A 57,060-nucleotide genomic window follows, 5' to 3' on the forward strand; every position below is an offset into this window, starting at 1 on the left:
TTCACCTTTTCCAGCAGCTGACAACCGTCGCACTTCGGCAGGTTCAGGTCAAGCAGGATGAGATCCGGCAGCGGCGCGCCCTCGAACCGGCCGCGCCTGTACAGGAAGTCGAGCCCTTCTTCGCCGTCGTGGGCTACATGTAGCCGATTCTGGAACTTATTGTGCTCCAAAGCCTCTCGCGTGATGAGTTCATCTCCCGGGTCGTCCTCGACGAGCAGGATCTCGATTGCTCTGCCGGCAGGTGTCATTGGCGCGCTCCTTCCAGGGCGGCTGGGTGTCTTACGTTCGCTGCAACGGGCAGGGTGAACTCGAATCTCGTTCCGTCGGTATACGACGTGTCGATCCGGACCGCGCCGTCGTGGTATTCGATGATCTTTTTCACCAGCGCCAGACCGACGCCGGTTCCGGGGTATACGCCGCGGCCGTGCAGCCGCTGGAAGATCACGAATACCTTTTCGGTGAACTCCTCGGCGATGCCAATGCCGTTGTCCGACACGGTCAGCAGCCATTCGTGAGTATCGGGTCGCAATTCGCAGTCGATTACGATCCGGGGCGAGCGATCGACGTGCCGGAACTTGATCGCGTTGCCAATCAGGTTCTGCCACAACATCGTCAACAGTGTCGGGTCGCCGACAATCCGTGGCAACGGCCGGCCCGGGCGCACGATCTCGGTGTTTGATTCCTCGATGGCGACGGCGAGGTTGGCCACGGCCGCATCCAGTGTCGAGTCCAGGTCGAGCTCGGTTTGCTTGCTGCCCACCCGGCCGACTCGCGAGAACGTGAGCAGGTCATTGATCAGCACCTGCATGCGCTTGGCGCCGTCGACCGCGTAACCGATGTATTCGATCCCCCGCTCGTCGAGCTGGTCGCCGTAACGTTTTTCGAGCAGTTGGCAGAACGAAGCGACCTTGCGCAGCGGCTCCTGCAGGTCGTGTGAAGCGACGTAGGCGAACTGCTCGAGCTCGGCGTTGGAACGCTTCAATTCGATTGCCTGCTCGTCTAATCGCGCCCCGGCCGCCCGGGAGACATCGAGCGCCGAAACGATCCGCTGCCGCATGTTCTCGACGTCGATCGCCATGTCGTGGATGTCCTTGGGCCGCCGGGGGGGCGTGATGGTTTCGGTGAAGTTGCCCTCGGTGATCCGCCGGCATGACGCGGCCAGCGATGCGAGCGGAAGGGTGATGGCCCTCCGGGTCAGCAGCCCCAGCGCGATGGCGAGACCGAAGAACACCAGTACCACCGCGCCCAGCACGCGATCGCGCCAGGCCGTGATGTCTTTCAGCTCGTCGTTGGCCTGTGCGGACACCGCGGCGAAATCCGTGTTCTGCGTATCGAAAAGCTCACGCAAATGGTCGAATTCGGCCTTGCCGCGATCCGCGACCCTGCTGTTCACCAGGTTGGGGGCGTTCGGCGTCACGCTCGCGATCAGCGGCTCGGCCGAGCTGGCCCGCCAGTTGGCGGCGGCCCTCTCGATCGCGTCCAGGTCGTTGATCAGGTCCACGCGCCCACCGAGCAACCGCCGCATCTCCTCGGCCGCTGCGTGTTCGGCGTGCTGCCCGTCGTAATACGGTGTGAGGAACTGACGATCCGCGGCGATCGCATAGCCGCGCACTCCGGTTTCCTGGTCGCGCAATGCCGCCTGCAGCTGGATGGCGGAGCGGCGCGCCGGCTCAACCTGTTCGCTCAGACCGCGCGCCACGGTGTCGGTGCGATTGAGCAACACCGCGCCCACCACCGCGCCGGCGAGCACCAGTACACCCATGCTGAACAACACCACAAAGAGCCATCCCCGGACGGTGAGCTGGGCCCGCGGGTGCGTGTCGCTGATCATTTCGCCGTCCGCTCGACGCGCACGACGGCGATGTCATCGGTAAGGCCGCCGCGTGGCTCGGCGAGTTCTCCGGCACCGTCGATGAGCGCGTCGACGAATGCCGCACCGGGCAGGCCGTTGTGAGTACGCGCCAGTGCGAGCAAGCCATCCTCCCCAAGTCGCTCGTTGCCGGTCCCCGAATACCCCTCGAAGAGGCCGTCGGTGAGCAGCAGCAGCCCCTGCCCCACCGGCAAGTCCAACTCGGACTGCGGCCAGTCGTCGGCGCGCAATCCCAGCGCCGGCCCGCCCGGCGGTTCGATCCATTCCACCGTTGTGGCGCTTTGGCGCAACATACCCGGATGACCGGCCCGAATCGCCGTGACCCGCGGAGTGTCGGGCGCAATCTCGAGCGATAGGACCGTCGCGAAGATCCCGCTGCCCGTGCGTTCGGCCTGCAGCACCCGCTCGAGCTGATGCATCAGTTCGGCGGCGCGCACGCCGGCGAATGTGAGTGCGCGCCAGGCGATCCGCAACGCGGCGCCCAGCGCCGCCTCGTGTGGCCCGTGCCCGGCGACATCGCCGATCAGAACGTGCACGACCCGGTCCGGCGTCTGCACGACGTCGTAGAAGTCACCGCACAGCAGCGCGTCCACGCGACTCGGCCGGTACCGGGCGACGATCTCGACACCCGGATTGCCCAACAGCAACGGCGACGGCAGCAGGCCGCGTTCCAGCAGGGCGTTCTCGCGGGCGCGAAGTTGACTGGCGTTAAGATCCGCGGCGATGATCTCGACCCGCTTGCGCTCGATCGCATAGAGCAGCGCCCGGCGCAGCATGTCGGGTTCGACCCGGCCCTTGACCAGATAGTCCTGCGCACCGGCCGCAACCGCCGACGCGCCGAAGAATTCGTCGTTCAAACCGGTCAGCACCACGATCGGCACCGTCGCGTCACGTTTGGCGATGCGGTCCAGGGCCTCGATGCCGCTGGCGTCGGGCAGGTGCAGATCCAGCAGCACGCAGTCGGGCCGCGCGGTTGCCAGCTCGCGCTCGGCGTGGGCTATCGACTGTGCCCACGTCACGCGAATGTGGTCGACCGCGCTGGAGATCAGGTCTTCGACCACTATCGCGTCGGCGCGGTCGTCTTCGACCAGGAGCAACGACAACGTCTGCCAGTTCGCGGCCGGGGTGACTGGGCTAAGCATCTCGCACCCCTGCCACAGTCGTACCGTTGCTCAGTTGGCGCTGCGCGTTTCCGCTACCCTCCGAACGGCCGCGCCGAGCTTGGTTGTAGCGCACGATCCTATTAGGCGACGTGCGTTTACAGCCATTGGGTCCCGGAAAAGGGTCAGCGCAGCAGCGCCCGCGACATCACCACGCGCTGGATTTGATTGGTGCCCTCGTAGATCTGGGTGATCTTGGCGTCGCGCATCATCCGCTCGACGGGGAAGTCGATGGTGTAGCCGGCGCCGCCGAACAGCTGCACGGCGTCGGTGGTGACGTCCATCGCTACATCGGAGGCAAAGCATTTCGAGGCCGCAGAGATGAAACCCAGATTCGATTCGCCACGTTCGGCTCGCGCGGCGGCGCTGTAGACCATCAGCCGCGCCGCCTCCACCTTCATCGCCATGTCGGCCAACATGAACTGCACGGCCTGGAAGCTGCTGATCGACTCGCCGAACTGCTTGCGGTCCTTCGTGTACGCGATGGCAGCGTCCACCGCGCCCTGCGCGATGCCGACGGCCTGGGCGCCGATGGTCGGACGGGTGTGGTCCAGGGTGGCCAGCGCCGTCTTGAAGCCGGTACCGGGCTCGCCGATGATCCGGTCGCCCGGGATGCGGCAGTTCTCGAAGTAGAGCTCGGTGGTCGGCGAGCCCTTGATGCCGAGCTTGCGCTCCTTGGGCCCGACGGTGAATCCCTCGTCGTCCTTATGCACGATGAACGACGAGATGCCGTTGGCGCCCTTGTCGGGATCGGTCACCGCCATCACGGTGTACCAGGTTGACTTGCCGCCGTTGGTAATCCAGCACTTGGCGCCGTTGAGAATCCAGTCGTCCCCGTCGGCCTTGGCGCGGGTGCGCATCGCGGCCGCGTCACTGCCGGCCTCGCGCTCGCTCAGGGCGTAGGACGCCATCGCGCTGCCATCGGCAATCGACGGCAGCACCTGCTTCTTCAGTTCGTCGGAGCCGCGCAGGATCAGGCCCATGGTGCCGAGCTTGTTCACCGCGGGGATCAGCGAGGCCGAGGTGTCGACGCGGGCGACCTCTTCGATGACGATGCAGGCCGCGACGGAGTCCGCGCCCTGGCCGCCGAACTCCTCGGGCACGTGCACGGCGTTGAAGCCCGACGCGTTCAGCGCGTCCAGCGCCTCCTGCGGGAAGCGCGCGTTCTCGTCCACATCGGCGGCGTGCGGGGCGATTTCCTTCTCCGCCAGCGCCCGAATCGCGGCGCGCAACTCCTGGTGTTCCTCGGGCAATTGGAACAGATCGAAATCGGGGTGCCCGGCCCATCCAGCCATCTTGAGATCTCCTAGCCCTCTTGCTACTCGCCGGTAACTTTACCCTGAAGCCCCTGTAGGGCCTCATCCTTGGCCCGCACACTCTCGGCCAACTGATCTTGGAATGCGACGATGCGGGCCCGCAGGGCGGGGTCGGAAGCGCCGAGAATCCGCACCGCCAGCAGGCCGGCGTTGCGTGCCCCGCCGATCGAGACCGTCGCCACCGGCACGCCGGCGGGCATCTGCACGATCGACAGCAGCGAATCGATGCCGTCCAGGCGCGCCAGCGGCACCGGCACCCCGATCACCGGCAGCGGCGTCGCGGACGCGACCATGCCGGGCAGGTGAGCCGCACCCCCGGCGCCCGCGATGATCACCTCAATGCCGCGGTCGGCCGCGCCGCGGGCGTAGTCGAACATCACGCCCGGGGTGCGATGCGCCGAGACCACCCGGACCTCCGCCGGGATATCGAACTCGGCCAGCGCCGTGGCGGCATCCGCCATCACCGACCAGTCGCTGTCGCTGCCCATGATCACGCCGACGCGGGGCTGTTCAGCCATGTGGATCCCATCCGTCCGCCCACTGCCCGTATGACAACCAGTGTGCCGCCAGCTCGGCGCGTTCACGCAGCTTCGGCAAGTCCGCGGCGTCGTCGCCCACGAAATTGATATGCCCGACCTTGCGGCCCGGCCGCTCGGTCTTGCCGTAGAGGTGCACCCGGGCGTCGGGCATCCGCGCATACAGGTGGTGCAGCCGTTCGTCGACGGCCATCTCCGGCGGCTGCGCGGCGCCCAGCACGTTGGCCATCACGGTCACCGGCGCGATGGCATCGGTGTCGCCGAGCGGGTAGTCGAGCACCGCCCGCAGATGCTGTTCAAACTGGCTGGTGCGCGACCCGTCCATCGTCCAGTGCCCGGAATTATGCGGCCGCATCGCGAGCTCGTTGACCAGCAGTGCGCCGTCGGTGGTCTCGAACAGCTCGACGGCAAGCACGCCGACGACCCCCAGCTCGGCGGCCAGGCGCAGCGCCAGGCCCTGCGCCGCGGCGGCCTTGGCCTCGGACAGCTCCGGCGCGGGCGCGATCACCTGCACGCAGATCCCGTCGGCCTGCACCGTTTCCACCACCGGCCACGCCGCGCCCTGACCGAACGGCGAGCGGGCCACCAGCGCGGCTAATTCGCGGCGCAGTTCCACCTTTTCTTCCAGCACCACCGGCACGCCGTCGGCCAGATAGGCGCGGGTGATCTCGCGGGCATCCGCCAGGTCGCGCGCGAGCTGCACGCCCCGGCCGTCGTACCCGCCGCGGGCCGCCTTGACCACCAGCGGAGCATCGACGCGGCCGGCGAAGGCATCCACCGCATCGAGGCGGTCGAGCGAATCCAGGCCGAGATAACGCGGCACCGCGGCGCCGAGCGACTCCAGCCGGTGGCGCATCACGAGCTTGTCCTGGGCGTACACCAGGGCCTGCGGCGGCGGCGCCACGTTGACACCCTCGGCGACGAGCTTGTCCAGCAGCTCCGTCGGCACGTGCTCGTGATCGAAAGTCAGCACGTCGGCACCGGCGGCGACCCGGCGCAGATCTTCCAGATCGGTATGCGAGCCGATCACCACATCGGGTGTGACCTGGGCGGCGGGTTCGTCGGCAGACGTGGCCAGCACCCGCAAACTCTGCCCCAGCGCGATCGCGGCCTGGTGCGTCATTCGGGCTAGCTGACCACCGCCGACCATGGCGACCTGCGGAGTGCGTGTACTCGGCACGGCCATCATGGTGTCACGGCACCCAGCGGTGTGTTGACCGGCCGTGACGCAAAATCGTTATGTACCATTTTGCGCCGTTTTCGAGTCCGTCCGTACACTCACCTGTTGTGTCCTTCGCCGATGCCACAATCGCGCGCTTGCCTGCGGCCTTTCAGCCCTATGCGCAGCGCCATCATGAATTCATCAAATTTGCCATCGTCGGGGGCACCACCTTCATCATCGACTCGGCAATTTTCTACACCCTCAAGCTGACGATTCTGGACACCAAGCCGGTGACGGCCAAGGTGATCGCGGGCATCGTCGCGGTCATCGCGTCCTACGTGCTGAACCGGGAGTGGAGCTTCCGGGACCGCGGCGGCCGCGAGCGCCACCACGAGGCGCTGCTGTTCTTCGCATTCAGCGGTGTGGGCGTGCTGCTGAGCATGGCGCCGCTGTGGATTTCCAGCTACGTGCTGCAGCTGCGCGAGCCGACGGTGTCGCTGACCGTGGAGAACATCGCCGACTTCATCTCCGCCTACATCATCGGCAATCTGCTGCAGATGGCGTTTCGGTTCTGGGCGTTTCGGCGCTGGGTGTTCCCCGACCAATTCGCCCGCAATCCCGACAAGGCACTGGAATCCGCGCTCACCGCGGGCGGGATCGCCGAGGTATTCGAGGACGAAGTCGAGTCCGGCAACGTCACCCTGCTGCGCGCCTGGCGCAACCGGGCGAGCCGCAACACTCAGCTCGGTGACTCCTCGGAACCCAGGGTGTCGAAAACTTCGTGATACAGCAGCGCGTGTACCTCGCGCAGCCGCGGAATGTTGTAGAACTCCAACGGATCTTGTGACGCCGACTCGATAATCAGTGTCCCGGTGCGAAACGGACGCTCCCAAATCTTGTCCCGGAATTCCACGCTGTTGATCCGTGCCAACGGGATATCGATGCCGCTGCGGGTCAGCAATCCGTGCCGATACATCACGCGGCGGTTGGTGACGACGAAATGTGTGGTGAGCCAAGTCAAGAACGGCCACAGCGTCAGCCAGCCGACGATCACCAGCCAGATCCCCCAGATCACGCCGTGGACGATGTTCTTGGCCATCTGCTCCCAGTGCGTGGAGTTGACGTAGCCGGACCCGAAGGCAGCCAGTCCGGTCACCAGAATGAAAATCACGACCGGCCAGATCAATCGCTTCCAGTGCGGATGACGATGGATGACGACCTGTTCGCCGGCGGCCAGGGCGTTATCGGGATAGCTCATGTGGTGACATTAGCCCCGCAAATGTACGACGTCACCGGCAGAAACGACGACGGTCTCGTTACCGGCCTCCAGACACAGCCGGCCGTGATCGTCGATACCGCTGGCAGTGCCGACGATTTCCTTGCCGCCGGGCAGCTGCGCGCGCACCCGGGTGCCGATGGTCAGGCTGCGCGCCCGGTAGTCGGCCGCTAACTGCCAATCGGCCCCGCGAGCGGTCTGCCACCCGACGATCCGGCCCCCGAGTGATCGCAACACCGAGCGAACCAGCTGATCGCGGTCGGGGGCGGCCACACCCAGGTCGAGCAGTGAGGTCGCCCCCGGCCCGTCGACCTCTTCGGGCGCCTGAGTCACGTTGAGCCCCAAGCCAATTACCACGACCGGGCGTGCGACCTCGGCGAGAATTCCGGCCAGCTTGCCACCACCGGCCAGCACATCGTTGGGCCACTTGAGGCCCAGTTCCACCCCGGCCGGTAGCAGCGGGGCCACCGCGTCGACCACCGCCACACCGGTGGCCAGCGGCAGCCAGCCCCACCCGGTGACCGGGACGTCGACCACGCTCACCGCGACCGACATGGTGATCTGTGCCCGCGGCGACGCCGACCAGCGGCGGCCGTGCCGCCCGCGACCGGCGGTCTGATGTTCGGCGATCAGCACCGCCCCCGCGATGTCGGTGCCGTCGGCCGCGCGGGCCAGCAGATCGGCGTTGGTGGAACCGGTCTGCTCGACGACTTCGAGGCGCCGCCAACCCATTCCGGTTCCGACGAGCTCTTTGCGCAGCGCGGCCGCATCCAGTGGCTGCCTCAGTGAGTCACGATCCATCACCATCCAGCCTAGAGGGCCGGCGCCTAGTGCCGCCGGTCTCGCATGTCGAGCGCGGCCAAGTGGCTGAACAGCATGCTGGTCCCGATCGGGTTGCCCCCGCCGGGATAGGCCAGCCCGCTGGGCGCGGCCATCGTGTTACCGGCCGCGTACAGACCGGGGATGGGGTTGCCGGAGGTGTCGAGCACTCGCGCCGCGGTGTCGGTGCGCAGCCCGCCCTTGGTGCCCAGATCGGAAATGCCGAACGCCGCCGCGTGATACGGCGGCCGATCGATGGGCACCAATGGCGACGCGCCCGCCGAGAACGCGCGATCGAATGCCTCGTCGCCGCGGCCGAAGTCCTCGTCGACACCGGAGGCGGCAAAACCGTTGAACCGGGCCACCGTTGCCACCAGCCGATCGGCCGGCACCCCGATCTTGGCGGCCAGCTCCTCGAGGGTGTCGGCGGTGTGCCACAGCCCGGCGGCGACGTACTTCTCGGTCTCGACGATGGACACGTTGGCGGCCTTGACCGGCGGCACCTCGCCTTCCTTGTCGTCGTAGATCATCCAGTACGGCAACGACATTGAGCCGTCTTGCAGCTGCGCGATGATCTCGCGCCCCGCCCGGTCGTAGGCCCTTGACTCGTTGACGAACCGGTTGCCGTGCTCGTTGACGAAGATGCCGCCGGTGAACCACAGCGCGAATGCCGAGCGACCGTCGGGATGGGTCAGCCCCGGTGACCACCACGCCTGATCCAACAGGTCGGTGTCCGCGCCCGCGGCGATGCCGGCCTGCAGCGCCAGACCGCGACTTCCCGGGCCTCCCATGGTGTCTCGCGCCACGCCCGGCACGCCGTGTTCGCGCCGCAACTCCTCGTTGGCTTCGAAGCCGCCGGCGGCCAGCAGCACGCCCAACCGGGTGCGGATCGCCCGGCGCTGGCCGGCCGTCTCGACGATCGCTCCGGTCACCGAACCGTCGGACACCACCAGCTCGACCAGGGCGGTGTCGCGTCGCAACGAGGCGTTCGGATACTGCTCGATGGCCGTGAGGAATCGCGCGATCAGGGCGCGGCCGCCGAGGTAGTAGTCGGGCGGGGTTTCGGCACCCAGCCGATCGGTGTCCAAAGGTCCGCGGATCGCGTCGCGCAGCCCGGGAGCGGCGGCCACCTTCAACGGCTTGGCGGCGATGTGGCGCTGGCCGTCCAGGCGCGCCTTCGGTGCCTTGCCGTAGTAGTCGGGCCACGGCAACGGCACGAACTTCAGGTTCGGGTCTTGCTCGAGGTACTCGATCAGCGGCGCGCCGCCGCGCACGTACGTCTCTTGCAGCTCGCGCGGGGTGCGGTCGCCGACCACGGCGCGGTAATAGGTGAGCGCGTCCTCGATGGTGTCGTCGTCCATGCCGGCGCGGATGAGCACCGGATTGCACGGAAACCAGACGCCGCCCCCGCCGGAATAGGCCGTCGTGCCACCGAATTTCGACGTCGCCTCGACCAGCAGTACCTCGAGGCCTTCGCGCGCCGCGGTGTAGGCACCGGTGACCCCGCCGCCGCCCGACCCCGCGACCAGCACGTCGTGTTCTTCGGTCCAGTCGACTTCCGGGTCGGCGCCCATCAGCGGAGACTACTGCCAGACTCCTTAAGGACTTGCTAAGGGCCTGCAACGAGTCACGCGGGCCTGCCGATAACATCGACACCCATGACGAGCGTTACCGACCACACTGCGGAACCCGCTGCCGAGCACACCGTCGACATCCACACCACCGCGGGCAAGCTGGCCGAGCTGCACAAGCGCCGCGAAGAGGCGCTGCATCCGGTGGGCGAAGAGGCCGTAGAGAAGGTGCACGCCAAGGGCAAGCTGACCGCCCGCGAGCGCATTCTTGCGCTGTTGGACGAGGACTCGTTCGTCGAGCTCGACGCGCTGGCCAAGCACCGCAGCACCAACTTCGGGCTGGAAAGCAACCGGCCGCTGGGCGACGGCGTGATCACCGGTTACGGGACCATCGAGGGCCGCGACGTGTGCATCTTCAGTCAGGACGCCACCGTGTTCGGCGGCAGCCTCGGCGAGGTGTACGGCGAGAAGATCGTCAAGGTCCAGGAGCTGGCCATCAAAACCGGCCGTCCGCTGATCGGCATCAACGACGGCGCGGGCGCCCGGATCCAGGAAGGCGTCGTCTCGCTGGGCCTGTACAGCCGCATCTTCCGCAACAACATCCTGGCGTCGGGCGTCATCCCGCAGATCTCGCTGATCATGGGCGCCGCGGCCGGTGGCCACGTGTACTCCCCCGCCCTGACCGACTTCGTCGTGATGGTCGACCAGACCAGCCAGATGTTCATCACCGGGCCCGACGTCATCAAGACCGTCACCGGCGAGGACGTCACGATGGAGGAACTCGGCGGCGCCCATACCCACATGGCCAAGTCGGGCACCTTGCACTACGTCGCCTCCGGCGAGCAGGACGCCTTCGACTGGGTCCGCGACCTGCTGGGCTATCTGCCGCCCAACAACTTCACCGACGCTCCCCGCTACGCCGTGCCCGCTGCGCAGGGTGCGATCGAGGACAACCTCACCGACGAGGACCTCGAGCTGGACACGCTGATCCCGGACTCGCCGAACCAGCCGTACGACATGCACGAGGTGATCACCCGCATCCTCGACGACGACGAGTTCCTGGAAGTTCAGGGCGGTTACGCGCAGAACATCGTCGTCGGGTTCGGCCGCGTCGACGGCCGCCCGGTCGGGATCGTGGCCAACCAGCCGACGCAGTTCGCGGGCTGCCTGGACATCAACGCCTCGGAGAAGGCGGCCCGGTTCGTGCGAACCTGCGACTGCTTCAACATCCCGATCATCATGCTGGTCGACGTGCCGGGCTTCCTGCCGGGCACCGGGCAGGAATACAACGGCATCATCCGGCGCGGGGCCAAGCTGCTGTTCGCCTACGGCGAGGCGACCGTCCCCAAGATCACCGTCATCACCCGCAAGGCCTACGGCGGTGCCTACTGCGTGATGGGTTCCAAGGACATGGGTTGCGACGTCAACCTGGCCTGGCCGACCGCGCAGATCGCGGTGATGGGCGCCTCGGGTGCGGTCGGCTTCGTCTACCGCCAGCAGCTCAAAGAGGCCGCCAAGGAAGGCCAGGACGTCGACGAGCTGCGGCTGCAGTTGCAGCAGGAGTACGAGGACACCCTGGTCAACCCGTACGTCGCCGCCGAGCGCGGATACGTCGACTCGGTCATCCCGCCGTCGCACACCCGCGGCTACATCGCCACGTCGCTGCGTCTGCTGGAACGCAAGATCTCCCACCTGCCGCCGAAGAAGCACGGGAACATTCCCCTATGAGCGACATCGACGAGGCGGCCCCGGCCGTCGACACCCCGCAGGTGCCGCACATCAAGATTCTGCGCGGCCGGCCCACCGCCGCCGAGGTGGCCGCGCTGATCGCCGTGCTGGGCAGCGCCGGCGGTGGCGCGCAGCCCGAGCAGCCCGAAAGCACCCGCTGGGGGCTTCCGGTCGACAAGCTGCGCTACGCGATCAGCAACTACCAGCGAGTCACCCTGCAGGAACGCATCCACATGCAGCGATGACCCGGGTTGTGCTCGGGTCGGCCTCTAGTGGCCGCCTCAAGGTGCTGCGCCAGGCCGGTATCGATCCCCTGGTCGTCGTCTCCGGCGTCGACGAGGATCGCCTGATCGCCGAGCTGGGACCGGACGCCTCACCCGCTGAGGTGGTCTGCGCGCTGGCTCAAGCCAAGGCCGAGCAGGTCGCCGGCGAACTGGATCGCACCATCGCGGCGGATTGCGTTGTCATCGGCTGCGATTCGATGCTTTACCTCGACGGCCGGCTGTGCGGCAAACCGGAATCCATTGAAGCCGCACGCCAACTCTGGCAGTCGATGGCCGGGCGATCAGGCCAGCTCTATACCGGACACTGCGTTATCCGCTTGCAGGACAACGACATTGTCCACTGCGAAGCGCAAACATCAATCACCACAGTGCATTTCGGAACACCCGAGCCCGACGACCTGGAGGCTTACCTGGCCGACGGGGAATCGCTGCGGGTCGCCGGCGGGTTCACCCTGGACGGCCTGGGCGGATGGTTCATCGACGGCGTCGACGGCGACCCGTCGGCCGTACTGGGAATCGGACTGCCGCTGACGCGCGCGCTGCTGCGCCGCGCGGGCCTGTCCATCGCCGCACTGTGGGCCCCAACGGCGTGATCCCCAAAAGGCATCGCACACTGAGGCGCAACCTCCCAGGCGGCTGAGTAGGCTTTGCCCTGTGCCGCTACCCCCCGATTCAAGCCCGACGCTGTCGGCCTACGCCCACCCCGAACGCTTGGTCACCGCCGACTGGTTGTCCGGCCACCTGGGCTCGCCCGGTCTGGCGATCGTCGAATCCGACGAGGACGTGTTGCTCTACGACGTCGGGCATATCCCCGGCGCGGTCAAGATCGACTGGCACACCGACCTCAACGACCCGCGGGTCCGCGACTACATCTCCGGTGCGCAGTTCGCGGAACTGATGAATCGCAAAGGCATCTCGCGCGACGACACCGTGGTGATCTACGGCGACAAGAGCAACTGGTGGGCGGCGTACGCGCTGTGGGTGTTCACGTTGTTCGGCCACCCCGATGTGCGGCTGCTCAACGGCGGGCGTGACCTGTGGCTGTCCGAGCGACGGGATACCAGCCTCGAGGTGCCGACCAGGACCTCGACGGACTATCCCGTCGTCGCGCGCAACGACGCACCGATCCGCGCCTACCGGGACGACGTGCTGGACATCCTGGGCAGCCAGCCGCTGATCGATGTGCGCTCGCCCGACGAGTACACCGGCAAGCGCACGCACATGCCCGACTACCCCGAAGAGGGCGCGCTGCGCGCCGGCCATATCCCCACCGCCCGGTCGATCCCGTGGGGGAGGGCGGTCGACGAGAACGGCCGGTTCCGCAGCCGCGAAGAGCTCGAAGAGCTGTACGGCTTCCTGCAACCGGACGACAAGACCGTCGTCTACTGCCGCATCGGCGAGCGGTCCAGCCACACCTGGTTCGTGCTCACCCATTTACTGGGCAAGCCCGGCGTCCGCAATTACGACGGGTCGTGGACCGAGTGGGGCAACACCGTGCGGGTGCCGATCGTCGCGGGCGAAGAACCGGGAGCCGTACCCGCGCGATGACTCTGCCCGCTGCCCTGGCCGAGGTGGTGTCCGACTTCGCTGAAGTGCAGGGCCAGGACAAGCTGAGGCTCTTGCTGGAGTTCGCCGACGACCTGCCGGATCTGCCCGACGATCTGGCCGAAGCAGCGATGGAGCCGGTTCCCGAGTGCCAGTCGCCGCTGTTCTTGCATGTCGACGCCCACGACCCGAATCGGGTACGGCTGTATTTCAGCGCCCCCGCCGAAGCGCCGACCACCCGCGGATTCGCCTCGATCCTGGCCGCCGGGCTCGACGAGCAACCCGCCGCCGACATCCTCGCGGTGCCCGAAGATTTCTACAGTGAGCTCGGCTTGGCCGCTCTGATCAGCCCGCTGCGCTTGCGGGGCATGTCGGCGATGCTGGCTCGCATCAAACGGCGATTGCGCGAGACGGCTTGAGTGGGACCGGGTATCGGCGCTCTCGGCGCGCCGCCTAAACTTCCCCCGACACGACTTGTAAGAAATTCTCTTAGAGACGAAGACGACGTCTAGCCATACACAGGAGGCGCAGGTGCCTAGTCACGCCAGCTCACGGATCTCCAAGGTGCTCGTCGCCAACCGCGGCGAAATCGCCGTCCGGGTGATCCGGGCGGCCCGCGACGCGGGTCTGTCCAGCGTGGCGGTGTACGCCGAGCCCGACGCCGACGCGCCGCACGTGCGGCTGGCCGACGAGGCGTTCGCCCTGGGCGGTCAGACTTCCGCCGAGTCCTACCTGGACTTCGGCAAAATCCTCGACGCGGCGGCCAAATCCGGCGCCAACGCCATCCACCCCGGTTACGGCTTCCTCTCGGAGAACGCCGACTTCGCCCAGGCGGTGCTGGACGCCAACCTGATCTGGATCGGGCCCAGCCCGCAGTCGATCCGCGACCTCGGTGACAAGGTCACCGCCCGCCACATCGCGGCCCGCGCCCAGGCCCCGCTGGTGCCCGGCACCCCCGACCCGGTCAAGGACGCCGACGAGGTGGTGGCCTTCGCCAAGGAGTACGGCGTACCGATCGCGATCAAGGCGGCCTTCGGTGGCGGTGGCCGCGGCATGAAGGTGGCCCGCAGCATCGAGGAGATCCCCGAGCTGTTCGAGTCGGCCACCCGTGAGGCCGTCGCGGCGTTCGGTCGCGGCGAATGCTTCGTCGAGCGCTACCTGGACAAGCCGCGCCACGTCGAGGCCCAGGTGATCGCCGACCAGCACGGCAACGTCGTCGTCGCCGGTACCCGCGACTGCTCGCTGCAGCGCCGCTTCCAGAAGCTGGTGGAAGAAGCGCCGGCACCGTTTTTGACCGACGCGCAGCGCAAGGAGATCCACGAGTCGGCCAAGCGGATCTGCAAGGAGGCGCACTACTACGGCGCCGGAACCGTCGAGTACCTGGTCGGCCAGGACGGCCTGATCTCGTTCCTGGAGGTCAACACCCGTCTGCAGGTGGAGCACCCGGTTACCGAGGAGACCGCGGGCATCGACCTGGTGCGCCAGCAGTTCAAGATCGCCAACGGCGAAAAGCTGGACCTCACCGAGGACCCGACGCCGCGCGGGCACGCGATCGAGTTCCGGATCAACGGCGAAGACGCCGGCCGCGGCTTCCTGCCCGCTCCCGGCCCGGTCACCCGCTACGACACCCCCGGCGGCCCCGGCGTCCGGGTGGATTCCGGCGTCGAGGCCGGGTCGGTGATCGGCGGCCAGTTCGACTCGATGCTGGCCAAGCTGATCGTGCACGGCGCCACCCGTGAGGAGGCGCTGGCGCGGTCGCGCCGGGCACTGGACGAGTTCCACATCGAGGGCCTCGCCACGGTCATCCCGTTCCACCGCGCCGTGGTGAGTGACCCGGCGTTCATCGGCGACGACAACGGCTTCACGGTGCACACCCGCTGGATCGAAACCGAATGGGACAACACCATCGAGCCGTTCACCGCGGGCGAGCCCCTCGACGAGGACGACGCCCAGCCGCGGCAGAAGGTGGTCGTCGAGGTCGACGGCCGGCGGCTCGAGGTCTCGCTGCCCGGCGACCTGGCGCTGTCCAACGGCGGCGGTAGTGGCGTGACGGGCGCCGGCGTCGTCCGCAGGAAGCCGAAGCCCCGCAAGCGCGGCTCGCACGGCGGTGCGGCGGCCTCGGGTGATGCGGTCACCGCGCCGATGCAGGGCACCGTGGTCAAGGTCGCGGTCGAGGAAGGCCAGCAGGTCGCCGTCGGTGATCTGGTGGTGGTGCTCGAGGCGATGAAGATGGAGAACCCGGTCACCGCGCACAAGGAGGGCACCATCACCGGTCTCGCGGTCGAGGCCGGTGCCGCCATCACTCAGGGCACGGTGCTCGCCGAGATCAAATAGTCCCTGACCAGGCTTCCTGGGAATCGGCTCGGTAAACGTTGTCGCTCTCCGGCACCCCGGGTAGGGTTGCGTTCAGGTTGAGTTCACAGCCGCCCGGACCACGTCAGCGCCGCGCGGAAGGCGAATTCCCACCGCTCAACCGTTGTCGTAGTCCTCACAGCAATCCTCGGTCGAGGGAGTGAAGCGATGTCTGTGGCCCAGTCCTGGCAGCAATGCCGAACGGCCCAATTCAGCGCCCTTTCGAGCGCGTCGGGCACGGTCATCACGGTGGACGGCGAGCTCGACGCCGCGAACTCGGATCAGCTCGCCGTCTACGCAGCGCACCGCGCACGACACGCCGGGCGAGTGATCCTCGACCTGCGCGAGCTGGATTTCATTGGTACTGCGGGCTTTTCGGCACTGCACCGGATCAACGTGGTGTGCTCGGGCGCCCAGGTGAGCTGGGCGATGGTGCCGAGCCCCGCGGTCGGGCGGCTGTTGCGTGTCTGCGACCCCGACGGCACCCTGCCGGTGACGACGCCGGGCGACGAGCCGCTGCTGCGGCACGCCGCGCGGCCGCTACTCCAGCTGGTCGCGCAGGCGCGTTAGCGATTTAGCCAGCAGCCGCGATACGTGCATCTGCGAAATGCCGACTCGCTCCGCGATCTGTGTCTGCGTCATCGACTCAAAGAACCTGAGCACCAACACCGTTCGCTCCCGCTCGGGCAGGCCCTCGAGCAACGGGCGTAGCGATTCGCGGTCCTCGATGCGATCGATGCTGGCGTCGACGTCGCCCAGGGTGTCGGCGATCGCGCGGGTGTCCTCCTCGTCGCCGCCGCCCCCACCGCTGTCGATGGACAGGGTGTTGTAGGAGCTGCCCGCCACCAGACCCTCGACCACCTCGGCGCGGTCCATTTCCAGCTCGGCCGCGAGTTCGGTTGCGGTAGGCGCCCGCCCGAGGCGTTGCGACAGATCGGCGGTGGCGCTGCCGAGCCGCAGATGCAGCTCCTTGAGGCGCCGCGGAACCTTGACCGACCAGCTGTTGTCCCGGAAGTGCCGGCGGACCTCACCCATGATCGTGGGCACCGCGAACGACACGAAGTCCGATCCGGTTTCGACGTCGAAGCGCACCACGGCGTTGACCAATCCGACCCGTGCCACCTGAACCAGGTCGTCGCGCGGCTCGCCGCGGCCCTCGAACCGGCGGGCGATGTGATCGGCCAGCGGCAGACACCGCTCAACGATCTTGTCCCGTTGGCGCTGGAATTGTGCCGAGTCGGTTCCGATCGTCGCCAGCTCACGGAACATATCCGGAACGTCGGCGTATTCGTTTGGGCGTGATGAGCCCGAACCGCCGTCAGCTTGCGCTGTCACCGGCTAGCGGCCGCCCGTCGCGCCGTCAGCGTGATTCCGAATACGCTGCCGGTTTCACTTGGTTCACGTCCGTCATGGAAGGTCTGGACGTCGTCGGCCAGCGACGTCAGGACATGCCAGCTGAAGCTGCCGGGCGACACCACGTCGTAGGTGTCGCAGGCGGCGGATGCCTCGACCACCAACTCGTCTTCTCGGGGGTCGACCACCACGCTCAGGGTCGCGTCCGGGGTGGCCGACCGGATCAATCGGGTGCAGACCTCGTCGACCGCGAGCCGCAGATCCGCCACGGCGTCGAAATCGAGATCCTCGTAGGTGCCGATCGCGCCCACCAGGGTGCGCAGCATCGCCAGGTTCTCCAGGCGCGCAGCAACATGCAATTCGACGGCGCGGTGGCCGCGTTGGCGCTGTTCAGCGCGCAATCCAATATCGGTCATATGGTCTCCCGGCAACGTTTGGCTCACACTACCCCTCGTTTTGGGGCGCGCCATTCGTCACTCGATACGGACGCGCCAGACACCACCGGCCAACCCGGGACACGCACACTCGGGCGCATCGCATTGGTCGCCGGAATCACACGAGCCCTTCTCGTCATCGCAGTAGGCATGATCGGATCGGTGCCGCGCGCATCATCATCGCAGGCACTCATCATGGTTTAGACCTGATACCCATTCAACGGGGCGCATAACCTACGAATTTCGGTGAGCAGCGTCGCCTATCAGCTGTCGGGCGACTGCCTGGCCACCTCGGGATGGTCGGCGTACCACCGGTCGAGAAGCCGGCGTACCCGCCGGTGCTCGACGGCCAGCCACGCCAGGCCCATCACCGTGACGACAATCGCCGTCACGCCCGCGGTCATGCCCTCGTGCTGATGTCCGGTGGCGAAGGCCGCAAGGCTTCCGCACACCGCGACCACACCGGCAACCACCATCAGGTATCCGGGCCAGTGCAATACGTCGATCAGTGATTCGCCGGCGAGTGGCCGCGTCGTCCGCAAATGGTCGACGGGGTCGTGATAGGTGTCTCCCATGGCTGCTCCTCGCGTCGCACCACTAATTATTAGAGCCCCAGCGCCGGACCCGCAATTGCCGGAACTCCCATGGAGACGGTGACGATCATCAGCGTCAACAAAAACCAGCCCGCGCCGTGCCATCCCCACCAGGTGCCCTCGACGCGCCAGACCCGGTAGGTGCGCACGAACGCCCACAGGCCGCCGGCGAACAGGATCAGCGGACCCCCGATGGCCAGCAGGGTTCGCTGCGGCGCACCGCAGGCCGCCGTGTCCACACCCGTTCCCGGACAGGTGCTGACCCACAAGGCGGCCATGACGATGAATCCGACCCCCGCGGCCGCGGCCAAGACGGTGAAGCGGATGGCGGCGCGCACCTCGCCGTCTTCGGAACCCAGGCGATCACCCGGTGATCGCTCATCTGCTCTCGGCATTTGAGAACCTCGTATCCCGCGTGCTGACTGCGGTTGGTATTTCGTCCGCAACGAAGGATTAGTTACAGCTTCATAAGGATTTTCTTTCCGCGCCCGAACGCCGGTCAAGTACCCGCTACCGCCAGGACGTCACGCACCGCCGCAATCGCCACATCGATTTCGGCCCGCGACACCGTCAGCGCGGGACGGAACCGAACGCCGTCCGTCCCGGCGGGCAGCACGATCACCCCCCGGTGCCACAGCCGGCGGACCAACTCGTCACGATCGGCGGTGGTCGCCAGGCTGAATGCACACATCAGCCCGCGGCCGCGCGGGTCGAACACCAACGCCGGGAACTCGTCGGCGAGTTCGTCCAGCCGCCCGCGCAGGTAGCGGCCCTGCTGAGCGGCACGGTCGAACAGCGCGTCGGCTTCGATGACCTCCAGGATGCGGCGCGCCCGCACCATGTCGGTCAGATTGCCGCCCCACGTCGAGTTGATCCGGGAGGAGATCGCGAAGACGTTGTCGGCGATCTCGTCGACCCGCCGGCCGGCCATCACCCCGCAGACCTGTGTCTTCTTGCCGAACGCCACAACATCGGGTTGCACGCCCAATTGCTGGTAGGCCCAAGGGGTTCCGGTCAACCCGCAGCCGGTCTGCACCTCGTCGAAGATCAGCAACGCATCGTGTTCGTCGCACAGCTCGCGCATCGCGGCGAAGAACTCCGGCCGGAAGTGGCGGTCGCCGCCCTCACCCTGGATCGGTTCGGCGATGAAGCAGGCGATGTCGTTCGGGTGGGCCGCGAATGCCGCGCGGGCCTGGCGCAGCGACTCGGCCTCGACCGCGTCCATATCGGCGCCCGGCCGGATGAACGGCGCGTCGATGCGCGGCCAGTCGAACTTCGGGAAGCGGGCCACGGTGACGGGCTTGGTGTTGGTCAGCGACAGCGTGTAGCCGCTGCGGCCGTGGAAGGCACCGCGCAGATGCAGCACTCGGGTGCCGAGCTCGGCGTCGATGCCGAGTCTCTCGTTGCGCCGGCTCTTCCAGTCGAAGGCCACCTTGAGCGCGTTCTCCACCGCGAGTGCGCCGCCATCGACGAAGAACAGATGCGGCAGCGCCGGGTCGCCCAGCACCCGGGCGAACGTCTCGACGAAGCCGGCCATCGCGACCGTGTACACGTCGGCGTTGCTCGGCTTGTTCAGCGCGGCCTCGGTGAGCTCGGCGCGGAACTCCTCGTCGTCGGCCAGGGCCGGATGGTTCATCCCCAGCGCCGACGAGGCGAAGAAGGTGAACATGTCGAGGTAGCGCCGGCCGTCGCGGGCGTCGACCAGATACGAGCCGGACGACCGGGTCAGGTCGAGCACGAAATCAAAACCGTCGACCAGCATGCTGCGCGACAGCACCTCGTGAACCTGGTCGGGTTCGGGCTGCACGCCGGTCAGCGCAAGGGAGTTCAGGACGGCAGTCATACCGCCCATGCTAGCTTAGTTTTTACGGATTCATGACGCCATTGTCGTAATTTTTATGGTATGTGTTGGCGATCACTGTAAAAAGTATTGAGAATGATGGTGCTGCGGGTCTGGACGTTCGCCGCGGTCCGGATTCGCTGCAGCAGATCCTCGAGTGCTCGCGGCGACGCGACGCGCACCAGCAGGACGTAGCTTTCCTCGCCGGCCACCGAGTGGCACGCCTCGATCTCCTCGATGTGCGCCAGGCGGGCGGGCGCATCATCGGGTTGGGAGGGATCGAGAGGAGTGATGGCCACGAACGCCGATAGCAGATGCCCGACCGCCTCGGGTTTGATCCGCGCGGAGTATCCCGAGACCACGCCGCGGGCCTCCAGCCGGCGCACCCGGGATTGCACCGCCGAGACCGACAGCCCGGCGCTCGCGGCCAGCTCTGCCAGCGTTGCGCGTCCGTCCGCGACCAGCCGGCGCACCAGGATCCGGTCGATGTCGTCGAGCGACTCACTCATGGCCCGGAATTATCCATGAGCCGCGCCAAGAGGCTGGTGACCTGGCAGCTTCGCGAACGCTTCGCCGCGGGGCTGTCGGCCATGTACGCCGGCGAGGTGCCCGCCTACGGCACCCTGGTCGAGGTCAGCGGGCAGGTCAACGCCGACTACGCGGCACGTCATCCGGGCGCCGAACGGCTGGGCTCGTTGGCGCGGGTCACCGCCGAACGCCACGGCGCCATCCGGGTGGGCAGCCCGGCCGAACTGGCGGCCGTCGCCGACTTGTTCTCGGCGTTCGGCATGGTGCCGGTCGGGTACTACGACCTGCGGTCGGCTCGCTCGCCAATTCCGGTGGTATCGACGGCTTTTCGGCCTATCGACGCAAACGAACTGGCGCGCAATCCTTTTCGGGTGTTCACGTCGATGCTGGCGACCCGCGATCGCCGGTACTTCGATCCCGACCTGCGCACCCGCGTCGAGACGTTCATCGCACGCCGTGAGCTGTTCGACCCCGCGCTGCTCGATCGGGCCCGGTTCATCGCGGCCGAGGGCGCCTGTGACGCCGAGGAGGCCGACGCGTTCGTCGCCGCCGCGGTGGGCGCGTTCGCGCTGTCGCGTGAACCGATCAACAAGTCCTGGTACGACGAGCTGTCCCGGGTCTCCGCGGTGGCCGCCGATATCGCGGGGGTGTGTTCCACCCACATCAACCACCTGACGCCGCGGGTCCTGGACATCGACGAGCTGTACCAGCGGATGACCAAACGTGGCATCACCATGATCGATACGATCCAGGGCCCGCCCCGCACCGACGGGCCCGCAGTGTTGTTGCGCCAGACGTCATTTCGCGCCCTCGCCGAACCATGCCTGTTTCGCGGCCGAGACGGCACCGTGAACTCGGGCAGTCTGCGGGTGCGGTTCGGTGAGGTCGAGGCGCGCGGCGTGGCGCTGACCCCGCGCGGGCGCGAGCGCTACGACGCGGCGATGGCCCGCCTGGTGGCCGAAGACGATCCCGCCCGGGTCTGGGGCGAGCACTTCCCGGCGACCGACGCCGAGATGGCGGCGCAGCGGCTGGCCTACTACCGCGGCGGCGACCCGGCCGCACCGATCGTCTACGAAGACTTTCTGCCGGCCTCGGCGGCGGGCATCTTCCGGTCCAACCTGGACCGCGACACCAGGGCAGCCGGTGGGATCGACGATTCTGGATACGACGCCGGGTGGCTGGCGGGCACGATCGGCCACCATATCCATGACCCGTATGCGCTCTACGAAGCGCTGTCCCAGGAGGCACCGAAGTGAACCTGCCGACGATCGACGAGTTGCGCGACCGGGCCCGTGCGGCCCTGCGGGCGACCGGCACCGACGTCAGCCTCGGCGAGCCGGGCGGACCCGGCCTGGCGGCCAGCACGCCGATCACCGGTGAGGTGCTTTTCACCGTCGCACCCACCTCCGACGAGCAGGCCGAGCGTGCCGTCGCCGCGGCCGCCGAGGCCTTTTCGGCGTGGCGTAACACCCCCGCCCCGGTGCGCGGCGCCCTGGTGGCCCGGCTCGGCGAGCTGCTCGCCGAACACAAGAACGACCTCGCGACGCTGGTGACCCTCGAGGTCGGCAAGATCACCTCCGAAGCCCTGGGCGAAGTGCAGGAAATGATCGACATCTGCCAGTTCGCCGTCGGCCTGTCGCGCCAGCTCTACGGCCGGACCATCGCCTCGGAACGCCCCGGCCACCGGCTGGCCGAGACCTGGCATCCGCTCGGCGTGGTCGGCGTGATCACCGCGTTCAACTTCCCGGTCGCGGTCTGGGCGTGGAACACCGCGGTGGCCCTGGTGTGCGGGGACACGGTGGTGTGGAAACCCTCGGAGCTGACGCCGTTGACGGCGCTGGCCGCCCACGCGCTGATCCGCCGGGCCGCCGCGGATGTCGGCGCGCCGCCCGCGGTGAGCGAGCTGGTGCTGGGCGATCGCGACCTGGGCGAGCGGCTGGTCGACGACCCGCGGATCGCGCTGCTGTCCGCGACGGGTTCGGTGCGGATGGGCCGGCAGGTCGGTCCGCGGGTGGCCGCGCGCTTCGGGCGGGCGCTGCTGGAGCTGGGCGGCAACAACGCGGCCATCGTGACGCCGTCGGCCGATCTGGACCTGGCGGTGCGCGCCATCGTCTTCGCCGCCGCGGGCACCGCCGGGCAGCGCTGCACCAGCCTGCGCCGGCTGATCGTGCATCGCTCGGTGGCCGACGTAGTCGTACAGCGGGTGGCGTCCGCTTTCAAGCAGTTGCCGATCGGCGACCCGTCGGCACCCGACACGCTCATCGGCCCGCTGATTCACGAGACCGCCTACCGCGACATGGTGGGCGCGCTGGAACAGGCACGCGTCGAGGGCGGCAAGGTTTTCGGCGGCGAGCACCAGGAGGCCGCGGCCGGCGAGCACCCCAGCGCCTACTACGTCGCACCGGCCGTGGTGCGCATGCCCGCACAGACCGACATCGTGGCGGCCGAGACGTTCGCGCCGATCCTCTACGTGCTGACCTACGACGAGCTGGACGAGGCGATCGCGCTCAACAACGGCGTGCCGCAAGGGCTCTCGTCGGCCATCTTCACGACCGACCTGCGTGAGGCCGAGCGATTCCTGGACGGGTCCGATTGCGGTATCGCCAACGTCAATATCGGCACATCGGGGGCCGAAATCGGCGGCGCGTTCGGCGGCGAGAAGCAAACCGGCGGCGGACGGGAATCCGGTTCGGACGCGTGGAAGGCCTACATGCGACGTGCCACCAACACCGTCAACTACTCCGGCGAGCTGCCGCTGGCGCAAGGTGTGGAGTTCGGATAAACGCGGTCTGAATTATGGCCGACCCTTCGTGAGTACTATCTGACACATGCCAACGGCTAGGAGGCGGCTGTCCCCCGAGGATCGGCGCGCCGAACTGCTTGCGTTAGGGGCGGAAGTCTTCGGGAAGCGGCCCTACGACGAGGTCCGCATTGACGAGATCGCCGAGCGCGCGGGCGTCTCGCGCGCCCTGATGTATCACTACTTCCCCGACAAGCGCGCGTTCTTCGCCGCGGTCGTCAAGGACGAAGCGGATCGCCTCTACGAGGCCACCAACAAAGAGCCGATGGCCGGGCTGACGATGTTCGAAGAGGCGCGCATGGGCGTGCTGGCCTACATGGCCTATCACGAGCAGAACCCGGAAGCCGCCTGGGCGGCCTACGTCGGTCTCGGCCGGTCCGACCCGGTTCTGCTGGGCGTCGAGGACGACGCCAAGAACCGCCAGCTCGAGCACATCATGACCCGCATCCACGAGGTCGTGGCCGCGGTTCCGGGCGCCAAGCTGGAGCCGGACATCGAACGCGACCTGCGGGTGATCCTCAACGGCTGGATCGCGTTCACCTTCGAGCTGTGCCGCCAACGCATCATGGACCCGACCACCAGCGCCGAGCGCCTGGCCGACTCGTGCGCGCACACGCTGCTCGACGCGATCACCCGGGTGCCCGAGATTCCCGAGGAACTCGCCCACGCGATGGCGACCGCTCGCCACAAACCGCAGTAGGGACGTCGTTGTCGGTGTCTGTTGGCACCATGGCCAGGTGAGCACCGCAGCACTCGGGAAGTTCAGCGAGACCACCCGCGAGTGGTTCACCAGCACCTTCCCCGCCCCGACCACCGCGCAGGCGGCGGCCTGGGACGCCATCGCCGACGGCAACAACACGCTGGTCATCGCCCCGACCGGCTCCGGAAAGACGCTGGCGGCGTTTCTGTGGGCCCTGGACTCTTTGGCCGCCGCGGACGAACGTCCGCGCGGCACCCGGGTGCTGTACGTGTCACCGCTCAAGGCGCTGGCAGTCGACGTCGAGCGCAACCTGCGCACCCCGCTGGCCGGGCTGACCAGGATCGCCGAGCGCCACGGTCTTCCCGCGCCCGACATCAGCGTCGGGGTCCGCTCGGGTGACACCCCGCCGGCGCAGCGTCGCCAACTCATCAACTCCTCGCCCGATGTGCTGATCACCACGCCCGAGTCGCTGTTTCTGATGCTGACCTCGGCCGCGCGCGAAACGCTGGCCGGCGTCCAGACCGTGATCGTCGACGAGGTGCACGCCATCGCCGCCGGCAAGCGCGGCGCGCACCTGGCGGTGTCGCTGGAGCGGCTTCAGGATTTGTCACAAGACCTCCGCGAAGGACCGCCCGCACAGCGCATCGGATTGTCGGCGACGGTGCGCCCACCCGAGGAGCTGGCGCGGTTCCTGTCCGGCCAGCGCCCGACCACGATCGTGGCTCCGCCGTCGGCCAAGTCCTTCCAGCTCACCGTGCAGGTGCCGGTGCCCGACATGGCCAACCTGACCGACAACACCATCTGGCCCGACGTCGAGGCCCGCCTGGTCGACCTGATCGAAGCGCACAACTCGACCATCGTGTTCGCCAATTCGCGACGGCTGGCCGAACGACTTACCGCACGGCTCAACGAAATTCACGCCGAGCGCAGCGGTGTCGAACTGTCCACCGAAGCCAACCCGAAGGTGGCCGGTGGGGCGCCGGCGCACATCATGGGCAGCGGCCAGACCTACGGCGCCGACGCCGTTTTGGCCCGCGCCCACCACGGATCGGTCAGCAAGGAGCAGCGCGCCCTGGTCGAAGAGGACCTCAAACGCGGCCTGCTCAAGGCGGTGGTGGCCACCTCCAGCCTGGAGCTGGGCATCGACATGGGTGCGGTCGACCTGGTGATCCAGGTGGAGGCGCCGCCGTCGGTGGCCAGCGGCCTGCAACGCATCGGGCGGGCCGGCCATCAGGTCGGTGAGGTGTCGCAAGGTGTGTTGTTCCCTAAGCACCGCACCGACCTGATCAGCTGTGCGGTCAGTGTGCAACGGATGCTGGCCGGGCAGATCGAGACGATGCGGGTGCCCGCCAACCCGCTCGACATCCTCGCGCAGCAGACCGTCGCGGCGGCCGCGCTGGAACCGCTGGACGCCGACCGGTGGTTCGACACGGTGCGCCGCAGCGCCCCGTTCTCGACCCTGCCGCGCAGCGTGTTCGAGGCCACCCTGGACCTGCTGAGCGGCAAGTACCCGTCCACCGAATTCGCCGAGCTGCGGCCGCGGCTGGTCTACGACCGCGACACCGGAACGCTGACCGCCCGGCCCGGTGCGCAGCGGCTGGCCGTCACCTCCGGCGGCGCGATCCCCGACCGCGGGATGTTCACCGTCTATCTGGCCAGCGAGTCCGAAAAGCCCTCGCGGGTAGGTGAACTCGACGAGGAGATGGTCTACGAGTCACGTCCCGGCGACGTCATCTCGCTCGGTGCCACCAGCTGGCGGATCACCGAGATCACCCATGACCGGGTGCTGGTGATTCCCGCGCCCGGCCTGCCCGCCCGGCTACCGTTCTGGCACGGCGACGGAGTCGGCCGCCCCGCCGAGCTCGGCGCGGCGCTGGGCGCATTCACCGGCGAGCTGGCCGGACTGGATCGCGAAGCATTCGGAATACGTTGTGCTGCATTGGGTTTCAACGACTACGCGACCGACAACCTGTGGGTGTTGCTCGACGATCAACGGACCGCGACCGGGACGGTGCCGACCGACACCACCCTGCTGGTCGAGCGATTCCGCGACGAGCTCGGTGACTGGCGGGTGATCCTGCACTCGCCGTACGGGCTGCGGGTGCACGGGCCGCTCGCGCTGGCGGTGGGCCGGCGGCTGGCCGAACGGTACGGCATCGACGAGAAGCCGACCGCCTCCGACGACGGCATCGTCGTGCATCTGCCGGACACGCTCGAGGAAATCCCGCCCGGCGCAGAGATTTTCGTCTTCGACGCCGACGAGATCGACCCGATCGTCACCGGCGAGGTGGGCGGTTCGGCGTTGTTCGCGTCGCGGTTCCGCGAATGCGCGGCGCGTGCGCTGCTGCTGCCGCGCCGGCACCCCGGCAAGCGCTCGCCGCTGTGGCACCAGCGCCAGCGCGCGGCCCAATTGCTGGAAGTGGCCCGCAAATACCCCGACTTCCCGATCGTGCTGGAGACCGTCCGGGAATGCCTGCAGGACGTCTACGACGTCCCGGCCCTGGTCGATCTGATGACCGGCATCGCCGCGCGCCGGGTGCGGGTGCTCGAGACCGAAACGGCCAAGCCGTCACCGTTCGCGGCGTCGCTGCTGTTCGGCTACGTCGGCGCGTTCATGTACGAGGGCGATTCCCCGCTCGCCGAGCGCCGCGCCGCGGCTCTGTCGCTGGACAGCACGCTGCTGGCCGAGTTGCTCGGCCGGGTCGAACTGCGTGAGCTGCTGGATCCCGACGTCGTCGCCGCGACCGGGCGCCAGCTGCAGCATCTGAGCGCCGACCGGGCCGCCCGCGATGCCGAGGCGGTCGCGGACCTGCTGCGGCTGCTGGGCCCGCTGACCGAGGACGAGGTCGCGGCGCGGTCCGAGGCTGCCGACGGCATCGATATTGGAGGCTGGCTGGAAGGCCTGCGCGCCGCCCGGCGCGCGCTGACGGTGTCGTTCGCGGGCCGCACCTGGTGGGTGGCGATCGAGGACGTCGGCCGGCTGCGCGACGCGGTCGGCGTGGCCGTCCCGCTGGGCGTCCCGGCCACGTTCACCGAGCAGGTGGCCGACCCACTGGGCGAGCTGCTGGGCCGGTACGCGCGCACCCGCACCCCGTTCACCACGGCCGAGGCCGCCGCCCGGTTCGGCCTGGGGCTACGGGTGACGGCCGACGTGCTGAACCGGATGGCCGGTGACGGCCGGCTGGTGCGCGGCGACTTCGTCACTCCCGATGTCACTTCCGGCGTCGGCGGCATCGGCGCCGAACAATGGTGTGACGCGGACGTGTTGCGGATTCTGCGGCGGCGTTCGCTGGCCGCGCTGCGTGCCCAGGTCGAGCCGGTCAGCACCGCGGCCTACGGCCGGTTCCTGCCCGCCTGGCATCACGTGTCATCACCCCAGTCCGGCCTTGACGGCTTGGTCTCCGCGATCGATCAGCTGGCCGGTGTTCGGATACCGGCGTCGGCGCTCGAACCGCTGGTGCTGGCACCGCGGGTGACCGACTATTCGCCGGCGATGCTCGACGAACTGCTGGCGGCCGGGGAGGTCACCTGGTCGGGCGCGGGGTCGATCTCGGGCAGCGACGGGTGGATCGCGCTGCACGCCAGCGATTCGGCCCCGTTGACCCTCACGGCACCCGACGAGATCGACTTCACCGACACCCATCGCGCGATCCTGGACACGCTGGCCGGCGGCGGCGCGTACTTCTTCCGCCAGCTCACCCCCGGCCTCCCCGAAACCGCGCTCAAAGACGCACTGTGGGAACTGATCTGGGCCGGCTGGATCACCGGCGACACGTTCGCCCCGGTGCGTGCGCTGCTCACCGGCGCCCGCAAGCGCTCGGCCCCCGCCCACCGCACCCGGCGTCCGCCGCGGCTGAGCCGCTACAGCGTCGCGCACCCTCACTCCAGGACCACCGACGCGACCGTGGCCGGCCGCTGGTCGGCGCTGCCGGCCCCCGAGCCCGATTCCACCCTGCGCGCCCACTACCAAGCCGAACTGCTACTCAACCGGCACGGCGTCCTGACCCGTGGCGCGGTGACGGCGGAGAATGTGCCGGGCGGATTCGCCACCCTCTACAAGGTGCTGAGCACATTCGAAGAGGCGGGCAGGTGTCAGCGTGGGTACTTCGTCGAGTCGCTGGGCGGCGCTCAATTCGCCGTCGCCTCGACCGTCGACCGGCTGCGCAGCTACCTCGACGGGATCGACCCGGAGCGGCCCGAATACCGGGCGGTGGTGCTGGCCGCGGCCGATCCGGCCAACCCGTACGGTTCCGCCTTGCCCTGGCCCGACCGGGCCGGGGCACGCCCGGGTCGCAAGGCCGGCGCGCTCGTCGTCCTGGTCGACGGCGAACTGGCCTGGTTCCTCGAGCGCGGCGGACGGTCCATGCTGACCTTCACCGATGACCCCGGCGCCCATCACGCCGCGGCCCAAGGCCTGGCCGACCTGGTCGCCGCGCGACGCGTCGAGTCGATCCTCGTCGAACGCATCGACGGGGTGCCGGCCCTGCAGCCGTTGGCCGGCGGGCCGAGCCCGGTCGCCGAGGCACTGTCGGACGCCGGCTTCGCGCGCACGCCGCGCGGAATGCGGCTGCGGTGAGGCTGCCAGGCAACCATGCCCGAGGGTGACACCGTCTGGCACACCGCGGCCATGCTGCGCGAGCACCTGGCCGGTCAGACGCTGACGCGCTGCGATGTCCGGGTGCCGCAATTCGCCACGGTCGACCTCACCGGCGACGTGGTGGACGAAGTGCTCAGCCGCGGCAAACACCTGTTCATCCGGGTGGGGCGGGCCAGCATTCACTCACACCTGAAGATGGACGGCAGCTGGCGAGTCGGAAATCGCCCGGTCCGGGCAGACCATCGGGCTCGTATCATATTGGAAGCCAACGATATTCGTGCCGTCGGGATCGACCTGGGGGTGCTCGAGATTCTCGACCGCGACCACGACGGCGAAGCGGTCGCGCACCTGGGACCCGATCTGCTGGGCCCGGACTGGGATCCCGTGGTCGCCGCCGCAAACCTGGTCGCACAGCCGGACCGGCCAATCGCCGAGGCGCTGCTCGACCAGCGGGTGCTGGCCGGGGTGGGCAACGTCTACTGCAACGAGTTGTGTTTCGTCAGCGGACACCTGCCCACCGCGCCGGTCAGGGCTATCGCCGACCCGCGCCGTTTGGTTTCGCGAGCCCGGGACATGTTGTGGGCCAACCGCTTCCGTTGGAACCGTTGCACCACCGGTGATACCCGGGCGGGCCGGCAGCTATGGGTCTACGGCCGTTCCGGGCAAAGCTGCCGTCGCTGCGGAACCCGCATCAGCGTCGACGATGCCGCCGCGCGGGTGGCCTACTGGTGCCCGTCGTGTCAGCGCTGATTCCCGCTAGTCTCGGGCGTGCGCCAGGAAGAACTGCGCGATCGATTCCGATCCGTCCAGCGCGCGCGTGGTCGGCCCGATGACGGCCTTGGGCAGATACTGTTTGCCGCCCGGCCAGGTGTGGCCGCCTTTGTCGATTTGATAGAAGACCACCTCGGTCGCGGCCGCGCACGCCGTTGAATCGAAGCGGTGCACGACGGTGCCGTCGCCGACATTGGGCAACACCTCTGCCACCGGCTCACCCTGGCAGCGGTCGGCGGAACGCCACTTGTCCACCATGCTTTTGACCGAGATGGAGTGGCTCAGCCCGCCGCGACCGCGTACATCGCCGCCGTTGAAATGCACCAGCGGATCGGCGGTCCCGTGCGCCTCCCACACCGAAACCGGCTGCGACGGGTTGCATGCCACGCCCACCCCGAGCGTGCCCGCCACCGGCGCGATAGCCGAAAAAACATCAGCACGATCGCAAGCCAGCCTGTTGGACATGAAGCCGCCGTTGGACATTCCGGTGACGAAGACGTGCCCGGGCGCGATGTTGTAGTCATTGCGCAGCTTGTCGGCCAGCCCGACCAGGAAGCCGACGTCGTCGACGTGACGGCGATCGGCCGGCGATGCCCCCCGTCCGTCGGCCCAGCTCTTGTCATAGCCGTCGGGGTAGACCACCAGCAGGTTGTTGGCGTCGGCGACGGCGTCGAACTCGGTCAGGCCCTTCTGACCCTTTCCGCTGCCGCCGCCTCCGTGCAGGCTCAGCACCAAACCGACGGGATCGCCCGGCGGCACATGCATGACGTAGGTCCTGTCCAGGCCGCCGGAACGAAACGTCCCGGACAGATCGTGCGGCGTGGCCGCCGATACATGCTGCACGCCGCAGCCGACAAGACAGACCGCCAGCAGCGCCAGCGCTATCCATCGTTCGTACGGCATGGGGGTCAAATTACCGACCGCGCTTGCCGATCTGACAAGTCGGGCGGGCGATAGCCGTACCGGTGCTGAAAACGGCCATGTTCAACTGCTCGTCAGACTTGGTCACATTGGCAACGATCGCGATTTGAGCGATGATGAGGGACGTGAAAATTGGCAAGCCCGGCCCCCTCCACACACCGTCGGGCACCCGACTCGTAGCTGCGATGGCCGTCTCGCTTGGCGTGCTCGGCGCGGCCGTAGCCCCGGCTGCCCGCGCCGACGCGACCGACGACAAGTTCATCCAACTTCTGATTTCCGACGGCATCACCCACGAGTCGGTCCCCGCTGCCATCGCCGCAGCGCGGAAGGTCTGCGAGTACCTCGCACAGGGGATGACGCCCAACGAGGTCGTCATCGACGTGATGAACAGCAGTAGCCTGCCCGACTACGACGCCGGGTACTTCGTCGGCGCCGCCATCCGCGCCTACTGCCCGCAATACAAGCCGCCGCCGGAGCCTGCTCCGCCGCCGCCCGCGGCCTAACGAAACGGCCACAAACCACCACAAAACGGCGTGCTCACGCCGTGTTAGCGCCATCCGTCTGTACGCTTTAACAAAAGGTGAACAAATGGAGGCTAAATAATGATCGCGAAGATAATTATTGGTGGTGCCGTCGTTCTGGGTGCCACGGTTGGACTCGCAGCGCCGGCCAGCGCGGACGTGGTGTTCAACCAATTCTCCTGTACCTGCGGGGCACCGCCCCCATTCGCCAGCCCGCTGGCCGCGGATCGCATCAACCAGGGCATCAACGACGCCCTGACCCGCGTGCTGCCGGGCGACAACAGCTAGCCAGCGGCGCCCTGTCCGACCGCTTGGACGGACGCGTGCTCGTGTAGCTCCTTCTCGACGTTCACCGGAACCGGCATCAGGTCGAAGACGACCTCTTTGACGGTTCCGGTGAACGCGTAGGGCGCCCGGTCCTCGTAGTCGCGGTCGACGACCAACCCGTTGTCCCGCCCGATGTCCATCCCGGCGTAGGACGTGAAGGCCAGGCTCACCGTTTGGGGCAGTTCCCCCTCGCCGATCAACCGATCGTCGGCCCAGAGCGTCACGCGCCCACCGGAACCGACGACGGGCTGCGCCGATTCGAACAGCATCCGCACGGTCAGATCGCCGACGGGAAGCGCCTCGGTCGATACCTGCCGATAGGTCTCGACTCCCAGGAACGAATACGTGTGGTGCAGTTTGCGTTCCTCGTCGACCCACAACGCGAACCCGCCCATGAAATCGGCGTTGGCGACGAGCACCCCCTGTGCGCCCTCGTCGGGGATGTGCAGCCGCGCCTCGATCGCGTACGAACGGCCGAAGATCCGCGGCACCATGCCGCGCTGAATGTTCTGCACACCGCCGGAGAAGGTGAACCGCGCGGTGGTGGGCAGCGGCGGCAGGTCACCGAACATCACCGCAAGCCCGCCGAGTAGTGGCAGTACCCGGTTGTTTTCGGCTTCTTGCCACCAAAGTTGTTGCAGCTCTGCGAGCTTGTCGGGGTGCTCGGCGGCCAGGTCGTTGGCCTGTGAGAAGTCGTCGGGCAGGTAATACAGCTCCCAGATGTCGTCGTCGGGGTTGTAGTTGCCGGGCGCGAACCGCTGCATCGTCTGCGGCGACAGGTCCCAGGGCGCCTTGTCCAGCCGGGCGCACGCCCACCACCCGTCCTTGTAGAGGGCGCGGCTGCCGAAGTTCTCGAAGTACTGCACGGTGTGCCGCTCTTGGGCCGCCGCGTCGTCGAAGGTGTGGACGAAACTGGTTCCGTCCATCGGCTCCTGCTCGAAGCCGTCGACACTGCTCGGTTCCGGTAAACCGATGGCCTCCAACACGGTTGGCGCAATGTCGATGCAGTGTGTGAACTGGTCGCGCACTTGCGCGTCGGGCCGGATCCGGCTGGGCCAGGCCACCACCATCGGATCGCGGGTGCCGCCGAGGTGGCTGCCCATCTGCTTGCCCCACTGGTACGGGGTGTTGTTGGCGTGCGCCCAGGCGCTCGCGAAGTGCGGTGCGGTGTCCTCGTCGCCGAGCGCCTCGATCCCACCGTATTGCTCGATGAGCTGCAACTGCTGTTCGGCGGTGAGGTCCAGGCCGTTGATGAACGTCATCTCGTTGAACGAACCCGTGTTGGTGCCCTCCATGCTGGCGCCGTTGTCGCCCCAGATGTAGAAGACGAGCGTGTTGTCGGACTCGCCGAGATCGTCGATCGCATCGAGCAGGCGACCGACGTTCCAGTCCGCGTTTTCCGAGAACCCCGCGAACACCTCCATCTGCCGGGCATAGAGCTTGCGCTGAGTATCCGACAGGCTGTCCCACGCCGGGAAGAGATCGGGCCGCTCGGTGAGTTCGGCGTCGGCTGGGACGATGCCGAGCTGCTTCTGCCGTTCGAATGTCTTCTCCCGGTACACATCCCAGCCCTCGTCGAACTGGCCCCGGTACTTGTCGGCCCACTCGGCGAACACGTGGTGCGGCGCGTGGGTGGCACCGGTGGAGTAGTACATCATCCACGGCTTGGTGGCGTTGGCGGCGCGGACGGTGTGCAGCCACTGCACGGCCTTGTCGGTGAGATCGTCGGGGAAGTAGTACGGCTTGTCGTCTTGCCCCTGCGGGATGCCGAGGACGGAGTTGTCCTGGCTGATGATCGGGTCGTACTGGCCTGCCGCTCCCGACGGGAAACCCCAGAAGTGGTCGAATCCCCAACCGAGCGGCCAGTTGTCGAACGGCCCCGCCGCCCCTTGCACGTTGTCCGGGGTCAGATGCCACTTACCGAAAGCGCCTGTGACATAACCGTTGTCGCGCAGAATGCGCGGCAGCGCGGCACAACTGCGCGGCTTGGCGGTCGAGTAGCCCGGGTAGGGACCGGGGAACTCGCAGACCGATCCGAACCCGACCCGGTGGTGGTTGCGCCCGGTCAGCAACGCCGCACGAGTCGGCGAGCACACTGCGGTGACGTGAAAACGGTTGTAGGCCAATCCATTCTGCGCGACCCGCGACAACGTCGGGGTGTGGATGGCACCGCCGAAGGTGTCCGGGCCGCCGAACCCGGCGTCGTCGATCAGCACGATCAGCACGTTCGGTGCACCGTCGGGCGCGGACGCGCCGGGCACGATCGTCCAGTCCCCAACCGACTCGGCCACGGTGCGGCCCACCGTGCCGCCGAAGCTGCGCTGGGGTATCGGCAGCCGGGTGCGGTCCGGGTTGAATTTGCCCATCGCCTCTTCGAGCGCCGCGCCGAAGCCGCGCAATGTCGAGTGACCCAGCTCCGCAACAGATTTCATCGGTGATCCGGCCAGCACCTGCTCGACGGCCAGCCGGGACTCGCCCGGGACCACGGTGATGATCACGGCGCCGTCGGTCGCCATCTGCTCCCCGATCTTGTCGGACAGCCCGCCCTTGATCTTCTGGTTCAAGAAGGTACCCGCCAGGGCCCCGGCCGCGGCGCCGACGGCCGCCGTGGCCACCGACACCGGCGAGAGCAGGCCGACCGCCAGCCCCGCCCCCGCGCCCCACTTGGCGCCGCGACGGCCCAGGCGATTGCCGCTGTCCACGAACACGCGATTGCCCTCGGCGTCCTTGCCGACCAGCACCGCGTCGCGCACCGCGACACTTTTGTCCTTGGCGCGGCCGATCAGCGTTTCAAAGTCCTGACGGGCAGCATCGAGTCCCTGATAGCCGGCGACGATGACCAGCGCGTGCACTTCGCTCATACCGCAGAACTTATGCGGTGAAGCTGTGGAAGCGTGCGGCACGTCGCCGAATGCGGTGAGTCCGCCCACGAGTGCGATGTGGCTGCCCGGCGAGATGGATCGGCTCGGCGTAGAAAATCACCTTGGCCAGCTCCACGAGTACGAGGTAGCTGAGGACGAAGCCGCCGAGCACCACAAAGAATTGCCAGGGCAGCGGCGTAAAACCGAGGGTCACGGCAAGCGGCGAAATCGTAAGCAGGACGCCGATGGCGACCACCGAGATGCTGGTGATCGCCAGCCACGCGCTCGGTCGGCTGCGGAAGAACGGAACCTTTCGGGTGCGGACAGCGAAGATGATCAGCGTCTGGGTCGCAAGCGATTCCACGAACCAGCCGGTGCGAAATTCGACGACGCCGGCGTGCAGAACTCCCAGCATCAACCCGAAGGTCAAGAAGTCGAACAGCGAACTGATCGGGCCGAACGTCAGCATGAACCGCCGGATGAACGCGACGTTCCAGTGCGACGGCGCGTGCAGCTGCTCGTCGTCGACCCGGTCGGTGGGAATCGCGAGCTGCGAGGAGTCGTAGAGCAGATTATTCAACAGGATCTGGCTGGGCAGCATCGGCAGAAACGGCAAGAGTGCCGACGCGGCGGCAGCGCTGAACATGTTGCCGAAGTTGCTCGATGTACCCATCAGCACGTATTTGATGGTGTTGGCGAAAATTCGCCGGCCCTCGGCCACCCCGGTGGCCAGGACGCTCAGGTCCTTTTCCAGCAGGACCACGTCGGCCGCATCCTTGGCGACGTCGGTAGCGCTGTCGACCGAGATTCCCACGTCGGCCGCGTGCAGGGCCAGCGCGTCGTTGACACCGTCGCCCAGGAATCCGACCGATCGCCCGGTTCGGCGCAGCGAGGCGATCAGGCGTGCCTTCTGCTCGGGGGAGATGCGGGCGAAGATGGTGTGGTCTCGCGCGGCGTCGACGAACGCGTCGTCGCCGAGGGGCTCGAGCTGTGCGCCGGTGATGGTGCCCTTGGATGTCAAACCGAGATCGCTGCAAACCTTTTCGGCGACCCGCGGATTGTCACCCGTGGCGACCTTGAGCTCGATACCCAGCCCGGCAAGCTCGGACAGGGACTGGCGGGCGGCCGATTTGGGCTCATCGGCAAACACCAGAAACCCCGCCAACACCAGATCGCGCTCGTCGTCGCGGGTGATCGCGGTGAGCCCGGCCGCGGGTTTGGCGGCCACGGCCACCACCCGGCGCCCGGCCGCGAACAGGGCCGCAAGGGTGTCCTGCGCGGCCGCCGCGGCCGGCTGGCATTGACTCAGCAGCTGCTCGGGCGCGCCCTTGACCACCAGCACCGTTTTCCCGTTGTCGTCGACCAACGCTGAGGTCGCCCGCCGCTCATGGTCGAACGGCATCGTCGCGACCCGGCGCACACCATCTCCCAGCAACTGTTGCGGCAGCGGGGATTCCCACAGCGCCGCGTCAAGCGGATTGGCGCTGACGCCACCGGATTCGGGGTCGACATCGGTGGCCAACAACCCGAGCCGCCGGACCGAATCGCTGTGGGCGCCGAACGGGTCGATCGTATCGACCAGCCGGATCCGGCCTTCGGTCAAAGTACCGGTCTTATCGGTGATCAGGATGTCGACGTCGCCGAGATCTTCGATGCACACCAACCGCTTGACGAGTACTTTCGCCTTGGCCAGTTGCCGAGACCCGGTCGCGAGACTGGTGCTGACCACGGCGGGTAGCAGTTGCGGCGTAATGCCGACGGCGATCGCCAACGAGAACAGGACCGAATCGATCACCGGTTTGCGCAACAGCAGGTTGCTGATCAAGATGATCACCACCAGCGCGATCGCGACTTGCAACAACAGGTAGGAGAACCGGCGCAGGCCGACCTGGAACCCGGTTTCGGGTGGCCTATCATCCAAACCCGCTGCAATCCGCCCGAATTCGGCGTTACGGCCGGTGGCGAACACCACTCCGCTGCCCTCCCCGGCGCTGACGATGGCGCCCATGAAGGCCACGTCGGTTGAGTCCGCCAGTTCGGCGTCCGCGGCGATCGGCTGCGGGGATTTCTCCGCGCCGATCGATTCGCCGGTCAGGATGCTTTCGTTGCATTCCAGGCCGCTGACGTCGATGAGCCGGACATCGGCCGGAACGGCCTCACCCAACGACAACCGGATCACGTCGCCGGGCACCAACTCGGTGACGCCGACACTGACGAATTCCCCGTCGCGACGCACGACGGCCCGGTGCCGCATCCCCGCGTGCAACTCGTCGGCGGCCCGCTCGGCGCGATACTCGTTGACGAACCCCAGCCCGATGCTGACCGCCAGGATCACGCCGATGATGACCGCCTGCATGCTGTCGCCGAGAAAGAAGGAGACCACCGCGGTGCCGGCCAACAAGATCAGCACCGCGCTGCGCAATTGACGGCCCAACACCGCGAACGCGTTGACACGGTGGGTCCGCACCGCATTCGGTCCGCAGCGCGCCCGCCGGGCCGAGGCCTCGGCCTCGGGTAATCCGTCGGCCGAACTGTCCAACCAGCCCAAGACGTCGCCGACCGTGGCCGCGGCAACCTGCTTGGTGGTCAGGGCATCGGAGTTCATGCCACCATGCTGTCCGGAACTTGGCCGGCGTTCTAGTGACCTGAGTCCTCAATTGTGCGCCGGGCGACGAACGTGCGGCGCGATCCGGTGAACGGATCGTCGAACTCGATACGCTGGGCGAGCAATCGCAGCGGTGTGCCGAAGTCGTCGGCAGGCACATCGATCACCTTGGGGTACAACGGGTCTCCGATGATCGGCAGCCCCAGCGACGCCATGTGCACGCGCAACTGATGGGTGCGCCCGGTGCGCGGCGTCAGCCGGTACAAACCCGGCGCACACAGTTCGACCAATGTCTCGGCATTGGGCTCCCCTGGCTCAATGACGGCCTGTAAGTGACTGCGGCGCTTGATGATTCGATTGCGCACTACCAGTGGCAACTCCAGGCCCGGATCGACCGCCGCGCCCGCCAGGTAGGTCTTTTGCACCTCGCCGCGGGCGAACAGCATCTGGTAGGCACCGCGCACCTCACGGCGGGCCGTGAACAGCAGCACCCCGGCGGTCAGCCGGTCGAGCCGGTGAGCGGGGCTGAGCTCGGGCAGCCCCAATTCCCGGCGCAGCCGCACCAGCGCGGTCTGCGCGACGTGGCTGCCCCGGGGCATGGTGGCCAGAAAGTGCGGCTTGTCGACGACCACGATGTCGTCGTCGCGATGCAGCACCGGGATGTCGAAAGGCACCGGAACCTCATCCGGCAGGTCGCGATAGAGGTAGACGCTGGCGCCGGCGGGCAGCACGGTAGCCTCGTCGATCACCGCGCCGTCGGCGTCGACGACCTCACCGCCCAGCACCTTGGCCCGGGCCTGCTCGCCGAATCGTGTGGTGAGCTCGGCCAGCACCGCTCCGCCGTGCAGCCGTACCCGCGCCGGGCCCAGTCCATCTCGCACAGGCAGCGGCGCGGGCCTCAATTGAGGGGAACCGGCTCGAGGATCTCGGCGCGGGCTTCGGGTGCGCTGGCCCGCAGTTCGTCCGCCGACGCGTCGTCGGGCTGGGCCTGCGACAGGATCTCGGCCTCCACCCGTGCGGTGTAGTTGGCGACCTCGCGGTTGACGTCGCCGGCGCTCCACCCCAGCACCGGAGCCACCAGTTCGGCGACCTCGCGGGCGCAGTCGACGCCGCGGTGCGGGTATTCGATCGAGATCCGCATCCGGCGGGCCAGGATGTCCTCGAGATGCAGGGCGCCCTCGGCGGCGACGGCGTACAGCGCCTCCACCTTCAGGTAGCCCGGAGCGTCCTTGATCGGGGTCAGCAGGTCGGGACGATCGGCGGCCAGCGCCAGCACGTCGTCCATCAGCGAGCCGTAGCGATCCAGCAGGTGACGCACCCGGTACGGGTGCAGGCCCACCAGTTCGCCGACGTGCTCGACCTGGTTGATCAGGGCGAAGTAGCCGTCGGCGCCCAGCAGGCTCACCTTCTCGGTGATCGACGGCGCCACCCGGGCCGGAACGAACTGCGACGCAGCGTCAATCGCGTCGGCGGCCATCACCCGATAGGTCGTGTACTTACCGCCGGCGATGGCGACCAGGCCGGGTGCGGGCACCGCGACGGCGTGCTCCCGGGACAGCTTGGAGGTCTCCTCGCTCTCCCCGGCCAGCAGCGGCCGCAGCCCCGCGTAAACGCCGTCGATGTCGGCGTGCGACAGCGGCGTGGCCAGCACCGTGTTGACGGTGGCGAGGATGTAGTCGATGTCGGCCTTGGTGGCCGCCGGGTGGGCCAGGTCGAGGTTCCAGTCGGTGTCGGTGGTCCCGATGATCCAGTGGCTGCCCCACGGGATGATGAACATCACCGACTTCTCGGTACGCAGGATGATGGCGGCATCGCTGACGATCCGGTCCCGCGGCACCACCACATGCACACCCTTGGACGCGCGCACCTGAAAACGCCCGCGCTGCTTGGACAATGCCTGGATCTCGTCGGTCCACACCCCGGTCGCGTTGACCACGACGTGCCCGCGCACCTCGGTCACCGAGCCGTCCTCGGAGTCGCGCACCCGCACCCCGATCACCCGATCGCCCTCGCGCAGCAACGCGACCGCCTGGGTGGAGCACCGCACCACCGCGCCGTAGTGCGCGGCGGTGCGCGCGACCGTCATTGTGTGCCTGGCGTCGTCGACGACGGTGTCGTAGTAGCGGATCCCGCCGATCAGCGAGCTGCGCTTCAGGCCCGGACTCAGCCTCAAAGCCCCAGCGCGAGTCAAATGCTTCTGGGCGGGAACGGATTTCGCGCCGCCCAGGCTGTCGTAAAGGAAGATGCCCGCCGCGGTGTAAGGACGCTCCCACCACCGGTGGGTCAGCGGGAACAGGAACGGCAGCGGCTTGACCAGATGCGGTGCCAACCTGGTCAGCGACAGCTCGCGCTCGTGCAGCGCCTCGCGCACCAGCCCGAACTCCAGCTGTTCGAGGTAGCGCAGTCCGCCGTGGAACATCTTCGACGAGCGGCTCGACGTCCCCGAGGCGAAGTCGCGCGCCTCGACCAGGGCGACCTTGAGCCCGCGGGTGGCGGCATCGAGCGCGCACCCGGAGCCCACCACGCCGCCGCCGATGACGACGACGTCGAACTGCTCACTGCCAAGGCGCTCCCAAGCCGCCGCGCGTTGCCGCGGTCCCAAGTTGGAAACCGGATCATTCACGACAAATGGCTCCTCGGTTACTCGTCAGTAGAAGGTGCTCCACCAAGGCTAGTTCGTCGGGCGTTCGGCGGCCCGCCGTCAGTCCAGATCGTCGTGCGCCATCAGCCGGCGGGCGGCCTCGGTGATCGACCCGGACAACGACGGGTAGACGGACAGCGTCTGCGCCAGCTCGTTGACGGTGATGCGATTTTGCACCGCCACGGCGATCGGCAGGATCAGCTCGGATGCAATCGGCGCCACCACCACGCCGCCGATCACCACGCCGGTGGCCTGCCGGCAGAACAGCTTGACGAAGCCCTGCTGCAGCCCGGACATCTTGGCGCGCGCGTTGGTCCGCAGCGGCAGCATGATCGTGCGGGCCGGCACCGAGCCGTCGTCGATCATCGTTTGCGGCACCCCGACGGCGGCGATCTCGGGCCGGGTGAACACCGTCGAGGCGACCGTGCGCAGCCGGATCGGGCTGACGCCCTCGCCCAGCGCGTGATACATCGCGATGCGGCCCTGCATGGCGGCCACCGAGGCCAGCAGCAGCAGCCCGGTGCAGTCGCCGGCGGCGTAGATACCCGGAACCGACGTCCGCGACACCCGGTCCACCTTCAGATAGTCACCCCGGCCGAGCTCGATGCCGACGCGTTCCAGGCCGAGGCCGCCGGTGTTGGGCACCGATCCGATCGTCATCAGGGCGTGGCTGCCCTCGACGGTGCGGCCGTCGGTCATGGTGACCAGGACCCCGGTCTCGGTGCGGGTGACGGATTCCGCGCGGGCGTTCTTGATCAATTCGACGCCGCGTTCGGCGAACGCCTCCTCGAGCACCAGCGCGGCGTCGGCGTCCTCGTAGGGCAGCACCCGGTCCCGGCTTGCCGCCACCGTGACCGGCACGCCGAGCTCGGTGTAGGCGTGCACGAACTCGGCGCCGGTGACGCCGGAGCCCACCACGATCAGGTGCTCGGGCAGCGCCTTGAGGTCGTAGAGCTGCCGCCAGGTCAGGATGCGCTCGCCGTCGGGCCGGGCCGACGGCAGCACCCGCGGGCTGGCGCCGGTGGCGATCAGCACCACGTCGGCGTCGTGCTCGGTGACCGTGCCGTCGGCCGCGGTCGCCTTGACGCGATGCCGGGCCAGGCCCGGCGCGGAGTCGCACAGTTCGCCGCGACCCGCGACCACCCGCACGCCCTGGGCGAGCAGCTGGGCGGTGATGTCGGCGGACTGCTCGGCCGCCAGCGCCTTGACCCGATTGTGGATCTGCGGCAGCGAGATCTTGGCGTCGTCGATGTCGATGTCGAAGCCCAGCCGGGGCGCACGGCGCAGCTCGGTGCGCAGCCAGGTCGAGGCGATGAACGTCTTGGACGGCACGCAGTCATCCAGCACCGCCGCCCCGCCGATGCCTTCGGAATCGATGACGGTGACGTCGGTGGTATCGGGGTGCGACGTGGCGGCGACCAGCGCGGCTTCGTAACCGGCCGGGCCTCCACCGAGGATCACGATGCGGGTCACCACCGCCCTAACCTATCCAAGGACCTCCGGAACCGCCGGATGAAGACCGCGCGAGCGTCCGGCGTTTAAGCTTTCACCCGTGCCGCTATACGCCGCCTACGGGTCGAACATGCATCCCGAGCAGATGCTGAAGCGTGCACCCCACTCCCCGATGGCCGGAACGGGCTGGTTGCACGGGTGGCGGCTGACCTTCGGCGGCGAGGACATCGGCTGGGAAGGCGCACTGGCCAGCGTCGTCGAAGATCCCGGTTCCAAGGTGTTCGTCGTGCTCTACGACATGACGCCGGCCGACGAGATGAGCCTGGACCATTGGGAGGGCTCCGAGTTCGGCATCCACAAGAAGATCCGATGCCGGGTGGAGCGGACATCATCGGACACCACCACCGATCCGGTGCTGGCATGGCTGTACGTGGTCGACGCCTGGGAGGGCGGGCTGCCGTCGGCGCGGTACCTGGGCGTGATGGCCGATGCCGCCGAAATCGCCGGCGCACCAATGGAATACGTCCACGACCTGCGGACGCGACCGGCCCGCAACATCGGCCCCGGAACTACTGCCTAGGCGAAACCCAGCACATCCTGGAGGGAACCGGCGGCGTCGTCCGGCAATTCGAAGAGCCGTTCCTGAGCCGCCCCGTCGGCCGCTATCGCTTCTGCCTGCGCCTCGAGAATCGCCTCGTTGATGTGCTGCGCGACCGTTTCGGCACCTAACCGCAGCAGGCCGTCGGTGATCTGCAGGCCGGTGAGCCGTTGGCGTTCGTCGACCGTCACGGCGACGGTGTGGGCCTCGTCGATGCCCCGGAACTGAATGGTGGTCATTTCTCGTCCTCACTCCCTGTATCCGTGGGACCTGTAGTCAACTGTCTACAGCACGATGAACGGAGTGTAGACAGATGACTACACCGAGTGCAAGAGCTTTGGCGGATGGCCGCGGATGTGTTGCGAGACTCGAGGGCTACGTCTCGGAGAAACCGGCCGACTGCTCGACGATGTTGACCATCACCCGCACTCCGACCCCCAGCGCGCGCTCGTCGAGATCGAAATTCGGCTGGTGCAGGTCCAGCTGCGGGCCTTCGCCCGGCCACACACCCAGTCGCGCCATCGCTCCGGGAATCTCCTCGAGATACCAGGAGAAGTCCTCGCCGCCGCCGGACTGGCGGGTGTCGGCCAGCACGTCGGGCCCGACGGACTCGATCGCGTGGGTGAGTATGCGGGTCGAGACCTCCTCGTTGACCACTGGAGGCACTCCGCGCCGGTACTGAATCGTGTGTTCGATCCCCAGCGGCAGCAACAGCGCGTCCACGGCCTGACGGATAATCTCCTCGAGCTCGAGCCAGGTGTGCCGGCTGGCCGTGCGCACGGTGCCGGACAGCTGGCCGTTCTGCGGGATCGCGTTGGCGGCCACACCGGCGTTGACCGCGCCCCACACCAGGACGGTGCCGTTGCGTGGGTCGAGCCGCCGCGACAGCACCCCGGGCACCCCGGTGATCAGCGTGCCGAGACCGTAGACCAAGTCGGAGGTCAGGTGTGGCCGCGAGGTGTGCCCGCCCGGCGAATACAGCGTGATGTGGATATGGTCGGCCGCCGAGGTGATCGGGCCCTGCCGGATCGCGACCTTGCCGACCTCGAGGCGGGGGTCGCAATGCAGCGCGAAAATCCGGGACACCCCGGTCAGCGCTCCGGCCGCGATGGCGTCGATCGCGCCACCGGGCATCAATTCCTCGGCCGCCTGAAAGATCAAGCGCACCCCGACCGGCAGTTCGGGTACCGACGCCAGCGCCTGCGCGGTGCCCAGCAGGATCGCGGTGTGCGCGTCGTGCCCGCAGGCGTGCGCGACATTGGGCATCGTCGAGGCGTACGGCGCTCCGGTTCGTTCGGACATCGGCAGCGCGTCCATGTCGGCCCGCAGCGCGATCCTGGGCTCGTGAGCGGGGCCGAAATCACACGTCAACCCGGTACCGCCGGGGAGCACCTTCGGATTCAGGCCCGCTTCGGCCAACCGCTCGGCGACGAACTGCGTGGTGGCGTATTCCTGCCGGCCCAGCTCCGGGTACCGGTGGATGTGCCGGCGCCACTCAACCAGGTCGTCGTGATGGGCGGCCAGCCACGATTCGGCCGTGTCGATCAGGCTCATCGGGCGGCCCGGCGTTCCAACCCGGCCAGCACTCGGTCGCGTTCGGCGCTGTCCTGGGCGAGGTGGACCACCGTGCGCGCCAGCATCACCGCGCCCTCGACCACCGCACGGTCGCCACTCGGGCCGCCGGCGGCGGTGGCGAAGGCGCGCTGATGCACCGTCGCGCCGCCGGCTTCGACACCGATCACCGGGTGGATGCCCGGCAGCACATGCGTCACGTTGCCCATGTCAGTGCTGCCCATCGGCAGCGCCTTCTCGAACTCGGGTGCCACCGGCTCGCGTCCGAGCCGGCGCATCTCTTCCCGGCAGATGTCGGCCAGCCACTCATCCGGCCGCAGCTCCGCGTATGCCGGTGACGGTGTGTTGATTTCGTATTCGCAGCCGGTGCCCAGTGCGCCCGCGGCAAAGCAGGCGAACATCCTGCCCTCCAGCTCGCGCAGCGAATCCACCTCGACCGCCCGCATCGCGTACTGCACGGTCGCGTGGCCCGGGATGACGTTGACCGCCTGCCCGCCGTTGGTGACGATCCCGTGCACCAGCTGCCCCGGCGCCAGTTGCTGGCGCAGCAGCCCGATGGCCACCTGCGCCACGGTGATGGCGTCGGCGGCATTGACGCCCAGATGCGGGGCGACGGCGGCATGCGATTCCTTGCCGCGGTAGTCGACGGTCACCTCGGACAGCGCCAGCGAACGGGCGGCGGCGATGTCGGTCGGCCCGGGATGCAGCATCACCGCGGCCGCGACGTCGTCGAAGGTGCCGGCCTCCAGCAGCAGCGCCTTGCCGCCGCCGGCCTCCTCGGCGGGAGTGCCGATCAGGGCCACGGTCAGGCCGAGCTCGTCGGCCACGTCGGCCAGCGCCAGCGCGGTTCCGACCGCCGACGCGGCGATGATGTTGTGCCCGCAGGCATGTCCGATCTCGGGCAGGGCGTCGTACTCGGCGCAGACGCCGACGACCAGCGGCCCGCTTCCGTAGTTCGCGCGGAAGGCGGTGTCCAGGCCGCCGGCGCCCGGGATGACCTCGAAGCCCCGCTCGGCAACCAGTGCCTGCGTCTTGGCGCAGCTACGGTGCTCGGCGAAGGCCAGCTCGGGCTCGGCGTGAATCGCGCGCGAGAGCTCGACAAGATCGACGCCACGACGCCGCACCGCGTCCTCGACGCTATCCAATGCGGTGTTGGTGGGCATCCCTGCAGTATCTCATCGACCGAGGCCGCGAAGGACCGCCCGGCGGTGGCTACACCCGTCCGGCGATGAAGCTGGCCGCCTGGCCGGGGTAGGGCGCTATCGAATAGTCGTGGTGCGCCTCGCGGTCGCGACCGCCGACGACGCAGACCGGATCGCCGGGACTGCACTCGTCGATGGCACGGCCGGCGAACTGCCCGGCCGTCGACAGCGGGGTGTTGAACCGGTTGCCGGGATTGCCGAACACCGCGACCGCCCTGATCTTGCTGGCCAGGCCGGGATCCAGCGCCGGCGCCGACCCGAACTCGCCGATGGTGTTGCCCAGCGGCGGCACCCCGGCCAGCATCGAGACCGCGGCCGCGCCCTGCGAGAAGCCGCCGAGGATCAGGTGAGTACCCGGGCACTGGTCGGCCATCGCGGCGATGTGGTCACGGGCGTCGTTGGCGCCGTCGCCGGTCTGCAGGAAGTTGTAGCTGGCCGGGTAGTTCACCGCGTAGTTGTCGAAGTTGCGTCCGCCCAGGGTGGGCTGCAGCGCGGCGAACAGTGCATCGCCGACAACGCCGAGGCCGGGCGGCTCGTTGGTGCCGCGGGCGAAGATCAGTTGAACGTCGGGGCAGTCGGCCCGTGCCGTCGGCGCCGGGCCACCGAGGACCGCGGCTACCAAAGCCGCCACTGCAAGTAGCGGGCCAGCGAGTGGCCTCATACCAAAACTCATGCGGGAAATCCTGACATATATAGCGAAGCTAAGCTCGCACAGTGTGACCGACGTTGCATCCGAGAACTCTCAACTCGCACAGCGCGCGGCAAATTCCATCCGGGAGCAAACCGGGGTCGACGCACATGACATCGCGATCGTTCTCGGCTCGGGATGGTCGCCGGCGCTCACCGAGCTGGGCTCTCCCGACGTCGTGCTGCCCCAGGCCGAGATTCCCGGCTTCGCGCCGCCACGCGCGGCCGGCCATCCCGGCGAGCTGTTGTCGGTGCGCATCGGCGAGCACCGGGTAATGGTGCTGGCCGGGCGCGTGCACGCCTACGAGGGCCATGACCTGAGCCACGTCGTCCACCCGGTCCGGGCGGCCTGCGCGGCCGGGGCCGGCATCGTCGTGCTGACCAACGCGGCGGGCGGGTTGCGCACCGACATGCGCGTCGGCCAGCCGGTGCTGATCAGCGACCACCTGAACCTGACCGCGCGTTCGCCGCTGGTCGGCGCGCAGTTCGTGGATCTCACCGATGCCTATGCGCCGCGGCTGCGCGCGCTGGCCCGTGCGGCCGACCCCGAGCTGACCGAAGGCGTCTACGCCGGCCTGCCCGGGCCGCACTACGAGACACCGGCCGAGATCCGGATGCTGCGGACCCTGGGCGCCGACCTGGTCGGCATGTCGACGGTGCACGAGACGATCGCGGCCCGCGCGGCCGGCGCCGAGGTGCTGGGCATTTCGCTGGTCACCAACCTGGCGGCCGGCATCACCGGCGATCCACTGAGCCATGCCGACGTGATGGCCGCGGGGGCCGCATCGGCATCCCGGATCGGCGCCCTGCTTGCCGACGTAATCGCCCGGATTTAGCCGTGACAGCGCCGCTTCGATTCGGCACGGCGGGATTGCGCGGTCCGGTGCGCGACGGCCCGGACGCCATGAACGTCGAGGTGGTATCGCGCGCCACCTGGGCGGTGGCGCAGGTGCTTACCGGTCGCGGCCTGGCCGGTGGGCAGGTGATCGTTGGGCGCGACGCTCGGCACGGTTCGGCGATCTTTGCCACAGTGACCGCGGAAGTGCTTGCCGCCGCGGGCTTTTCGGTGCTGCTGTTGCCGGGAGTCGTGCCGACGCCGGTGGTCGCCTACGCGGTCCGGCACGTCGGCGCCGCCGCCGGAATACAGATCACCGCCTCGCACAATCCGCCCAGCGACAACGGCTACAAGGTGTACTTCGACGGCGGCATCCAGATCATCTCGCCCGCCGACACCGAGATCGAAAATGCAATGGCCACAGCGCCTTCCGCCGAACGGATCGCCCGCAAGCCGGTGGCGCCCGCGGACACCGACCTGGTCGCCCGCTACATCGAACGCGCGGCCGGGGTGCGGCGCGCCGGCGGTTCGGTGCGGGTGGCCCTGACCCCGCTGCACGGGGTCGGCGGGGCCGTGGCCGTCGAGACGCTGCACCGCGCCGGCTTCGACCAGGTACACACCGTCGGTGCCCAATACGCGCCGGACCCGGACTTCCCCACCGTCGCGTTTCCGAATCCCGAGGAGCCCGGCGCCGCCGATGCCCTGCTCGCCCTGGCCACCGATATCGAAGCCGACGTCGCGATCGCCCTGGACCCCGACGCCGACCGGTGCGCGGTGGGCATCCCCACAACAACGGGATGGCGAATGCTGTCCGGCGACGAAACCGGTTGGCTGCTAGGCGATTACATCCTGTCGCACGAACGATCGAACAGCGCGGTGGTGGCCAGCACCATCGTCTCCTCCCGGATGCTGGCAGACATCGCCGCCCACTACGGCGCGGCCCACGTCGAGACGCTCACCGGTTTCAAATGGCTGGCGCGCGCCGATGCGCAGGTGCCGGGCGGCCGCCTCGTCTACGCCTACGAAGAAGCGATCGGCCACTGCGTCGACCCCGCCGCGGTGCGCGACAAGGATGGCATCAGCGCCGCGGTGCTGGTGTGCGACATGGCGGCTTCCCTGAAACAGCAGGGCCGTTCGATACCCGACGCGCTCGACGATCTCGCCCGGCGCTACGGCGTGCACGAAGGCGCGGCGATCTCCCGCCGAGTCGCCGACGCGGGCGAGGCCGCCGCAATCATGCGGCGGCTGCGAACCGCCCCGCCGAGCCAACTGGCCGGGTTCGCGGCGACGATCACCGATATCAGCGACGCGCTGATCTTCACCGCCGGTGACGACACCTCGATCAGGGTGGTGGTGCGGCCCAGCGGGACGGAGCCGAAGTTCAAGTGCTACTTGGAGATTCGCTGCGCCGCTTCCGACGACTTGGCTTATTTCCGGACTTACGCCGCCGCGCTGCGCGCTCAGTTGGTTGCCGCGGTGGAATGCTGGTGAATACCCGGGGCCCGAACTGACGGTCGCCCGCGTCGCCGAGACCCGGCACGATGAACGCCGCCTTGTTGAGTCCTTTGTCGACGGCCGCGGTGAACACTCGCGCGTCCGGCGCGATTTTCTCCACTGCCGCAAGGCCTTCCGGTGCGGCCACCACGCAGAGCACACTGATGTCGGTCGCGCCGCGACACTGCAGCAGTTCGATGGCATAGGTCATCGACCCGCCGGTGGCCAGCATCGGATCGAGCACCATGACGGGCCGGTGTTTGAGCTTGGCGGGCAGCGACTCCATGTACGGGAACGGCAGATGGGTTTCCTCGTCGCGAGCAACGCCGACGAAGCCGACCTCGGCCTCGGGGATCGCGGCGTGCGCCTCGTTGATCATTCCGAGCCCGGCCCGCAACACCGGAACCAGCAGCGGCGGCGTGGTCAATCGCTTCCCGAATGTCTCGGCCAGCGGCGTCCGGATCCTGACCGGCGCGGTGGCCGCCTCCCGGGTGGCCTCGTAGACCAGCATCAGCGTCAGCTCGCGCAGCGCGGCCCGAAAACCCGCGGCATCGGTGCGTTCGTCGCGCAGCACCGTCAGCCGGGTGGCGGCCAACGGGTGGTCGATCACTCGCACATCCATGCGTCCGAGGGTATATAACGATCCGACCTCGGTTGGCTAAAGCGCAGTTCGCGTGCGTGCGTGCCTGCCGTCGATCCCGCGCGTCGGCTCGTATGCTCCCCGGGTGTTTCGCGCGATTCGAAGTCTCCTGATCTTGGTCGGTGCGGTGGCGCTGACCTGGCTGGCCGCCACCCCGTTGGCGCCCCGCGTCACCGCCGCGGCCGCGCTTCCCCGGCCCGCGCACATCGTAATTGTGGTGGAGGAGAACCGTTCTGAAGGCCACATCATCGGCCACCCGCAGAACCCGTTCATCAATGCCCTGGCCACCCATGGCGCCAACATGGTGCAGTCGTTCGCCGAAACACATCCCAGCGAACCGAACTATTTGGCGATGTTCGCCGGCAATACCTTTGGCGTGACGAAGGACTCGTGCCCGATCAACGCCGGCAACGCGCCCAACCTGGGGTCTGAATTGCTCGGTGCAGGTTACACATTCATCGGCTACTCAGAGGACCTGCCCGCCGTCGGCTCGCCCGTGTGCAGCGCCGGCAAGTACGCCCGCAAGCATGTGCCGTGGGCCAATTTCACCAACGTGCCGCCGACCAGTTCGGTGCCGTTCTCCGCGTTTCCGCAGGGCAATTACGCCAGCCTGCCGACGGTGTCGTTCGTCATCCCCAACAACGACAACAACATGCACGACGGCTCGATCGCGCAGGGCGATGCCTGGCTGAATCGGCAGCTGTCCGGCTATGCCAACTGGGCGGTCGCCAACAACAGTCTGCTGATCGTGACCTGGGACGAGGACGACAACGGCGCCAACAACCAGATCCCGACGATCTTCTACGGCGCGCACGTCCAACCGGGCAGCTACAGCGAGCAGATGAGCCACTACAACCTGCTGTCCACCATCGAGCAGATGTACGGATTGCCCAAGACGGGCAACGCGGCCAACGCTCCCGCGATCGCCAGCATCTGGGCGGGATAGGCCCGCCGGCCCGGCACCGGACCCGGCGCATTCGTCCGTCGTCGCTATTCTGTGCCGCATGGCTGCTGACCTCGTACCCATCCGCCTGAGCCTGTCCGACGGTGACCGCTACACCGTATGGGCACCGCGCTGGCGCGACTCCGGCGACGAGTGGGAGGCGTTCCTGGGCAATGAAGATGACCTGTACGTCTTCGAGTCGGTCGCCGACCTCGTCGCGTTCGTGCGGTCCGGCGCCGAGAACGACCTCACCGATCACCCGGCGTGGAAAGAGCTGACCACGGCGCACGCGCACCGCTTCGAGCCCACCGAGGCCAAGCAGTTCGACCTGGTCGCGGTCGAGGAACTGGTGGCCGAGAAGCCGACCGAGGAGTCGGTGACCGCGCTGGCCGGCGCCCTGGCGATCGTGTCGTCGATCGGATCGGTGTGCGAGCTGGCGGCGGTGTCGAAGTTCTTCAACGGCAACCCCACCCTGGGCGCGGTGTCCGGCGGCATCGACCACTTCACCGGCAGAGCGGGAGCCAAGCGCTGGGATGCGATCGGCGAGGTCATCGGGCGCAGCTGGGACGACGTGCTCAGCGCGATCGAGAAGATCGCCACCACCCCCGAGGTCGACGAGGCGGCGGCGGAGAAGGCCGCCGAGGAACTGGCCGAGGAACGAGACGAAGAAGAGCCCGAGGACGAAGACTCCGAGGAAGAGTCCGCCGGATCCGAGGAGGCGTCCGACGGCGAAGCCGTCGACGACGACGAGGAAGAAGACGAAGAAGAGGTCCGCGCGCCCGCCGACACCGTCGTGCTCGGCAGCGACGAGGACTTCTGGATGCAGGTGGGGATCGACCCGGTTCGCATCATGACGAGTTCGGGCACGTTCTACACGCTGCGCTGCTACCTGAACGACCGCCCGATCTTCCTGGGCCGCAACGGACGGATCAGCGTGTTCACCTCCGAGCGCAGCCTGGCGCGCTACCTGGCCGACGAGCACGACCACGACCTGTCCGATCTGAGCACCTACGACGACATCCGCACCGCCGCGACCGACGGATCGCTGTCGGTCGAGGTCACCGACGAGAACATCTACGTGCTCAGTGGGCTGGTCGACGACTTCGCCGACGGACCCGACGCCGTGGATCGTGAGCAACTCGACCTGGCCGTCGAGCTGCTCCGCGATATCGGTGACTACTCCGAGGAGAGCACCGTCGACAAGGCGCTGGAAACCGGCAAGCCGCTGGGCAAGCTGATCGCCTACGTGCTGGAGCCCGGCTCGGTGAGCAAGCCCGCGTCGCCGTATTCGGCGGCGGTGCGGGAATGGGAGGAACTGGAGAAGTTCGTCGACTCCCGGCTGCGGCGCGAATAGCGCTCGTTTGACGGGTCCGTGGGTCTCCTCTTTACTGGCGTGTGTCGCTTCCCGTGATTGGACCGTTGCCGTTCTACGGATTTCAGCGTCCGGCCCTGTTGCTGTTCGGGCTGATCCCGCTGGCCCTGCTCGCCGTGTACGTCGTCGTCCAGGCCCGGCGCCGACACCGCCTGCGCCGCTACACCGAGGCCGAGGTGCCGCAGTCGTTGTGGCGCCACCTGCCGATCGCCGTGTCGCTGCTCAGCCTGGCGCTGCTGACCATCGCGCTGGCCACCCCGACCCACGACATGCGCATCCCGCGCAACCGCGCCGTCGTGATGCTGGTGATCGACATGTCGCAGTCCATGCGGGCCACCGACGTCGAGCCCGACCGCCTGCGGGCCGCCGAGCAAGCCGCCAGCAAGTTCGCCGCGCAGCTGACGCCGGGCATCAACCTCGGGCTCGTCGGGTTTGCCGGAACGCCGTATCTGCTGGTGCCGCCCACACCCCGGCACCAGGCCACCATCGACGCCCTGCCGAAGCTGCAATTCGGCGACGGCACCGCGACCGGTGAAGCCATCTACACCGCCCTGCACGCGATCGAGGCGACGAACACGACCGGCGGGGACACGCCGCCGCCGGCCCGGATCGTGCTGCTGTCCGACGGCGGCGAGAACAGGCCGACCGATCCCAGCGACCCGCACGACGGCGTCTACACCGCCTCGCGGCTGGCCAGGGACCAGGGCGTGCCCATCTCGACAATCTCGTTCGGCACCAAGAGCGGCAACATCAGCCTGGACGGGGTGCAGGTGAATGTTCCCGTTTCGACCGACCAGATGAAGAAGGTCGCGCAGCTGGCCGGCGGGCAGGCCTACACCGCGACCAACCTCGACGAGCTCACCAAGGACTACCAGTCGATCCAGCAGGAGATCGGGTATCGCACCGTGCCCGGTCCCGGAGGATCCGGGTGGTTGCGCCTCGGGGTGCTCACCGCGTTGATCGCCACGGTGCTGGCGCTGCTGATCAACCGCAGGTTGCCGACTTAGGATCGCTCAAGCGGGCAGCCGGCGGTTCAGGAACAGGCCCGCCAGCACCGCGCCGGCCATTACGACCGAACCGAGCAACATCCACGCCAGGCTCGCATCGCCCTTGACGGTCTCGTAGCCGATCTGGCGCTGCAGCGTCCCGTAGACCTCCTTCAGCGACGCCAGGCTGTCGGCATGGAAAGCCTGACCGTCGGTGATCTTGCAGATCTCCTGCAGGGTCTGATCGTCGACCGGAACCGGAATCGTCGCGCCCTGGTAGACGACCGTGCCGTCGGGCGTACCGAACGAGATCGTCGAGATCTGCACGCCCTCGGACTTGGCCGCGCGGGCCGCGGTGAACGCCCCCTGCGGCGCGTTGGGGTCCAACGGCACGTTCTCGGCGCCGTCGGACTCCAGCACGATGCGCGCCGGTGGTGGACCGTCGCCGCCGCCCATCACCGCACCGACCGTCGCGATGGCCTGCAGTGCGGTGAAAAGGCCTTCGCCGGTGGCGGTTTTCGGGGCGGGCTGCAGGCCGTCGATCGCGGCCTTGACGGCGCCGCGGTTCGTCGTCGGAGAAACGAGCAGGGTCGCGTTGGCCGCGAACGCCACCAGCCCGAGATTGATGGCCGGCGTCAGCTCGTCGGCGAACTGCTTACCGGCCTCCTGCGCGGCGGCCAGCCGGTTGGGAGCCACATCGGTGGCGGCCATCGACTCCGAGACGTCGATGACCAACATCACCACCGCGCGGTTGAGCGGAATCCGCACATCGGTCGTCGGCCCGGCCATGGCCGTCGTCAGCAGCACCAGCGACACGGCGAGCAGGATCGTCGGGATGTGCCGCCACCGCGACAGCCGCGCGGGCGCGACCCGCTCCAGCACCTCCATGTTGGCGAACCGCAGCACCCGGCGCCGTCGGGCGAATTGCTGGACGACGTAGAGACCTATCACCAGCAGCACCGCCAGCAGCACCAGGAAGAACCACCCGTGCTGAAAACCCGTGAGCGACACCGGACCCAGCAGCGGCAACTTCATGCCACGTCACATTACGTGGCACCGCAGCGAGCCCGCTCTACCAGCGACTTACCCAGCGACCAGGTCCCGGCGCTGAGTGAATTTGATGTCGAGGCTGCGCAGGTGGGTCTGCAGCCCCGCGTCCTGAACGGGAATCAGGTGGGCCGGCTGATCGGTCTCGTTGAAGTGGGCGTGCCACATGCCCGGCGGGGTGGTGAAGGCACCACCGGCCTGCCAGTCCACCCGGATCGGGTCGACGATGTCGCCGCGCTCGTCGAGTCGCGTTCCCAGCAACGAGTAGCAACCGGCCGGCGGTGCGTCGAGAATGAGATCCAATGCGACCGACTGGTGCCGATGCGGGCGCTGCTCCTGATTGGGAGGCAGCACGCCGAACATTGCCCACAGGACGTGAGTGATGGTCAGCGTCTGCTCCTGGTTCTGGTTGGCCAGCAACACGCTCACCCGGCTCCTGTCGTTGGCGCCGGGACGCGAGGCGATCTCGTCCAGCTTGGTCACCGCGTCCGTGCGGCAGAACTTGGTCGCGGCGAACCTCGGCTCACGCGCCTCGGCGCCCAGGTAGCGCAGCAGCGGCTCGTCGTGCACCCAGTACATGGCCGCCTCCGAGTCGGCGTAGAACACCGAGCGGCAACCGGCGGGCAGGGTCAGGAAGTCACCCTTCTCCCACTTGACCAGCTGGCCGTTGACCGCGGCGAAGCCGCGCCCGAACAGCACGTAGTACAGCTGCGAGGTGGCGTTGGGGCTGGTGTCGATCTGCTCGCCGGCACGGATACGGACGAAGTTGGCCAGCAGCGCGGGACTGGTCGCCGCACCGGTGATGCCGAGGTCCGACGACAGATCCAGCGGCACGATGCCGGTCGGCTGATCCAGGTAGACCTCGGGACCGAACTGGGTGACCGGGACCTGCGGGGCATATCCGGCGCCGATCGGGTTGGCGGCCTTGGAGTACTCGAAGTAGCGGGCTTCATCGGCCCAGTCGGCGAAACGGCCCTCGAATCCGTACTCGGCCACGTTGGTCATCGGGGCAGGAATCGTCGGGTCCAAATTCACGGACATTGCACGTCTCCTTAGTGCTCAAGTACTTCTTGTGTTTGAATCGTATCTATCTTGTATCTCAGTGTCAATCGGAGCTCCGGTATGGTCATGGACACACTTGAGATACGACTTAGCTACAAGGGGGTGCCGTGGCGACAAAGGGCGCACGGGCCGGCACGGCCAAGGACCGGGCGCTGGAGTACGTCAAGGCCCAGGTGCTCACCGGCGCGTTTCCCGGCGGCGAACTGATCAGCGAGGGCGACATCGCCACCGCGCTGGGCATGTCGCGGACCCCGGTGCGCGAAGCCTTTCTGCGCATGGAGGCCGAAGGACTGCTGCGGCTGTATCCACAACGCGGGGCGCTCGTCGTCCCGGTCTCGCCCGAGGAAGTCCGCGCGGTCATCGAGGCCCGGCTGGTGCTCGAGCAGTACGCGACCCGCAAGGTGGTCGGACGCGGACCCACCGTGTCCGCCGCCGTGTTCGGACGATTGTCGGCCGAGTTGCGGCGCCAGCACGACGCCGCGGCGGCGAACGACTGGCGGGAATTCCTCGACTCCGACCGGGCCTTCCACGCCATCACCCTCGACGAATCGCAGAACGCGATCTTGGCGGGTTTCTACTCCACACTGCGCGATCGTCAGATGCGGATGATCGGCGAATCGGCACAGCGCGAACCGGATCGGGTCGCGACGATCATGCGCGAGCACCTCGCGATCGCCGAGGCACTGCGCGACGGCGATCTGCCGCGGGCGCTGCAGGCCGTGCAGACCCACCTGGCCAGCACGGTGCACGCCATCGGCCTCGCCGTCGACGTGTCGTTGATCTGATTTTTCGGCGCGCGGGCCGACACGATCGTTCGCGCGTGCCAAAACCTTCCGAACCCGCGTCGCGTCGTGCTAGAACTCCCTACACGGGGTCAACCTCTTCTGGCGGGGGTTCAACCAAAACTGCTGTGCCGTTTTACTGATCCATCCGAAAGGCAACGACGCCATGGACTTTGGGTTGCTCATGCCGGAAATCAACTCCGGTCGCATGTACGCCGGACCCGGGTCCGGGCCGATGCTGGCCGCCGCGGCGGCCTGGGATGACCTCGCCGCTCAGCTGGAATCGGCTGCCAGCGCCTACTTTTCGGAAGTCTCGGGTTTGACTGGCCAGACCTGGTTCGGCCCGTCGTCGATGCGGATGGCCGCGGCCGCCACACCGTACGTCGCCTGGCTGCAGGCGGCCGCCGCCCAGGCCGCGCAAACCTCGGCGCAGGCGTACGCGGCGGCAGCGGCCTACGAAGCGGCGTTCGCCATGACGGTCCCGCCACCGGTGATCGCGGCGAACCGGGCCCAGCTGATGGCGCTGGTCGCGACCAACTTCTTCGGGCAGAACACCCCGGCGATCGCGGCCACCGAAGCCCAGTACGCCCAGATGTGGGTCCAGGACGCCGCCGCGATGTACACCTACGCCGCCGACTCGACGACGGTGAGCACCCTGACGCCGTATGAAGAGCCGCCGCAGACCACCAACTCGACCGGGCAGGCCGATCAGGCCCGCACGATGGCCCAGAACGCAGGCAATCTCACCAGCGCCCGCACCCAATCCCTGGTGCAGCAGGTGTCGACCAACACCACCGGGCCCGGTGGCATCGACTACACGCCCGTCGGCGACGCCGACCCCCCGATCCCGCCCGGAACGTCGGCCAACGTGCCGCCGCTGAGCATCATCTCCGTCGGGACCAACACGCACATGATCGTCGAAGCCGGGTCGGTCACCATGGCACCCACCGGCGTCGCCGGGTTCGTCGAAGTCACCGCCCAGAGCGGTTCGACCATCACCCTCAACTCCGGCAGCGTCTTTACCGCGGGAGTCCTCCCGCAGTGGGTAAACGTGGCCACCGGCGCCAACGTGAGCGGCGTCGTAAACGTCGGCGTTGGAGAAAGCCTCACCCTGACCCCCAAATTCGCCATCGGGGCCATTGGCTTCATCAACTCCGGCTCCGTCACGCTCGGTCCGGGAACCGGCCTCATCACCGTGAACGACACCGCCGTCGGGTTCGCCGGCCTCTCCGGCGCGACCCTCACCAACGCCGCGGGCAGCGTCTCCTACAGCGCCCCGGCACCCGCGTTGGCCACGGCGGCCAGCTCGCCCGGGCTGGCCGGAACCGCCGGAATCCAACCCCAATTCAACGCCGACGGCCTTGCGGACTGGGCCCGCCGCATTGTGGCCCCCGCGGAAGAAGCTGCCGCGGCAGCGGCTTTGGGGTAAGCACGAACCATGAAGCACTACATGGCCGGCGGATTGGCTGCCGCGCTGGTGGCCGCAGGAATGATCGCGGCCGCGCCGCCGGCCAGCGCCGGCTGCCAGTACGGCGGACCCATCATCAGCAAGTGCGACGGCCCCATCCAGCCCGACGGCACCTGGGAACGCTGCGTGGTCACGAAGAATCTGGTGGCCAACGGTGCCAGTTCCTTCTTCGTGCCCGAACGGACCTGCAACGTCATCGGCCCGGGCGGTCTGGACCCGCACATCGACGGCTGAGCTACTTGTCGGGGGCGGTCGATATACTCGAACACATGTTCGAAACATCGGCCCTGCTTACCCGCATCGGCGACGCCGCACGAGCCGAAGCCCAGGCCGCGGCTGAGCGCCTGCTCGCGATCGGTGACCTGTTCAGATTGCGGCAGGCCCAGCACGGCGATCGCGCGCAGTGGGCGGCCGACACCAGTGACGCGGTGGCTGCCGAAGTCGCGGCAGCGCTCGGAACGAGTGTGGCGATGGGCCACAGCAACCTGCGATATGCCCGCGCCATGCAGGAACGACTTCCAGCTGTATCAGCGATTTTTCGGGCCGGGGACATCGACTTCCGGCTTTTTCGCACCATCGTGTTTCGCACCGACCTGATCGTCGACGCCGAGGCCCTGGCTGCCGTCGATGGCCAACTGGCCGTCAAGGCGCCGCGCTGGCCGTCGATGACCAGCTGGAAGCTCGCGACGGAGATCGATCGCGTGGTGGCCAGGATCGACCGGGATGCGGTGCGCCGATCGCGCGAGTATGCGGAGGACCGCTATTTCAAGGTCAGCCCGATGGAAGCGGGCACGGCGCTGATCAACGGCACCGTTTTCGCGACGACGGGCCAAGCGCTGGATCGCCGGCTCGACGAACTCGCCAAGACGGTGTGCGCCGACGATCCACGGACGATCGAGCAGCGCCGCGCCGACGCATTGGGCGCACTGGCGGCAGGTCAGGACCGGCTGCCGTGCGGATGCGTTCGCGCCGACTGCCCGGCCGGTTCCGCGCCCCGCCAACACAACTCCGTGGTGATTCACGTGGTCGCCGACCGCGCCACCGTGGACGGGTCCGGTGCGGCTCCGGGATTTCTGTACGGCGATAGCATCATTCCGGCCGAGCTTGTCCGCGAGCTGGCGAAAATGGCTAAGCTGCAACCGATTACAACACCGATTGCGCCGGAGCGGGCTTACATTCCGTCTCGGGCGCTAGCCGACTTCGTGCGGGCCCGCGACCTCACCTGCCGGGCCCCGGGCTGCGACCGCCCAGCAACCGAATGCGACATCGACCACACCGTGCCCCACGGCGACGGCGGCGCCACCCATCCGTCGAACCTCAAGTGCTTGTGCCGAAAACATCACCTGCTCAAGACTTTCTGGGGCTGGCGCGACCAGCAGCTGGCTGATGGCACCGTTATCTGGACCCTGCCCGGCGGGCAGACCCACGTCACCACACCCGGCAGCGCGCTGCTCTTCCCCGCCCTGTGCGCCTGCGTGGACCCGCCGCCGGTTGTCGGGATGCCATACCCGGACCGCGACAACCGCGAAGCGATGATGCCGACCCGGACCCACACCCGCGCACGGAACCGGGCCGCGAAGATCGCCGCCGAACGCCGGCACAACCGAGCCGCTCGCGAAGCCCGCAAAAAGCGTTGGGAATATGCCCGCGTCGGACCGTCCGACGACGACGAACCGCCGCCGTTCTAGCCGATCAGCACCGCATACCGCGGCTTGATCACCTCGTCGATGAGCGCCAGCCGCTCGTCAAACGGAATGAACGCCGACTTCATCGCGTTGATGGTGAACCTCTCGAGATCGCTCCACCCGT

Annotated in this window: 53 protein-coding genes and 1 pseudogene (2 of these 54 only partly in view); 25 read left to right on the forward strand and 29 right to left on the reverse strand. The window is 68.0% G+C overall.

Features of this window, described 5'->3' with window-relative positions:
• The 6 genes from G6N55_RS10955 to G6N55_RS10980 form a co-directional block, all read right to left on the reverse strand.
• Positions 1-248, reverse strand: partial view of a response regulator gene (locus G6N55_RS10955; RefSeq protein ID WP_085220006.1) — the 5' portion only. It extends 193 nt beyond the left edge of the window; 248 of the gene's 441 nt are visible here — the first part of the coding sequence; it begins with the start codon at positions 246-248; its stop codon lies off the left edge, out of view.
• Positions 245-1,831: a sensor histidine kinase gene (locus G6N55_RS10960; protein ID WP_085220005.1), complete on the reverse strand. Its 1,587-nt coding sequence runs from the start codon at positions 1,829-1,831 to the stop codon at positions 245-247. Before G6N55_RS10960 ends, G6N55_RS10955 begins: the two co-directional genes overlap by 4 nt.
• Positions 1,828-3,012 carry a PP2C family protein-serine/threonine phosphatase gene (locus tag G6N55_RS10965; protein ID WP_085220004.1) on the reverse strand — a complete coding sequence of 395 codons (1,185 nt, stop codon included), beginning with the start codon at positions 3,010-3,012 and terminating at the stop codon, positions 1,828-1,830. The genes G6N55_RS10960 and G6N55_RS10965 overlap by 4 nt, the downstream gene beginning before the upstream one ends.
• Before the next feature lie 143 nt (positions 3,013-3,155).
• On the reverse strand, positions 3,156-4,325 hold the full coding sequence (locus tag G6N55_RS10970) for an acyl-CoA dehydrogenase (protein ID WP_085220003.1): 1,170 nt from the start codon (positions 4,323-4,325) through the stop codon (positions 3,156-3,158).
• A 23-nt stretch (positions 4,326-4,348) separates the two neighbouring features.
• A complete protein-coding gene (gene purE / locus G6N55_RS10975) occupies positions 4,349-4,864 on the reverse strand; it encodes a 5-(carboxyamino)imidazole ribonucleotide mutase (protein WP_085220002.1) in 516 nt (171 codons plus the stop codon).
• Entirely contained in the window at positions 4,857-6,071 is a 1,215-nt protein-coding gene (locus G6N55_RS10980) for a 5-(carboxyamino)imidazole ribonucleotide synthase (protein ID WP_085220001.1), read from the reverse strand. Before G6N55_RS10980 ends, purE begins: the two co-directional genes overlap by 8 nt.
• A gap of 98 nt (positions 6,072-6,169) precedes the next feature.
• On the opposite strand from G6N55_RS10980, the gene G6N55_RS10985 reads away from it, so the two are divergent.
• Positions 6,170-6,829, forward strand: coding sequence for a GtrA family protein (locus G6N55_RS10985; RefSeq protein ID WP_085220000.1), 660 nt, complete (start codon positions 6,170-6,172; stop codon positions 6,827-6,829).
• On the opposite strand, the gene G6N55_RS10990 is transcribed toward G6N55_RS10985, so the two are convergent.
• From G6N55_RS10990 to G6N55_RS11000, 3 genes are read right to left on the reverse strand one after another with little or no spacing between them, the layout of a single operon-like run.
• The gene (locus G6N55_RS10990; RefSeq protein WP_085219999.1) at positions 6,784-7,302 is read right to left on the reverse strand and encodes a PH domain-containing protein; all 519 of its coding nucleotides are present in this window, start codon (positions 7,300-7,302) and stop codon (positions 6,784-6,786) included. The genes G6N55_RS10985 and G6N55_RS10990 overlap by 46 nt on opposite strands.
• Positions 7,303-7,311: 9 nt before the next feature.
• A complete protein-coding gene (locus tag G6N55_RS10995; RefSeq protein ID WP_085220095.1) occupies positions 7,312-8,124 on the reverse strand; it encodes a biotin--[acetyl-CoA-carboxylase] ligase in 813 nt (270 codons plus the stop codon).
• Between the two features lie 23 nt (positions 8,125-8,147).
• Entirely contained in the window at positions 8,148-9,713 is a 1,566-nt protein-coding gene (locus G6N55_RS11000; protein WP_085219998.1) for an FAD-binding protein, read from the reverse strand.
• A gap of 84 nt (positions 9,714-9,797) precedes the next feature.
• On the opposite strand from G6N55_RS11000, the gene G6N55_RS11005 reads away from it, so the two are divergent.
• From G6N55_RS11005 to G6N55_RS11035, 7 genes are all read left to right on the forward strand, one after another.
• Positions 9,798-11,438: an acyl-CoA carboxylase subunit beta gene (locus G6N55_RS11005; protein WP_085219997.1), complete on the forward strand. Its 1,641-nt coding sequence runs from the start codon at positions 9,798-9,800 to the stop codon at positions 11,436-11,438.
• Positions 11,435-11,683 (forward strand): acyl-CoA carboxylase subunit epsilon, encoded by a 249-nt coding sequence (locus tag G6N55_RS11010; RefSeq protein WP_085219996.1) that lies wholly within the window; start codon positions 11,435-11,437, stop codon positions 11,681-11,683. Before G6N55_RS11005 ends, G6N55_RS11010 begins: the two co-directional genes overlap by 4 nt.
• The gene (locus tag G6N55_RS11015; protein ID WP_085219995.1) at positions 11,680-12,315 is read left to right on the forward strand and encodes a Maf family protein; all 636 of its coding nucleotides are present in this window, start codon (positions 11,680-11,682) and stop codon (positions 12,313-12,315) included. The genes G6N55_RS11010 and G6N55_RS11015 overlap by 4 nt, the downstream gene beginning before the upstream one ends.
• A gap of 61 nt (positions 12,316-12,376) precedes the next feature.
• Positions 12,377-13,270 carry a sulfurtransferase gene (locus G6N55_RS11020; RefSeq protein WP_085219994.1) on the forward strand — a complete coding sequence of 298 codons (894 nt, stop codon included), beginning with the start codon at positions 12,377-12,379 and terminating at the stop codon, positions 13,268-13,270.
• Entirely contained in the window at positions 13,267-13,686 is a 420-nt protein-coding gene (locus G6N55_RS11025) for a cysteine desulfuration protein SufE (RefSeq protein WP_085219993.1), read from the forward strand. Before G6N55_RS11020 ends, G6N55_RS11025 begins: the two co-directional genes overlap by 4 nt.
• 112 nt (positions 13,687-13,798) lie before the next feature.
• The gene (locus G6N55_RS11030; protein WP_085219992.1) at positions 13,799-15,601 is read left to right on the forward strand and encodes an acetyl/propionyl/methylcrotonyl-CoA carboxylase subunit alpha; all 1,803 of its coding nucleotides are present in this window, start codon (positions 13,799-13,801) and stop codon (positions 15,599-15,601) included.
• A gap of 186 nt (positions 15,602-15,787) precedes the next feature.
• Entirely contained in the window at positions 15,788-16,189 is a 402-nt protein-coding gene (locus tag G6N55_RS11035) for an STAS domain-containing protein (protein WP_085219991.1), read from the forward strand.
• Here the strand turns inward: G6N55_RS11035 and G6N55_RS11040 are convergent.
• From G6N55_RS11040 to G6N55_RS11065, 6 genes are all read right to left on the reverse strand, one after another.
• A complete protein-coding gene (locus G6N55_RS11040; RefSeq protein ID WP_085219990.1) occupies positions 16,160-16,954 on the reverse strand; it encodes an RNA polymerase sigma factor SigF in 795 nt (264 codons plus the stop codon). The two genes, G6N55_RS11035 and G6N55_RS11040, sit on opposite strands and share 30 nt — an antisense overlap.
• Complete coding sequence (locus G6N55_RS11045) at positions 16,951-17,388, reverse strand: ATP-binding protein (protein WP_085219989.1); 438 nt, start codon at positions 17,386-17,388, stop codon at positions 16,951-16,953. Before G6N55_RS11045 ends, G6N55_RS11040 begins: the two co-directional genes overlap by 4 nt.
• Positions 17,389-17,669: 281 nt before the next feature.
• Positions 17,670-17,981 (reverse strand): protein UsfY, encoded by a 312-nt coding sequence (gene usfY, locus G6N55_RS11050; RefSeq protein ID WP_085219988.1) that lies wholly within the window; start codon positions 17,979-17,981, stop codon positions 17,670-17,672.
• Positions 17,982-18,010: 29 nt separating this feature from the next.
• Complete coding sequence (locus tag G6N55_RS11055; RefSeq protein WP_085219987.1) at positions 18,011-18,394, reverse strand: hypothetical protein; 384 nt, start codon at positions 18,392-18,394, stop codon at positions 18,011-18,013.
• 104 nt (positions 18,395-18,498) lie between these two features.
• On the reverse strand, positions 18,499-19,842 hold the full coding sequence (lat, locus tag G6N55_RS11060; protein ID WP_085219986.1) for an L-lysine 6-transaminase: 1,344 nt from the start codon (positions 19,840-19,842) through the stop codon (positions 18,499-18,501).
• 53 nt (positions 19,843-19,895) lie between these two features.
• Positions 19,896-20,348: an Lrp/AsnC family transcriptional regulator gene (locus G6N55_RS11065; protein ID WP_085219985.1), complete on the reverse strand. Its 453-nt coding sequence runs from the start codon at positions 20,346-20,348 to the stop codon at positions 19,896-19,898.
• 15 nt (positions 20,349-20,363) lie between these two features.
• On the opposite strand from G6N55_RS11065, the gene hglS reads away from it, so the two are divergent.
• Genes hglS through nei2 form a run of 5 tightly spaced genes read left to right on the forward strand, consistent with a single transcriptional unit; the run spans position 20,364 to position 29,214 of the window.
• Positions 20,364-21,623: a 2-oxoadipate dioxygenase/decarboxylase gene (gene hglS / locus G6N55_RS11070; protein WP_085219984.1), complete on the forward strand. Its 1,260-nt coding sequence runs from the start codon at positions 20,364-20,366 to the stop codon at positions 21,621-21,623.
• On the forward strand, positions 21,620-23,149 hold the full coding sequence (gene amaB, locus G6N55_RS11075) for an L-piperidine-6-carboxylate dehydrogenase (protein WP_085219983.1): 1,530 nt from the start codon (positions 21,620-21,622) through the stop codon (positions 23,147-23,149). The genes hglS and amaB overlap by 4 nt, the downstream gene beginning before the upstream one ends.
• Positions 23,150-23,195: 46 nt before the next feature.
• On the forward strand, positions 23,196-23,867 hold the full coding sequence (locus G6N55_RS11080) for a TetR/AcrR family transcriptional regulator (RefSeq protein ID WP_085219982.1): 672 nt from the start codon (positions 23,196-23,198) through the stop codon (positions 23,865-23,867).
• A 37-nt stretch (positions 23,868-23,904) separates the two neighbouring features.
• Positions 23,905-28,443 (forward strand): ATP-dependent helicase, encoded by a 4,539-nt coding sequence (locus tag G6N55_RS11085; protein ID WP_085219981.1) that lies wholly within the window; start codon positions 23,905-23,907, stop codon positions 28,441-28,443.
• A gap of 15 nt (positions 28,444-28,458) precedes the next feature.
• Positions 28,459-29,214 carry an endonuclease VIII Nei2 gene (nei2, locus tag G6N55_RS11090; RefSeq protein ID WP_085219980.1) on the forward strand — a complete coding sequence of 252 codons (756 nt, stop codon included), beginning with the start codon at positions 28,459-28,461 and terminating at the stop codon, positions 29,212-29,214.
• Positions 29,215-29,220: 6 nt separating this feature from the next.
• Here the strand turns inward: nei2 and G6N55_RS11095 are convergent, their stop codons facing one another.
• Entirely contained in the window at positions 29,221-30,138 is a 918-nt protein-coding gene (locus G6N55_RS11095; protein ID WP_085219979.1) for an extracellular catalytic domain type 1 short-chain-length polyhydroxyalkanoate depolymerase, read from the reverse strand.
• Between the two features lie 203 nt (positions 30,139-30,341).
• On the opposite strand from G6N55_RS11095, the gene G6N55_RS11100 reads away from it, so the two are divergent.
• Positions 30,342-30,659, forward strand: coding sequence for a DUF732 domain-containing protein (locus tag G6N55_RS11100; protein WP_085219978.1), 318 nt, complete (start codon positions 30,342-30,344; stop codon positions 30,657-30,659).
• Positions 30,660-30,758: 99 nt separating this feature from the next.
• The gene (locus tag G6N55_RS11105) at positions 30,759-30,965 is read left to right on the forward strand and encodes a hypothetical protein (RefSeq protein WP_085219977.1); all 207 of its coding nucleotides are present in this window, start codon (positions 30,759-30,761) and stop codon (positions 30,963-30,965) included.
• Here the strand turns inward: G6N55_RS11105 and G6N55_RS11110 are convergent.
• From G6N55_RS11110 to G6N55_RS11130, 5 genes and pseudogenes are all read right to left on the reverse strand, one after another.
• Positions 30,962-33,865: an arylsulfatase gene (locus tag G6N55_RS11110; protein WP_085219976.1), complete on the reverse strand. Its 2,904-nt coding sequence runs from the start codon at positions 33,863-33,865 to the stop codon at positions 30,962-30,964. The two genes, G6N55_RS11105 and G6N55_RS11110, sit on opposite strands and share 4 nt — an antisense overlap.
• Before the next feature lie 10 nt (positions 33,866-33,875).
• Positions 33,876-36,470: a magnesium-translocating P-type ATPase gene (mgtA, locus tag G6N55_RS11115; RefSeq protein WP_085219975.1), complete on the reverse strand. Its 2,595-nt coding sequence runs from the start codon at positions 36,468-36,470 to the stop codon at positions 33,876-33,878.
• A gap of 32 nt (positions 36,471-36,502) precedes the next feature.
• Positions 36,503-37,372 (reverse strand): pseudouridine synthase, encoded by an 870-nt coding sequence (locus G6N55_RS11120; protein WP_085219974.1) that lies wholly within the window; start codon positions 37,370-37,372, stop codon positions 36,503-36,505.
• The gene (locus G6N55_RS11125) at positions 37,369-39,093 is read right to left on the reverse strand and encodes a glycerol-3-phosphate dehydrogenase/oxidase (RefSeq protein WP_085219973.1); all 1,725 of its coding nucleotides are present in this window, start codon (positions 39,091-39,093) and stop codon (positions 37,369-37,371) included. Before G6N55_RS11125 ends, G6N55_RS11120 begins: the two co-directional genes overlap by 4 nt.
• Positions 39,086-40,587 (reverse strand): annotated as a pseudogene (locus G6N55_RS11130) (NAD(P)H-quinone dehydrogenase). The gene G6N55_RS11125 and the pseudogene G6N55_RS11130 overlap by 8 nt, the downstream one beginning before the upstream one ends.
• A 76-nt stretch (positions 40,588-40,663) precedes the next feature.
• Between G6N55_RS11130 and G6N55_RS11135 the strand changes: the two are divergent.
• Positions 40,664-41,143: a gamma-glutamylcyclotransferase gene (locus tag G6N55_RS11135; RefSeq protein WP_085219971.1), complete on the forward strand. Its 480-nt coding sequence runs from the start codon at positions 40,664-40,666 to the stop codon at positions 41,141-41,143.
• On the opposite strand, the gene G6N55_RS11140 is transcribed toward G6N55_RS11135, so the two are convergent.
• The 4 genes from G6N55_RS11140 to G6N55_RS11155 all read right to left on the reverse strand — a co-directional run bounded on the left by G6N55_RS11140 (position 41,140) and on the right by G6N55_RS11155 (position 44,596).
• Entirely contained in the window at positions 41,140-41,400 is a 261-nt protein-coding gene (locus tag G6N55_RS11140; protein WP_085219970.1) for a YbaB/EbfC family nucleoid-associated protein, read from the reverse strand. The genes G6N55_RS11135 and G6N55_RS11140 overlap by 4 nt on opposite strands.
• 136 nt (positions 41,401-41,536) lie before the next feature.
• Positions 41,537-42,715, reverse strand: a complete 1,179-nt coding sequence (locus G6N55_RS11145) for an amidohydrolase (RefSeq protein ID WP_085219969.1) — start codon at positions 42,713-42,715, stop codon at positions 41,537-41,539.
• Positions 42,712-43,896 carry a M20 family metallopeptidase gene (locus G6N55_RS11150; RefSeq protein WP_085219968.1) on the reverse strand — a complete coding sequence of 395 codons (1,185 nt, stop codon included), beginning with the start codon at positions 43,894-43,896 and terminating at the stop codon, positions 42,712-42,714. Before G6N55_RS11150 ends, G6N55_RS11145 begins: the two co-directional genes overlap by 4 nt.
• A 49-nt stretch (positions 43,897-43,945) precedes the next feature.
• The gene (locus G6N55_RS11155; RefSeq protein WP_139826655.1) at positions 43,946-44,596 is read right to left on the reverse strand and encodes a cutinase family protein; all 651 of its coding nucleotides are present in this window, start codon (positions 44,594-44,596) and stop codon (positions 43,946-43,948) included.
• A gap of 55 nt (positions 44,597-44,651) precedes the next feature.
• Between G6N55_RS11155 and G6N55_RS11160 the strand changes: the two genes are divergently transcribed.
• Both G6N55_RS11160 and G6N55_RS11165 read left to right on the forward strand, forming a co-directional pair.
• On the forward strand, positions 44,652-45,458 hold the full coding sequence (locus G6N55_RS11160) for a purine-nucleoside phosphorylase (RefSeq protein ID WP_232078977.1): 807 nt from the start codon (positions 44,652-44,654) through the stop codon (positions 45,456-45,458).
• Positions 45,413-46,948 (forward strand): phospho-sugar mutase, encoded by a 1,536-nt coding sequence (locus G6N55_RS11165; protein WP_372517580.1) that lies wholly within the window; start codon positions 45,413-45,415, stop codon positions 46,946-46,948. Before G6N55_RS11160 ends, G6N55_RS11165 begins: the two co-directional genes overlap by 46 nt.
• On the opposite strand, the gene upp is transcribed toward G6N55_RS11165, so the two are convergent.
• Positions 46,839-47,573 (reverse strand): uracil phosphoribosyltransferase, encoded by a 735-nt coding sequence (gene upp, locus G6N55_RS11170; RefSeq protein WP_085219965.1) that lies wholly within the window; start codon positions 47,571-47,573, stop codon positions 46,839-46,841. The two genes, G6N55_RS11165 and upp, sit on opposite strands and share 110 nt — an antisense overlap.
• A 133-nt stretch (positions 47,574-47,706) precedes the next feature.
• On the opposite strand from upp, the gene G6N55_RS11175 reads away from it, so the two are divergent.
• The 3 genes from G6N55_RS11175 to G6N55_RS11185 are packed head-to-tail and all read left to right on the forward strand — an operon-like array spanning position 47,707 to position 50,913.
• Positions 47,707-48,537 carry an alkaline phosphatase family protein gene (locus G6N55_RS11175; RefSeq protein ID WP_276072066.1) on the forward strand — a complete coding sequence of 277 codons (831 nt, stop codon included), beginning with the start codon at positions 47,707-47,709 and terminating at the stop codon, positions 48,535-48,537.
• 58 nt (positions 48,538-48,595) lie between these two features.
• On the forward strand, positions 48,596-49,888 hold the full coding sequence (gene satS, locus G6N55_RS11180; protein WP_085219964.1) for a protein export chaperone SatS: 1,293 nt from the start codon (positions 48,596-48,598) through the stop codon (positions 49,886-49,888).
• A gap of 41 nt (positions 49,889-49,929) precedes the next feature.
• Positions 49,930-50,913 carry a VWA domain-containing protein gene (locus G6N55_RS11185; protein ID WP_085219963.1) on the forward strand — a complete coding sequence of 328 codons (984 nt, stop codon included), beginning with the start codon at positions 49,930-49,932 and terminating at the stop codon, positions 50,911-50,913.
• A gap of 6 nt (positions 50,914-50,919) precedes the next feature.
• Here G6N55_RS11185 and G6N55_RS11190 read toward each other — a convergent pair whose 3' ends face one another.
• Together G6N55_RS11190 and G6N55_RS11195 are read right to left on the reverse strand one after the other, a co-directional pair.
• Entirely contained in the window at positions 50,920-51,927 is a 1,008-nt protein-coding gene (locus tag G6N55_RS11190; protein WP_085219962.1) for a VWA domain-containing protein, read from the reverse strand.
• A 48-nt stretch (positions 51,928-51,975) separates the two neighbouring features.
• Complete coding sequence (locus G6N55_RS11195) at positions 51,976-52,980, reverse strand: cupin domain-containing protein (RefSeq protein WP_085219961.1); 1,005 nt, start codon at positions 52,978-52,980, stop codon at positions 51,976-51,978.
• A gap of 128 nt (positions 52,981-53,108) precedes the next feature.
• Between G6N55_RS11195 and G6N55_RS11200 the strand changes: the two genes are divergently transcribed.
• The 4 genes from G6N55_RS11200 to G6N55_RS11215 all read left to right on the forward strand — a co-directional run bounded on the left by G6N55_RS11200 (position 53,109) and on the right by G6N55_RS11215 (position 56,939).
• Complete coding sequence (locus G6N55_RS11200; protein ID WP_085219960.1) at positions 53,109-53,786, forward strand: GntR family transcriptional regulator; 678 nt, start codon at positions 53,109-53,111, stop codon at positions 53,784-53,786.
• Between the two features lie 163 nt (positions 53,787-53,949).
• The gene (locus G6N55_RS30115; protein ID WP_085219959.1) at positions 53,950-55,212 is read left to right on the forward strand and encodes a PPE family protein; all 1,263 of its coding nucleotides are present in this window, start codon (positions 53,950-53,952) and stop codon (positions 55,210-55,212) included.
• Between the two features lie 9 nt (positions 55,213-55,221).
• A complete protein-coding gene (locus G6N55_RS11210; protein ID WP_085219958.1) occupies positions 55,222-55,485 on the forward strand; it encodes a CDGP domain-containing protein in 264 nt (87 codons plus the stop codon).
• Positions 55,486-55,520: 35 nt separating this feature from the next.
• Positions 55,521-56,939 carry an HNH endonuclease signature motif containing protein gene (locus G6N55_RS11215; RefSeq protein WP_085219957.1) on the forward strand — a complete coding sequence of 473 codons (1,419 nt, stop codon included), beginning with the start codon at positions 55,521-55,523 and terminating at the stop codon, positions 56,937-56,939.
• Here G6N55_RS11215 and G6N55_RS11220 read toward each other — a convergent pair.
• Positions 56,936-57,060, reverse strand: the 3' portion of a protein-coding gene (locus G6N55_RS11220; protein ID WP_085219956.1) for an adenosine deaminase. 964 nt of this gene lie beyond the right edge of the window; the window shows 125 of its 1,089 coding nt (coding positions 965-1,089); its start codon lies beyond the right edge, outside the window; it ends in the stop codon at positions 56,936-56,938. The two genes, G6N55_RS11215 and G6N55_RS11220, sit on opposite strands and share 4 nt — an antisense overlap.

The organism is Mycobacterium florentinum (assembly GCF_010730355.1).
Lineage (GTDB): Bacteria > Actinomycetota > Actinomycetes > Mycobacteriales > Mycobacteriaceae > Mycobacterium > Mycobacterium florentinum.

What these genes read in the sequence shown, in the direction of transcription:
- G6N55_RS11100 (WP_085219978.1), top strand. Translation starts at nt 30,342, where the DNA reads ATGGCCGTCTCGCTTGGCGTGCTCGGCGCGGCCGTAGCCCCGGCTGCC.
- G6N55_RS11065 (WP_085219985.1), bottom strand. Translation starts at nt 20,348, where the DNA reads ATGAGTGAGTCGCTCGACGACATCGACCGGATCCTGGTGCGCCGGCTG.
- G6N55_RS10990 (WP_085219999.1), bottom strand. Translation starts at nt 7,302, where the DNA reads ATGAGCTATCCCGATAACGCCCTGGCCGCCGGCGAACAGGTCGTCATC.
- G6N55_RS11055 (WP_085219987.1), bottom strand. Translation starts at nt 18,394, where the DNA reads ATGCCGAGAGCAGATGAGCGATCACCGGGTGATCGCCTGGGTTCCGAA.
- G6N55_RS11080 (WP_085219982.1), top strand. Translation starts at nt 23,196, where the DNA reads ATGCCAACGGCTAGGAGGCGGCTGTCCCCCGAGGATCGGCGCGCCGAA.
- usfY (WP_085219988.1), bottom strand. Translation starts at nt 17,981, where the DNA reads ATGGGAGACACCTATCACGACCCCGTCGACCATTTGCGGACGACGCGG.
- G6N55_RS11195 (WP_085219961.1), bottom strand. Translation starts at nt 52,980, where the DNA reads ATGTCCGTGAATTTGGACCCGACGATTCCTGCCCCGATGACCAACGTG.
- G6N55_RS10970 (WP_085220003.1), bottom strand. Translation starts at nt 4,325, where the DNA reads ATGGCTGGATGGGCCGGGCACCCCGATTTCGATCTGTTCCAATTGCCC.
- upp (WP_085219965.1), bottom strand. Translation starts at nt 47,573, where the DNA reads ATGGATGTGCGAGTGATCGACCACCCGTTGGCCGCCACCCGGCTGACG.
- G6N55_RS11095 (WP_085219979.1), bottom strand. Translation starts at nt 30,138, where the DNA reads ATGCCGTACGAACGATGGATAGCGCTGGCGCTGCTGGCGGTCTGTCTT.
- G6N55_RS11155 (WP_139826655.1), bottom strand. Translation starts at nt 44,596, where the DNA reads ATGAGGCCACTCGCTGGCCCGCTACTTGCAGTGGCGGCTTTGGTAGCC.
- G6N55_RS11045 (WP_085219989.1), bottom strand. Translation starts at nt 17,388, where the DNA reads ATGACCGATATTGGATTGCGCGCTGAACAGCGCCAACGCGGCCACCGC.
- G6N55_RS11150 (WP_085219968.1), bottom strand. Translation starts at nt 43,896, where the DNA reads ATGCCCACCAACACCGCATTGGATAGCGTCGAGGACGCGGTGCGGCGT.
- G6N55_RS11210 (WP_085219958.1), top strand. Translation starts at nt 55,222, where the DNA reads ATGAAGCACTACATGGCCGGCGGATTGGCTGCCGCGCTGGTGGCCGCA.
- G6N55_RS11215 (WP_085219957.1), top strand. Translation starts at nt 55,521, where the DNA reads ATGTTCGAAACATCGGCCCTGCTTACCCGCATCGGCGACGCCGCACGA.
- G6N55_RS11000 (WP_085219998.1), bottom strand. Translation starts at nt 9,713, where the DNA reads ATGGGCGCCGACCCGGAAGTCGACTGGACCGAAGAACACGACGTGCTG.
- G6N55_RS11145 (WP_085219969.1), bottom strand. Translation starts at nt 42,715, where the DNA reads ATGAGCCTGATCGACACGGCCGAATCGTGGCTGGCCGCCCATCACGAC.
- G6N55_RS30115 (WP_085219959.1), top strand. Translation starts at nt 53,950, where the DNA reads ATGGACTTTGGGTTGCTCATGCCGGAAATCAACTCCGGTCGCATGTAC.
- satS (WP_085219964.1), top strand. Translation starts at nt 48,596, where the DNA reads ATGGCTGCTGACCTCGTACCCATCCGCCTGAGCCTGTCCGACGGTGAC.
- G6N55_RS10980 (WP_085220001.1), bottom strand. Translation starts at nt 6,071, where the DNA reads ATGATGGCCGTGCCGAGTACACGCACTCCGCAGGTCGCCATGGTCGGC.
- G6N55_RS11025 (WP_085219993.1), top strand. Translation starts at nt 13,267, where the DNA reads ATGACTCTGCCCGCTGCCCTGGCCGAGGTGGTGTCCGACTTCGCTGAA.
- G6N55_RS11105 (WP_085219977.1), top strand. Translation starts at nt 30,759, where the DNA reads ATGATCGCGAAGATAATTATTGGTGGTGCCGTCGTTCTGGGTGCCACG.
- lat (WP_085219986.1), bottom strand. Translation starts at nt 19,842, where the DNA reads ATGACTGCCGTCCTGAACTCCCTTGCGCTGACCGGCGTGCAGCCCGAA.
- G6N55_RS11140 (WP_085219970.1), bottom strand. Translation starts at nt 41,400, where the DNA reads ATGACCACCATTCAGTTCCGGGGCATCGACGAGGCCCACACCGTCGCC.
- G6N55_RS10965 (WP_085220004.1), bottom strand. Translation starts at nt 3,012, where the DNA reads ATGCTTAGCCCAGTCACCCCGGCCGCGAACTGGCAGACGTTGTCGTTG.
- G6N55_RS11110 (WP_085219976.1), bottom strand. Translation starts at nt 33,865, where the DNA reads ATGAGCGAAGTGCACGCGCTGGTCATCGTCGCCGGCTATCAGGGACTC.
- G6N55_RS11190 (WP_085219962.1), bottom strand. Translation starts at nt 51,927, where the DNA reads ATGAAGTTGCCGCTGCTGGGTCCGGTGTCGCTCACGGGTTTTCAGCAC.
- purE (WP_085220002.1), bottom strand. Translation starts at nt 4,864, where the DNA reads ATGGCTGAACAGCCCCGCGTCGGCGTGATCATGGGCAGCGACAGCGAC.
- nei2 (WP_085219980.1), top strand. Translation starts at nt 28,459, where the DNA reads ATGCCCGAGGGTGACACCGTCTGGCACACCGCGGCCATGCTGCGCGAG.
- G6N55_RS11035 (WP_085219991.1), top strand. Translation starts at nt 15,788, where the DNA reads ATGTCTGTGGCCCAGTCCTGGCAGCAATGCCGAACGGCCCAATTCAGC.
- hglS (WP_085219984.1), top strand. Translation starts at nt 20,364, where the DNA reads ATGAGCCGCGCCAAGAGGCTGGTGACCTGGCAGCTTCGCGAACGCTTC.
- mgtA (WP_085219975.1), bottom strand. Translation starts at nt 36,470, where the DNA reads ATGAACTCCGATGCCCTGACCACCAAGCAGGTTGCCGCGGCCACGGTC.
- G6N55_RS10960 (WP_085220005.1), bottom strand. Translation starts at nt 1,831, where the DNA reads ATGATCAGCGACACGCACCCGCGGGCCCAGCTCACCGTCCGGGGATGG.
- G6N55_RS11010 (WP_085219996.1), top strand. Translation starts at nt 11,435, where the DNA reads ATGAGCGACATCGACGAGGCGGCCCCGGCCGTCGACACCCCGCAGGTG.
- G6N55_RS11015 (WP_085219995.1), top strand. Translation starts at nt 11,680, where the DNA reads ATGACCCGGGTTGTGCTCGGGTCGGCCTCTAGTGGCCGCCTCAAGGTG.
- G6N55_RS11005 (WP_085219997.1), top strand. Translation starts at nt 9,798, where the DNA reads ATGACGAGCGTTACCGACCACACTGCGGAACCCGCTGCCGAGCACACC.